Below are 57,671 nucleotides of genomic sequence, written 5' to 3'. Positions count from 1 at the left end.
TACAGACAACTTGTCGAATGTGCGGGGAATGCTTCATAGGCTGCAATTTTCATTCGAAGAATACTCTCGATCTGAACTATCTAGCCAGGGCAGCGTCCCACGGGGCGAACATCCGCACCGACGCCGAGGTCCATGCCATTCAGTATGAACCGGACCGGTCAGCATACAAAGTGGTTTACGGTGACTCCCGAAATAAAGCGCAGTATGAAGAAATCCAGGCAAAATACGTGATTGTGTCTGCCGGCTCCTTGGGATCGACCAGGCTTCTCCTGCGCATGAAGCATAGCGGTCAGTTGCCCCATCTCAGTAGCACATTAGGAAGTCGATGGGCCGGCAACGGTGACCTCCTCGGACTTTCTCTGAATTGCTCGGAGCGCGTTTACCCGAGCACGGGCCCTGTGATCACCGGCGCGGTTCGGTTTTTCCACTCGGGCTATCCGGACGGCTTTCCACACGGACTTTACGTGGAAGATGCGGGCATTCCCAACATGCTGGCCTGGTATCTGACCGCGATGACTCCAACCCCGCGATCCCTGATCGACGGCGCTCGAGCACTGCTGCTCTACGCGAAAGGGTTCTTCTCCAGGCGAAGAGAGGTCAATATCGGAGATGAATTGGGCCGGTTGTTGTTTCATGAAAGCAAGATTGTCAGCCGCACCATGATTTTCCTAGGAATGGGGCGAGACCGGTCCAATGGCGTCATACGACTGCAAGCGCCCACTGCCTCGACCAACAGTACTGAGGACTGCAATATTCGCCTCACGTGGGATAGCCGTCCGAGCCGGCTGCATTTTGATCGCCTTCGGGAAGCCATGCGGCGCCTGACCACTGAACTGGGAGGAGACTTTTTCGAGAACCCTCTCAGCTTTGTAACAAAGTACATTGCCGTGCATCCCGTGGGCGGTTGCCCGATGGGGGACTCGGAAAAGGATGGGGTTGTGGACGCCCGAACGGGAGAGGCATTTGGGCACAAGGGGCTGTACGTCATAGATGGGAGCATCGTGCCTACCTCGATTGGCCCGAATCCCTCATTGACCATTGCTGCGCTGGCCGAAAGATTTGCCGAGAGATTTCCTGTAGAGGATCAGGAGTCTTCGTGAAAAATGCGTTTAACTGACAAGGCCTAAAATACCGAAGTCCTTACCCGGCTATGATCCGGACCACTGCCACCGGTCGGGTGAAACCCAAAGTTGCCCAGTGGCACCAAAGCAACGGAGGTTCGCTCCATGACGACTCCAGCAGGATTTCTTCCACTCCCTCGCAGCGTTTTTCGGTACTTGTGTCTCTTAACCGCGTTGGCCAACGGCCTCGGAAATGTTTTCCTGATCCTGTTTTACCGGCCTGTCTTCAAATGGTTGAGTGTTCCTCTTCCGCAGGATGTTTACAGTTTCCTCTTCGTTGCAGGATTCTCCTTCACGATGGGTTTACTGGCGTTTCTGGTGTTTCTCAATCCGGAAGAAAGTGTGGACCTTCTGATAGTTGGAGCTGTCGGGAAAGGGATTTACGCTTTCTTCACTTTTTATTGCTATGTGTTTCAAGGTCTTCATTGGTTTTATCTGATTTTTGGCGTTTGGGATGCTGTTTACACCGTGATTTTTCTGCTCTTTTTAATTTCATTGGTGACCCCCGATTTGGCACGCATCAACGAGGGCGACATTTTTGTGGGGGTAGATCGCCCGCGCACAAACAAGGCTATTATTCTGGTTTTTTCACTTACCGGGACAGGTCGGTCCGGTGCGGAAAGGATCAAGGCAGGTCTGGAGCGGCAGGGCTACACGGTAGACATGAAATTCATCGAGGCGGAGGAAGAGATTTTCCGGTTCCCGATGTCGTTTCGGGATTTCGCTCGCATAGTCGTACGGGCCATATTCAGGCGACCGACGCGAATCAAGCCGCTGGGTATTTCTGCCGATCACCCTTACGACCTGATCATAGTGGAATCACAGACCTGGCTGGTGGGCATCTCTGCTCCTGTCGAAGCAATGTTCACTGATCCCGCGAACCAGGGGATTTTTGAATCCAGAGATGTTGCCATACTCAACGTATGCCGAGGGGCGTGGCGGCGCAGTCAGGCTATGCTGGTGCGATGGGCACAAAGTTGCGGCGGAAATGTTGTAGGGGCCAGGGCTTTCGCCCATATTGGTTGGGAACCCTCCCGGCTGTTCTCATTGTGGTTTTACCTAATTTATAAAAAGGCCGGTGAGCCCAAGTTCCTAAACGGTTTTGTGCAGCCGCGCTATGGAATATCCGACGAAGCTCTCGATCAGTTGGAGCGTTTCGGGGAAGATCTGGCGGGACGTAAGAGAGTCCTCTGGCAAAAATCCACAGTGATGTGACCTCATAAAAGGAAGTGCCAATATGGACCTTATACGAGAGTTGTTGGCGGGCATCACACTCGGACCGTTAAAGAACATCCTGAATTTGATGAGTCTGCCTCCGGAACGGTTATGGGCCTCTTTGATTCTTCTCTCCTCAATTTTCGTGCTGAACGATTTGGTTCGGACGGCCCTTATGACCAAATACACCAAATCCGTGGTAAACCACGTCATAATTAATGTTCTCACGCTCTTGCCCGCGATCGTTTTAGGGTTGGTCTTGCTTTACGCGGGATATCGTTATCCGGAAAGGGCCTGGCTTAACTTCGCAATTGCCCTGGCGTTGTACTTCCCGTGGTACGTCGGCGGCACACTCACTCGGCTTGCCAGGCGGGACACCGAGGGCGCGGACGTAGGCTGGATGGCCATGGGATTGTTTATTACAGTTCCCTGCGGGGTTTTGGCAGTTGTGTTGTTCCGGTTGATTCTTTAGCCGCGCGTTGTCCGGCACGGCCAATACCATCGCCCGATTGCTTTTGAAGAGGCCTGCCTCATCTCACCGCATTGGACGATTACGGAGAGGTCGCTTTACAAGGGGTGCCACTGCTGGCTTGTCCAGCAGTGGTCCCTGAGAATGCACTGCTGGACAAGCCAGCAGTGGCACCCAAGCCACAGTCGTCGACTGCCGGTTGCCGAACAGAACGCGAAAGAATTTTCGGCAAGGGCCATGTGCCGGGCATTGAATTGGGTTGTCGACTCGGAGGACCAAAACCAAAATACATGTGCCATTCGACAGAAATTTAACCAACTGCTATATTCCCTCGAACACACTTCCACAAATCAAACAAATTGAGAGGAATACATGTCGGATAAGTTCGTTAGCCTTCGCAACTTGAGGTTCTTGCTGTACGAGGTGCATGACGTTGTGTCACTCACCCGGTACCATTACTTTGAGAACCATGATCGCGAGATGTTTGATCTGGTCCTCGAAACAGCCGTTCGCATAGGCAGAGACATGCTGCGCCCGGCACTCCGCGAGATGGACCAGCGACCGCCCGAGTACGTCGGAGGTCGAGTCAAGGTCCATCCAATTGTAAGGACCTTCATGACCGAATGCGGTGACGGTGGATGGATAGCCGCGGATGCGCCTTTCGACCTGGGAGGACAGCAACTCCCGCGTACAATAACCGCTACGTGTCTCTATACTTGGGCGGCTGCAAATTATTCCGCGAGCGTTTATCCCATGCTCACCGCGGGCGCAGCGCACCTGATCGAAACTTTCGGCTCCAAGGAACTCCGGGAGCGCTTCATGTCCCAAATGCACGCGGGAAAGTGGCAGGGGACTATGGCCTTGACCGAGCCCCAGGCAGGCAGCTCGCTCTCCGACATAACCACATCCGCGGAGCCGACTGACGGTGGGTACTACAAGATTCGGGGTCAGAAGATTTTCATTTCCGGTGGAGACCACGACGGTGTGGACAACGTGGTACACTTGATGCTGGCCAAGATCAAAGGGGCGCCGCCGGGAGTGAAAGGAATCAGCCTCTTCGTGGTCCCTCGCTTGCGACCGGAAGGCAGTGATCTTGTCCCCAACGATGTCAATACCGCTGGTGTTTTCCACAAGCTCGGCTATCGAGGGTGTCCTATCACCCATCTTTCCTTGGGAGAAAACGACGAATGCCGCGGGTGGTTGGTCGGCGAGCCCCATAAGGGGCTCAGCTATATGTTTCAAATGATGAATAACGCCCGAATCGAAGTTGGCCTCGGCGCAGCGGCCATTGCATCGGCCGCTTATTATGCGTCACTGGACTATGCCCAGGAACGGGCACAGGGACGCAGACCCATTGATAAGGACCCCACCAGGCCTCAGATTCCCATCATCGAACATTCAGACATTAAACGCATGTTGCTCCTCCAGAGAGCCATTGTCGATGGCGCGGTTTCTTTGCTCATTCAATGCGGCCTTTATTCGGATTTGGTAAAAGTGGCCGAAGGTGACGACAAAACGCGTTACTCGCTGCTGTTGGACCTGCTTACGCCAGTGGCCAAGTCGTATCCGTCCGAGATGGGCATAATGAGCGTTAGCCAAGGGTTGCAGATCCTTGGAGGCTACGGATACTGCGACGAGTTTCCATTGGAACAGTTTTACCGCGACATGCGCATCCATCCGATTCACGAAGGGACTACCGGCATTCAGGCCATTGACCTCCTGGGGCGTAAAGTGACCATGAAAGGAGGCGCAGCGTTCAACCTGTATACAGAGCAAGTTGGTAAGTCGGTACGAGAAGCCCTGGAATTCGAGGCATTGAAGCCTTATGCCACGCGTCTGGATCAGGCGATTGGCATTTTGAGACAAGTCACGGAACACATTGTTGGAGCCGGTACACTTGAAAATCGCGAGTTGGTATTGGCCGACGCCACGCTGTACCTCGAGATGTTCGGGATCGTTGCGGTGGCGTGGCAATGGCTCTTGCAGGGGGTCGCGGCTGAGAAGGCTCTCACAGGCAGCCCTTCCGATCAAGAGACCGCGTTTTATCAGGGTAAGCTTCAGACTATGCAGTTCTTCCACCATTACGAACTGCCGAAAATCGAAGGACTATCAAGGCGCTTGTTGGAAACGGATGGATTGACTGCCAAGGTAACGCTCGAGACGTTCGCAGATTGATCCCGAGGGCCGGCGAACCCTGTCAACGCATGCTCTGCCGGAGCAGTAACAAGATTGTTTTGTGTTGACAAAAAAAGTCGCGCCGGCACATAACATCAAACGTCTTGCTTGAGCCATTTTTTGCGGGAGGGCATGGAATGAAGAGGGTATTGCTTGTGGTCTCTATTGTCTGTGTGCTGTTTTTACATGCGATGGCATCAGATGTGGTCTTTGGAATGGAATGCCTGGACCTCAGGAAACTCGTTGAACAGGAGATAAAGTCTGCTGATAAATTCTCTTTGACTTTTCAGACGTACGGAGTTGCCGAATGCAAGAACGTTCAAGGCCGTTGGTTCTGTTTGGAGTGCGAAGAGTCTGGCGGCTCAAAGCTGTTGTCTGTGCAAGAAGATCTCAAAGGTAAACTTCAGTTCAAGGGTTATGGCTGCCAATGCAGAGAAAAGGCCAAGAGCAAGGGCAAGAAATAGCAAATTATGTGTGATTGTTGGGTCCTCGTGCCCTGAGAATGCTGAGTGATATTCCGATTACCAAAATAAATGTCCGAAAACGCGGCACGGTGAAGGGCATCATCAACCATCACAGTCGGCGGGCACGGCCCGCCCTACAATCGGGCGACACGCCTCCTGTAGGGCGGGCCGTGCCCGCCGAATCATGGCTGTAGACGAACCGTAACGAGGCATTCCCCCCAATGCATCTCCCCGGACTCCTGCCTCAAAAACTCACATGATATGGCGTCCTTACCGGAGACTCGCTTCAGGTCACCCATATGTCACTTCAAAGGTCGTCAAGAAGGACCTGTCAGTCTCCGGAATCGGGAACTCCTCCAGATATAGCTCGGTAGCCTCCCGCAGATTGGCAAGGGCCTCTTCCAAGGTATATCCCTGGCTTACGGTGCCTATTTCGGGACACTCAGCGACGAACAAGTCTTCTTCTCTGTGGAGAACGGCAGTGAAAGTTCGTACAGCCATAGCGATTACTCCCGATGTTACCATACTCTCTGTGGGCCGTGGTTGCAACCTTGACTCTGTGAATTCGTATTGGATTGTTTCCGTAGCTCCGCACTTTTGCCAATGCCGTAGACACATGACTGCCGGCTTTTGTCTGAGGAGGCCGCGCGGAATTGTCATTGCGAGGAGTTATAGCGATTCTCAAAAGTTCCTTCCGAATAGAGTCGCACCGCTGGACAAGCCAGCAGTGGCACCCACGATTCAATCCGTGATTACTTTCGAGAACTGCTATAAACGACGACGCAATCTCGTTTTCGGTGGGATGGGCATCTTGCCCGTCATTCCAAGAGACAGGCGAGACGCCCGTCCCACCAAGGGTACCCCCCCCTCAGGGGGAAGATGTGAGCGATAACTATTTTCGCGATTAGTTTTGAGAACTGGTGTAAATGAATTTGGGCTCGTCAATCATCACTTTCTTCGAGAGCCTCAGGTCTCCCGTACTTTATTTGAACCCAGAAGCCTCTGATGATGCTCAGAAATGCCAATCCCATAAATGCTGCGGCAATAGGCCTTGTGAAAAATATGAGAGGCGAGCCTCGGGAAATCACGAGTGACTGAGAAAGCGACGTTTCGAGCATCTGAGCCAAAACCGAGGCAAGGACCATTGGGGCCATGGGAAACCTGAATTTTCGCATCAAATAACCCACAACGCCGAATACAAGGGCCGTCCAAACGTCGAACATCAGAAATCGAATGGAATAGGCTCCAATTACAGAGAAAATGATGATCAACGGCCCCAGAATGGGGAATGGAATCACGGCGATACGAGCCCACATTCCCACAAGGGGCAGATTGAGGACGAGACACATCATGTTTCCAATGTACATGCTGGCAATGACGGCCCAGACAAATTCCGGCTGCTGTTTGAAGAGCAGAGGACCGGGCTGAAGGCCGTACATCATGAAGCCACCGAGGAGCACCGCGAGAGCCGGTCCAGTGGGCAAACCGAAGGCAAACAACGGCACAAAACCGCCGCTGCATGTCGCATTATTGGCTCCTTCCGGAGCTGCCACTCCTTCGAGGGCCCCTTTACCGAACTGCTCCGGATGCTTTGAAACTCGCTTTTCAAGATCATAGGCCACAAAGGTGGTAACCGCGGGCGCGCATCCCGGCAACAACCCCATGAAAAAACCTACCGCGGTAGATCGAAGCATCGCTCCCCAGCAGCGATTAACGTCGGCCATGGTTGGCATCCAATCGATCTTTTTTGCCTCGAAAATCATGGTTATCTTTTTTTCTACATTGAAGAAAACCTCACCCAATGCAAATAGACCGATGATGATGCTGATAAAATTGATTCCCGCCATGAGGTCCGGGATTCCGAAGGTTAATCGAGCCGCGCCTGTCACTGGATTCTGCCCGATCAGCGATATCAGGAGCCCGAGTGAGGCACCGATCATTCCTTTGACGAGCGCCTGTCCGGAAAGGCTGATTACCAGACTTAGTCCCATAAACATAAGCGCGAAATATTCAGGTGGACCGAAAAGAAGTGCAAACTCCGAGAGCGCTGGAGCAAAAAAAGTCAGCCCTACCAAGCTCAAAGTACCGGCCACAAAAGAAGAAATGGCGGAAATGGCCAATGCCGGGCCGGCTCTCCCTTGTTTGGCAAGCTCATATCCATCCAGCGCTGTAGGAACCGAAGAAGCCTCTCCCGGTATATTCACCACGATGGCTGTTGTGGAGCCGCCGTACATCGCTCCATAGTAAATCGCGGCCATCATGATAATCGCCGACGTTGGCGATAAGATGGTGGTAAGCGGGATAAGTATTGCTATGGCCGATGAAGGTCCTATACCCGGCAAAACGCCCACTAAGGTCCCGATGGTGCAGCCCACAAGAGCCCAGAACAAATTTATCGGAGCCAGAGCCGACCAGAACCCCTGGATTAAAAGATCCCAGGAAAACAGCATGCAGCCTCCACCACACCGAGGGATGCAGTAACGTTAATGGGCCCAAAATCCGGGAGGGAAAGAGAGCTGAAGTATCCTTACGAACACGACCTGGATAACGATTGCGATGGCGATACTCACGCACAAATCCCTAATCCACCGGCGGTCCAGGTAAAATGTGAGGGCAAACGAGAAAATCAGGCTTGCAACCGTAATCCCAAGGACCTCGATAAGAACGAGATACCCTGATAGGCATATGAAGGTCACAATGTTCCGAACCCATCCCTCACGGTCAGGCCATTCCACGAATAGCAATTCACCTTTGTAAAAGTAGGCTCGCAGGCTCAGCAAGATTCCGCTGAAAAAAGTGATGGCGCCGAGGGTCAGCGGTAGTGTACGGGGAGGTAAGCGTTCGCCGAATACGGATTTGATGTCGAAAGCGGCTACCATGACAACCGCACCGATTGCAGCCAAAAAAATCCCACTAATAATGTCCGCGGATCGTTGAGTGGTCATTGTGCGTGCTTAATCCAGGCTTTTGAGAGAAAAAAGTTCGGAACAAACTATTTTTGAGTTGCTTCAACCTCTTTGAACAAAGACTTGTAATGAGCAGTGAGTTTGTCCAGATAAGCCTTTGATTCGGCAGCCCCCATTGAAACAGGGACAAAGCCTTGCTTTATCATTTCCGCCTGGATTTCAGGATTGGCGGATATTTCGAGAAATGCCTTTTCCAGCTTCTTGATCACATCTTCAGGTGTCTTGGGCGGGACAACGACTCCTCTGTCCACAGCTTCGACCAGATTGAAGCCTTGTTCCTTAAACGTGGGTACGTCCGGCAGTTCTTTCATGCGCTCATCGGTGGCTAGCGCCAATATCCGCAGCTTGTCCTTGAAACGTACAAGGTCATTGGAGAAAGTCATTCCGGCATCTGTATGGCCGCCTAACAATGCCGTGATCTGAGGCGCCGCCCCGGTGAAGGGAACATAACCGAGTTTTGTGCCGGCCAATTTGTCAAACCACATTGTGGCAAAATGCGGTCCTGAAAAAAAGGACGAACCACCCACGGTGAGCTTACCGGGCTCTTTTTTAGCAGCCTCGATGAAATCCTTTAGCGTCTTGTACGGGCTGTTCGCAGGCACCGCCAAACCGACGGGTGTTTTCTGGAATATGGCCACAGGAACCAACTGCTCGGTTTTGTACCCAACCTCTTGTTGAAGCGGCTGCAAAATCGTGTGAGGAATGTTAAACCCTGCGAAGAGGTAACCGTCCGGTTTTGATTTGACCAGTTCCCGCCAGCCGAGCGCGCCGCCGCCGCCGACTTTGTAGTCTATAATTACCTGCTGGCCGAGAATTCGCGACAGGTGGGGCTGCTGCCTGCGAGCTTCCACATCGGATTGACCACCCGGATCAAAAGGAATGAGATACGTTAACTGGCGGGTAGGAAACGACTGAGATTGGCTCCATCCGGGCTCGTTCCAAGCTAGGAAGGCTAGAGCCACAAGAAGCAGAACGACGGCAAAATGTTTTCTCCGCATGATTTAATACCCCCTCTAATAATGGCCCATCAACCTTATTCTTGGAAATAGGCCCTGTCAAGCGACATTTGAAGTAGAGAATGTCCATTCGGTTGCGCGGGGGATAGGAGCACAATGCTGTTGACTTAAGGGGATTTCCGCCAGTCACGCCACACGCGTGACCGGCCCCCACGCCCTTCTACATGAAAAGCAAGAAGCCATTCGCGAAGTAGACAACGCCCACAGCACCGGTCATTCCACCCGCGAGCCACAACAATCGCCTTTTCATTAACGCGGAAATCGAACATAACAGGATTCCCATTTGCAGGAAAATGACCGCTATCCCGTATGTGTCCTGGCGCCGCTGGGCATCATCCCGGAGCTTCTCGAAGTTTTTGGCCTCCTTCATGACCTCTGCTTTTTCCTGGTCATATTTTTTCATTTTCTTATCGTAACTCTCGACTGTGGTCCTGAGTTTGCCGGAGGCGTCATCCGAAAAGGTCCGCCCGAATACCGTCAGATCCAATTCCACCTTTTCCTTCTGCATTTCATAGAGATAACCCTTTATGCTCTTGGCCTGGTAGAACGCCCATTGGTCCGAGGCTTGAGTCTGGTTGAGCACGGTGTCCACAGAGTTGTTGTTCTCCTTGAAACTGGACAAACTTGCGCATACGGCCAGTATCACCGTTGTTAGAGCCAAATAGCTGAGCCACTTCTCTCTGGTCTCGCCCTTCTCGAAGGTTTCGCCCACTTCTTCCCGCATTTCTTCTAGTTCCATCTTTTCATCCCTCCACTACAACTGTCCAACAGTACGCTTGGCGTTGCACTAATTGTAGTCTGAAATCAGACTTTTTACTATTCCATGGCTCGGCAGGATCATAGCCCCGAGAACCTCGTTGTCGGAGCAATTGTCCGTCTGCATTTTGCAGACGAAGAGTGGGCGATTTATATTACGCAACAGAAGATTATCGGTTTTTTGGGGGCGACTGCAAAATCAAGCTATGGAACCAGAATGGAGACTAATCGGATGGCTCTCAAGTACATAATATGTTTTGTTTTACTCCTGGCGGGAACGTCTGCCTTTGCCGGGAATCCTGCTTCCGTAATTCGCGAGGAACGCAAAGTTACCATAGATGGTGTTGAGGAACTCTGGCGTCTCGAGTGGCTGAGCACTCCGAGCCCTGCGTGTTCCCCTGATCAGCCGGAATGGATGACTTGTCCCTGCAACGGTTTTGCGTTTGGAGAGCGAGGCAATTTGGTGCTCGTCAGGAACAGGCCGGGATATGAAGAAGAGCGTTTGGCACTCACCCGGCTCTTTGATGGAGATTTTGATCTTCCCGGAAAGGCGGGGGAAGCTTTCCTGCGCCGTTGGGACGTTGACGCCAAAGATGTTGACGAGAACGATGCCGGTGCCTTGGCTTCACGCGTGCGTGCTCGTCCGTTTGCTACAGTAATGCGTTTCGGAGACTACAACCACGACGGCCGGCCCACCGAGTTCTTATTGCAGGTGGGAACATTGCCCTGCGGAAAGATCATGAGTGTGGCCGTCGGGGTTTCTCGCGGAAAAGATCGCTTGCACGTGTTTGGTTCAGTCGAAAACCCTGAGAAACCTTTGGTCTTGCAAGCCTCGCACTGGGAAGCTCTGCTTAAAGCAAGAGGCCCCATCAAGGTCGTTGACTGGGTCTGCGGAGATCATGGGAGCGAAACGGAGACCGAGCTGGAACTGAGCGCCCAGGCAGAAGGGATCCGTGCGACAAGAATAGAATACAGGTGCAAAGAGGATGGCAGCCGCGGAGATTTAGTTGCCAAAGAGGCGTTTTGAGGTGTCGGACCGCGAAGGATCGGAATTCCGGTGCCGCAACCACATTTCTGTAGTAGGATAGGCTAAAGGAGGTGCAAATGAATGCAACGATGAAGACCAACAAGGGAAACATATCTTTGAGGCTTTTTGCCGACCTAACCCCCATTACGGTGGCCAACTTCGTGAATCTGGCTCAGAGGGGCTTCTACAACGGTCTGAAATTCCATCGAGTGATCGAGAATTTCATGATTCAAGGGGGCTGTCCATTCGGAACAGGAACCGGCGGACCGGGTTACAAGTTTGAGGATGAGTTTGTTCCGGAATTGAAACACGACAAACCCGGAATTCTGTCCATGGCGAATGCCGGCCCCGGCACCAATGGCAGCCAGTTCTTTATTACTCACGTTCCAACGCCCTGGCTCGACAGAAAACACTCCATCTTCGGGGAAGTGCTGGGGTCTCAGGATCAGGATGTGGTCAACAGCATCGAACAAAATGACGTGATCCAAGAGATAGTCATCGAGGGCGATACCACGGAATTGTTCAAGAAAGCGGAAAAATATCTGGAGAAGTGGAACAAAGTATTAGACGCCAAATGACTTTATTCGCCTGCCGACCATAGCACAATCAAGAAGTTAGGTCAGGGTACAACCTGGCCTTTCCTTTTTTCGGCCGAATTTGGTGGTAACCGGTCAGGTACGAGTAGGACCGGCAAGATGAGATTGTCTCAGAATTCATCGGCGCGGAGAAATGGTGCTACGCCGGGTGGCCCGGAGGCTACTGCCTCCGGGTGCCGTAGGCACAAGAGGGGCTGTTGCGAGGACACTACCCTGTCCAAAGACTGCCGGGGCTACTCGCAGGCTGGAAATCACCTCCTGTCGCTTCGCGACCCGCTGGTGGGACCGGCATCTTGCCGGTCATCCAAATAGACAGGCTGGAAGCCTGTCCCACCGAACGTCCGGGCCCATCCGGCTGCCTAGTTCCATCTCGTCAGCCTATGCCTCCGTCTGGCCTAATTCTCCCTTTGCTGTCTCTCTCCGCTCCTAAACAGCGCGAAAGAGTTCCGCGATTCGCATGCCCGCTCTCTTTTCTTCTGCCGGAGCTGCCCACGGGTACGAGGCTTGAAAAAAACCGCCCGACATGGCAAACTATGTGCAAGAATTTGCAAGGAGTTTCTGCCAAAAGGAGGCTGGCTCTGTGGGTTGACTACAACTGGCTTTGTCCATGGTTTTCTCTCATCTTTCACAGCCACGTCAGTCTTCTAACCCCATCCCCGTATGGCATTGTCCCGTTCTAGGGAACCCCGGCCAATCATCTAAGCGTCCTGCAATCGAGGCCTATTCATGAGAAACGACGATCAAACACCCAAAGACAACTTAAGCGAACCGGCCGGCTCCAACCCGCCGAACCACGAGCTGGAGGTGCTGAAAAGGAACCTCCGATGGGCCCAGGAAAGCCAAATATTGGCCGTTCGCATCTTGGAGCTTCTAAACCGGCAAACTGAGGCTTCGGACGCGATGCGGGAAATCCTGGGCATGGTCAAGGAGTTCACCGGATTTGAAGCCGTCGGGATTCGCCTGCGCGACGGTGAGGATTTCCCATATTTCGAAACCATTGGGTTCCCCGGCTACTTTGTTGAAGCAGAAAGCTCTCTGTGCAGTCGAAACGAGGCAGGTGAGATTATCCGAGATTCCACCGGGAATCCTCTGCTGGAATGCATGTGCGGGAACATATTACGCGGGCGGACCGACCCTTCTCTGCCCTTTTTCACGCAGGGAGGCAGTTTCTGGTCCAACTGCACGACGGAACTTCTCGCCACCACCACGGAAAAAGAACGTCAGACCCGAACGAGAAACCAATGTAACGGAGAAGGCTACGAATCGGTCGCGCTCATACCGTTGCGATCGGGTCCTGAAATCATCGGCCTGCTGCAACTCAACGATTCCCGCAAGAACTGCTTTACTCCGGAAATGATCAGTTTCTTCGAAGGGGTCGGTGTGAGCATCGGTATTGTGCTTGATCGCACAAAGGTGGAACGGGAACGGGATCGCCTGTTCAACCTATCGATAGATATGTTGTGCATTGCCGGATTCGACGGGTTCTTCAAACAAGTCAACCCCGCGTTCACCAAGACGTTGGGGTGGACGAAAGAAGAACTCCTTACCATGCCGGGGATCGAACTGGTCCAGCCCGAAGACCGCGAGGCGACCGTGGCAACGGGAGGGCAACTGGAGTCCGGCCAACCTTTATATGAGTTCCGAAATCGTTGTCGGCACAAGGATGGTTCGTATCGCTGGGTTTCTTGGAATATGTTCCCAATTCCTCAAGAAGGCTTGATCTATGCCGTGGGCCGCGACGTCACAAAACGGAAAGAGTATGAACTGGCCCTGAGTAATGCCAGAGACGAACTTGAGAAGCGTGTTGAAGAGCGCACGGCAGATCTGAAAGAGGCCAACGAGAAGCTTCTCCTCGAGTTTTCCCAGCGCAAGCAAGTGGAGGAGGCCCTGAGGACCGAGCGAGAACAGCTTCTCTTACTTTTCGAGAGCATAAACGAGGTTATCCAAGTAATAGACGTCAACACTTATAAAATCCTCTATGCAAATAAAGCTGCCAAGAACCTGTATGGAAGAGAGCTGCTCGGGGGGAGTTGCTACAAGGAAATACACGGGTTAGAAAAGCCCTGTGCTCATTGCCCAAAGGGGACAGTCATCAGGCTGCGGGGCGAACCGTATCAATGGGACTATCACAATCCCACGACGAACAGGGATTTCATAGCGACGGACAGAATTATTAAGTGGATTGACGGACGTGATGCGAAATTCCACCTCGCCGTAGATATTACGGAACGGAAGAGAGCCGAAGAGGAATTAAGAGAAAGCGAAAAGCGTTTCAGAGACCTGGCTGACATGTTGCCGCAGTTCGTCTATGAGGCCAACCAAGAAGGGTTTTTTACTTTTGCCAATCAGGCGGCGTTGGAGACAACCGGTTATACATGGGAAGACATTCGCAAGGGAACTCACTTGCTGGAAATCATAGCTCCGGAAGACTCGGAGGGAGCCGCGCAAGACCTCGTTAAAATACTGGGCGGCGAAAAGATCATCGGACGAGAATACCTTATTAAAACCCGCGACAATGATTTCTTCCCAGTGATCTCTTATTCAAACCCCATTGAAAGGAACGGGACAGTAGTGGGTTTCAGAGGGGTTGCGGTCGATCTAACGGAACGCAAGAGGGCGGAGGAAGCCTTGCGGAAAAGCGAAGAGCGATATCGCTCGCTATTCGAAAATATGCTTGAAGGTTACGCCTATTGCAGGATGTTTTACGAAGACGGCAAGGCGCAAGATTTTGTGTACCTCGATGTCAACGACTCATTCGAGAGATTGACAGGTTTGAACAATGTCATCGGCAAGAAAGTGACCGACGTAATACCAGGAATAAGGGAATCCAATCCTGAAGTGTTTGAAATCTATGGCAGGGTGGCCTTGACAGGCAAACCCGAGAAATTCGAGACCTACGTGGATGTCCTGGGGATTTGGTTTTCCATCTCTGTCTACAGGTCGGAAAGAGAACACTTTGTTGCAGTATTTGACAACATCACGAATCGCAAGCTGGCCGAAGAACAGGTCAAGCGAGCCGAAGAATTCCTGAATACGGTAGTGGACAATCTCCCCGTCCCTGTCTTCGCAAAATCTGCCCAAAGTGGGCAGTTCATTTTGTGGAATAAGGCCAGCGAGACGCTTTTCGGATTTGCCAAGGAGCAGGTTATCGGCAAGACCGACTATGACTTCTTTCCCAGGGAACAGGCGGATTTCTTTTGGAAGAAAGACAGCGAAAGCTTCGTATCAGGCGAAACCCTTGATATACCGGAGGAACCGGTCCTCACCAAGACTCTGGGCACAAGGGTCCTTCACACGAGGAAAGTGCCCGTCTATGCCAAAGACGGACAAGCTTCCTATCTGCTGGGAATTTCTCAGGACATCACCGAGCGCAAAGAGGCCGAGGACTCACTGAGACATCTTTCGGATTTCCAGCAAGCCTTGATCGATTCCATTCCCAACCCGGTTTTCTACAAAGACGCGGAGGGCAAATATTTAGGGTGTAATGAGGCATTCGCTGCCGTGGTAGGCCTGTCCAAGGAACAAGTGGTGGGGAGGTCTGTTTACGAAGTTATTTCAAGGGACGTGGCGGATATATGGAGTGCAAGAGATCGGGAAATAATCGACCATCCCCATGTCCAATCGTATGACTTTAATTTCATGGCGGCCGACGGTGTTGAACGGTTCTTTATGAATCGCAAAGCGCCCTTTTTTGCTATCGACGGCGGCCTGGCCGGCATAATCGGCGTTATGGTGGATATTACCGACCGGAGACGTGCCGAGGACGCTCTGCGCGAAAGTGAAGCCCGTGTCCGAATGAAACTCGATTCCATCCTTTTGCCCGAGGGCGATATCTCTACACTGGAACTTGCGGATGTCATTGATACGCCAAGAGTCCAGGCCCTCATGGACTACTTTTTCACTCTGACAAAAATCCCGGTGGGGATAATCGACCTGGAGGGCAGGGTCCTGGTCGCCACAGGCTGGCAGGAAATCTGCACAAAGTTTCACCGGCGGCATCCTGAGACCCGTGAACACTGCATAGAAAGTGACACGATGCTATCCGGTGGAGTTGAACAGGGCGGTTTCAAATTGTACCGGTGCAAGAACAACATGTGGGATGTCGCTACACCCATCTTGGTCGGAGGGAAGCATCTTGGCAATATTTTTACAGGACAGTTTCTCTTTGATGACGAGGAGCCTGATTACGAAGCCTTCCGGTCTCAGGCCCGCCGATACGGATTCGACGAGGAACAGTACCTGGCAGCCCTTGAAAAAGCGCCTCGATGGAGCCGGGCAACGGTAGAGGCGGTGATGACTTTTTACACCAAGTTGGCCGACATACTGTCCACGCTCGGTTACAGCAATATAAAATTGGCGCGAACTATTGCGGAGCGAGAGCGCCTGATGAATTCCTTGCAAGAGAGTGAAGACCTCTATCGAATTCTCGTGGATAACGTTGGCGTCGGCATCTCTTTAATAGATGCGAACCACAATATAATCATGTCGAACGCTACAATTGCCAGAGGGATAGGCAAACCCGCGGACGAGTTCAGGGGCAAGAAATGCTTTCGGACATTTGAAAAGCGTGACGCGGTCTGCTCGCATTGTCCAGGGGTTCGGGCAATGAGCACAGGCGAGCCGGCAGAGTCCGAAAGGGAAGTCGTAAAGGAGGACGGGACCCGCGTCAGTGTGCGGATCAGTGCATTTCCGGTTCTTGGGCAGGATGGTGAGGCAACGGGATTTATAGAGCTTGTCGAGGACCTTACGGAACGTAAGCTTGCGGAACAGGAAAAGGAGTCTTTGAGAGCCCAGCTTCTTCAGGCACAAAAAATGGAGGCGATCGGAACGTTGGCCGGAGGCATAGCGCACGACTTTAATAACCTCCTAACCGTAATCTTGGGGTTTTCCGAGCTGCTTCTTATTGGCAAGGATGGACGCGACCCTTATTATGCCGACATTCAGAAAATAAACCAGGCAGCCCGGAACGGAGCCGAACTGGTTCAAAGGATGCTCGCATTTAGTCGCAAGACCGAAATCAACCCCCGTCCCCTTAACCTCAACCACGAAATAAAACAGGTCAGAAAGCTGCTGACACGAACCATTCCTAAAATGATAGAGGTTGAACTGGCCTTGTCCGACAAGATACTCGCTGTTCACGCGGATGCCACGCAGTTGGAGCAAATTCTTATGAACCTCGCGGTAAATGCCAGAGATGCCATGCCGGATGGCGGTAAGCTGACCATTGCAACACAGCAAGTTACTCTGGATGAAGGGCACTCCAGGCTGCACCTCGGGGAGAAGCCGGGTGATTACGTGCTGCTTTCCGTCTCGGATACAGGCAGCGGCATGGACACGCGAACCCTGAACCACATTTTCGAGCCGTTCTACACCACCAAAGAATTAGGCAGAGGAACAGGCCTGGGGCTGGCCATGGTCTATGGAATCGTTAAACAACATGGCGGTCACATCTCTTGTGAAAGCGAGCTTGGTCAAGGGACCACATTCAAAATCTACCTGCCGGTCATCCCCAGCGAAGCGGAATTGGAGAACCCGTCCGACAGGCAGGCTGTTCCAGGAGGCGCCGAGACCGTTTTGCTGGTAGATGACGAAGAAATAATAAGAGATCTGGGGAAAAGGATCCTGGAGCGATCCGGATACACCGTACTCACCGCGGTCAACGGGAAAGAGGCGTTAAGCCTATATGAAAAGGAAAGCGCGAAAATCGCACTGGTAATTCTGGATCTTATCATGCCTGAAATGGGCGGCAAGCAGTGCCTCGACGGACTCCTGAAGATCGACCCCCATGTAAAGGTCCTTATAGCCAGTGGCTATTCCGCCGACGGTCCGGCCGAAGGGGGCATAGAACCTGTAGCCCGTGGTTTTGTCGGCAAGCCTTATAACATAACGGATCTGCTCCGGACCGTTCGCAAAGTGCTCGACGAAGGCTGAAATCCTCCTGAGTTCTTTGCTTGTTGGCGCGGTTTCGAGCGTGGTAACATCCGCCCGGATCCGAGTCTGACGATAGAATTTTTTCCGCCATAACTTGCAATCGTTTGTCCGCAGGAGCCCTCGATGAACGAGCATTCAAAGACCAAAGAGCAACTCATTACCGAACTGAGTGAAATGCGGCAACGAATAGCCGAGTTGCAGGCGTCATTGACAAAGATGGAGCACGTGGAGGGGAAGCAGGACAAGCAGGCCATGAGAAGTCCCACAGGCGAACCCGAAGGCCGAGTCCGGAATCGAACAATTGACCTTGAATCCACAATAGAAGAATTGGAAAAAGAAATCTCGGCTCGCCGGGAAACAGAAGCGGCATTGCGCGATAGCGAAGAGAGGCTGGGCCTCGCCCTTGAAGCGGCGGAGCTGAGCTTCTGGGACTGGGACTTGACCACCGGAAAGGCCATTTGGAGTTCCCGTTCCTTCGACATGTTGGGCTACTCACCCCATGACTTTGGGGCCGATGTCAGGACTTGGAAAAGAATGATTCACCCTGACGATTGGCCTAATGTCCGCAAGGGATTGAATGACCATCTGGACGGCGCGCGCCCAACCTATGAGGCCGAATATAGACTTCAAACCAAATCCGGTGATTGGGCATGGATCGCGGCACGCGGAAAAGTCGTCGAACGCGATCCAAACGGACAGCCGGTACGAATGCTCGGAACGAGTCAGGACATCACTAATCGCAAACGAGCGGAAGAAGAAATCAGAAATCAAAAAGAGTTTTTGAACACCGTGGTGGAATCGTTGAGCCACCCTTTCTACGTCATAAATGCCGACGACTATACGATTGAGCTGGCAAATAGGGCTACCAAGATACCTTCGCTGGACGACAAGCCGACCTGCTACTCGGTCCTCCAGCACAGAGATAGCCCATGCGACGGGCTGGAGCATCCGTGTGCGGTCGAGCGTGTAAAGAAAACGGGCGGTCCGGTGGTACTCGAATTCGCGTATCAAGATCGAAAAGGTAGACCAAGATGCGCTGAAATCCACGGACACCCGATTTTTGACGCCCAAGGACGAGTTGTTAGGATTATTGAATATTCTCTGGACATTACGGACCGAAAATTGGCTGAAGAGGCCCTACGCAAGTCTGAAGCCAATTTCCGGGCGGTTTTCGATTCAATGAATGAGGCCATTTTTGTGCATGACATGGCGACCGGGGAAATATTGGATGTTAACCGGAAAATGTGTGAAATGTACGGTTACCCCATAGAAGAGGCTCTCCGCCTCACGATCGAACAGCTGAGTTCAGGCGAACCGCTGTATTCCCAGGAAGATGCCGTTAAATGGACCAGGCTGGCAGCGCAGGGGCAACCTCAGCTATTTGACTGGCATGCCAAGGACAAGGATGGGAGATTGTTTTGGGTTGAAGTCAACCTCAAACGGGCCGTCATAGGCGGACAAGATCGCCTGCTTGCCGTTGTCCGGGACATAAGCGAACGCAAGCTCGCTGAAGAAGAGAGAGAAAGGCTGAGGTCTCAGCTTCTCCAGGCGCAAAAAGTAGAGGCCATCGGCACTTTGACCGGCGGCATTGCACACGATTTCAACAACATGCTGACCGTCATCCTCGGATATTCGGAAATGCTCCTTATGGACAGGGATGAAAACGACCCGGCTTATGCCGACCTCCAGAAGATACTTCAAACGGGACGCAGTGGGGCAGAATTGGTCCAGAGGCTAATGACGTTCGGCAGAAACGCGGAGACAAACTCCGTCCCACTGGATCTCAACCGTCAAGTGCGAAATCTCGAAAGGTTATTGTCTCGAACACTGCCCAAAATGGTCCAAATTGAACTGCGCCTGGGCGAGGGGTTGGCGCCGGTCAATGCAGACCCCGCACAAATGGACCAGATGGTGATGAATCTCGCTATCAATGCTAATGAAGCCATGCCCGAAGGTGGAAAACTCACTATTGAGACCGCAAGCAAGGCGTTCGATGGGGTGTCCTCCGCCCCTCATCCCGGGGTTACACCAGGCGACTATGTAATGTTGAGTGTTTCGGACACGGGCGCGGGAATGGATAAACAGACGCAGGAACGGATTTTCGATCCTTTCTTTACCACCAAAGGTTGGGATTCACGTAAGGGAACCGGTCTAGGACTTCCCGTCGTGTACGGAATTGTCGAGCGTCATGGCGGTTGCATCGAATGTGTAAGCGAACCCGGCAAGGGGACCACTTTCAACATCTACCTGCCGAGGCTTGTCGACGGCCCTTCTTCCGGTCTGTCGGATTCAGGAAAAGCCCCGGAACAGGGCACTGAGACAATCCTGCTGGTGGACGACGAAGATCTTGTGAGAGAGCTTGGAGAGCGAATCCTGACCAGATCAGGCTACAAGGTGTTGATGGCGGAAAATGGAGCGGAAGCCCTTGAGGTCTTCACGAGAAATCAATCTGAAATCGGTTTAGTCATTCTGGACCTTGTGATGCCGGGACTGGGCGGCAAGCAGTGTCTCGCTGAGATGCTCAAGATTGACCCTTCTGTAAAAGTCCTGATAGCCAGTGGCTATACTGCTGGGGACTTAAGGACTGAAGCTGTCGACCTTGGGGCCAGGGGGTTCGTCGGCAAGCCTTACAATGTGAAACAGATGCTTCAGGCGGTTCGAGCGGTGTTGGATGACAGGTGATAGTGTCCTCAATCTCCTATTTATCTTGTGTCCACATTCTCGCTATCGCGGACTAGGCTGAAGACCTGGACCGGCGCTTGCACGTTCTTGAAATTCATCAATCCCCTGTCAAACAGCTTGGTATCTTCACGCACTCTTGAAGCCGTCTCCGGACCAACCAGAATATCCCCGTGCTTTGCCGCGGATGCTATCCGTGCCGCAACATTCGTCACCGGTCCGCTAGCTGTAAAGGTCATTCGGGTCCCTGAACTCCCCGCGAATCGGTTCATTCCCACCGCAGCGATCCCCGAGTTGATACCCATATTTACTTCCACCGGCGCGAAGCGGTCCTTCAACTCATCGTTAATCTCGAGCGTCTTACCTCTAATCTCCAGGGCTGCTTTGACCGCGCTCAACGCTGTCTGTTTCGGCCGGCCCTGAAATATGACCATGAGGCCGTCACCGGCCGTCTCGTTTACGTCTCCCCCATCATCGCTTATGATATCGAAAAAACTGGAGAAATACTTCTCAATAATGAAAGTCACCTTATCTCTGCTCTGAGTCTCGCTGATCCGAGTATAACCCGCCACATCCAAAAACAGGACCGTGACGTCTATGTCCTTTTTCTCCAAATCGGGCGCGGAAGGGTCTTTTTCCACGATCCTTTGAACCGTGGAAGGAACAAACGGCCGCAGATGCTCAAGAATTCTGTCCACGGTAAGCTTTTCCTGGGACATTCTCCAGTGGTTGCGCGCGTTCTTGATCACGTTACTGGCGAGTTCGACCAGGTCTTTCAGCAGCATGAAGTCTTTTTGGCTCAGACCCTCACTGCCGGGCCTTGCTATTGCATCCAGGACGGCCAGCGGTCTGTCGCCTTCACAAATCGGGAACACGATTTCGGAGAAATTTGCCGGCGGCAATCCATCCACTGCCGGATGGCCTCCACTCTCGCCCGGGAGAAAGCACACAGCCGCGGAATTCTGGCCTAATGCACTGTTTATCGTTCCTCTGCCCCTTTTGCAAAGCTGGCAATTGATTCTCTGCTTTTCCACCGCGCAATGAAGGGGGCGGGTGTAATGCTGGGCTTCCGGGTCTATTACGAGAAGGCAAACTTCGTGCAATTGAGGGAGGGTTGTTCTTGCTTCGTCCCTTATCATTTCCAGCACTTCGCCGATATTCATGGAAGATGTCAGCTTCTGGGCCACCCGGAATACGTTTTCAAACCGTTCCTTGTACATGGTTTTGCCAACGGTAAGGAGTCGTTGGGCTCGGTCATCCATGATGAACTTGTCGCCATCGGGACCCCCTCCCAACTCGGAGCCTTCCAATTCAAAGACTTCTTTGCCAGACCCACAAATGGGGCAGACCCACGAATCCGGCAGATCATCGAACGGTGTTCCGGGAGTAATTCCGTTCTCCGGATCGCCCTTCGCAGGATCGTAAATCCATCCGCAGGTGCTGCATTTCCACTTCGTCATGTAACCTCTCTCAGTGATTGCATTTCGTAATTAATTTTAAACGAGGGAGAACGCTTGTGCAAGCAGCCTCGGGACATTGTAACATCGGCCTGGGTCTTAACCCGTCGTGGGGTTCAGGGCGCCTCGCGAAGCGACACACCTTGACAACGGTGTTACGGAGTAATAATACATGACTCGAAAACTTCCACTGTCTTGAGGGAAAAGCGCCGATGAAAAAAGAAAAGCTGGACATCATCACATTCAAGGTTCCTGAGTCTCTCAGGGATGCTATGAAAGGTATTCCCAACAGGTCCGAGTTTATCCGGGCCGCAGTGGTTGCGGCTCTCGACAGCATCTGTCCTCTTTGCAAAGGGACAGGAGTGATAATGCCCCACCAGCGGCCGCACTGGGACCTATTCGCGAACGAGCATCATTTTGAGGAATGCGAAACCTGCAACGCGATTCATATGGTGTGTGATCGCAACCCGCAAGAATCCGCACATGTTCACGGGTCTGATTAGACCGGCTGCAGTAGAGGAGGGGCAGTCAATTTTGCACCCTCGGAGGTAATTTTCCATGCGTTATCGCCTGGCCGCAACAATGTGGTCGTTGCTGTTTGTCACGTGCCTTGCTCTGACTGCCAATGCCCAGGATAAACCTGCGGGTAAGATAAACGTTTTCACAAGTATTTTGCCTACAGCTTATTTTGTGGAACGGATCGGCGGCCCGAATGTGGAAGTGAGTGTATTGGTCGGCCCCGGGCAGGACCCTCACACTTTTGAGCCCACCCCGAAACTCATGGCCAAATTGGCCCAAGCGCGAGTGCTTTTCAAAATGGGATTTCCCTTTGAGAAAACGCTAATCAAAAAAGTGGGATCGACATTCAAAAACGTTCAAGTGGTTGACTTGCAGCAAGGGATAGAACTGAGGGGCATGACTGAGGAAGAGGAGCACGGCCATGGGGATGCCGACAAAAAGGATGAGCACTCCCACGAAGCAGGTGAAATGGACCAGCATACCTGGCTTGATCCGCAACTCGCCAAGATCCAGGCTCGAACCATAGCGGACACACTGATCCGAATCGACCCGAGCAACCAGGCGCAGTATGAGAAGAATTTGAAAGACTTTCAGACTGATTTGGATGCGGTTCACGACCAACTGACAACAGCCCTGGCGCCCGTGAAAGGCAAGAGTTTTTTTGTTTTTCACCCGGCATACGGGTATTTCGGGGACGCGTATGGGTTGAAGCAGATTGCAGTGCAATTGGGGGGTAAGGAACCCACGGCCAGACAACTCGCAAGATTGATAGAGCTGGCCAAAAAGGCCGAGGTGAGAGTCGTCTTCGTGCAGCCCCAATTCTCGAGGAAAGGTGCAGCGGTTTTAGCTAACGCCATCGGCGGGGCAGTGGTCCCCCTGGACGACCTGGCCCCGGACTATTTGAAGAATTTGCAGGATATGGCGGCTAAGCTGGACTCGGCACTTAAAGGGCAGAAAAAGTGACCGGCTAATGGGCGCATCCACAACGAGAGGTAGAGGCAATGAGCGAAAATGACGCGTCCGCGATTTCCATAAAAGGGTTGTGGTTTTCCTATGACAGCCATGCTGTGTTGGAAGACGTTAATCTTTCCATTCCACAAGGTGATTTTGTTTCAGTGGTCGGACCCAACGGCGGAGGTAAAACCACCTTGCTGAAGCTTATTTTGGGATTGCTCCGCCCAACGCGGGGCGAGGTCCGTGTGTTTGGGGTAGCCCCTGGGCTGGCAAGGCCGCGAATTGGATATATGCCCCAGCATTCACAATTGGATTCGCAGTTTCCCGCAACAGTTATGGATGTGGCCCTGATGGGACGACTTGGACATGAGAGAAGATACGGACCTTATTCGAGAAAAGACAAACAGATAGTCAGTGGGGCGCTCGATCAAGTGGGGCTGTATGGTATGCGTAAGCAGTCCTTTTCATCAATTTCCGGCGGCCAGCGCCAAAGGCTGCTCATAGCCCGCGCTTTGGCCTGTGAGCCGGACCTCCTGCTCTTGGATGAGCCTGCTGCCAGCCTGGACATGGTTATGGAAGGTGACCTGTACGAATTGCTGCGGACCTTGAACCAAAGGCTCACAGTAGTTATGGTTTCTCATGACCTAGGATTTGTCTCGAGAGTGGTCAAGAGTGTGATCTGCGTTAAGCGCAAGGTCCTGATGCATCCTACCAGTGAAATTACGGGCGAGATCATCAACGACATTTATGGCTCCCCGATGAGGATGGTGAGACACAACGGTGAGGGAGTCGACAGTTGCATCAATTCCTAACTGACTTACCACAATATCCCTTTCTCCAACACGCGCTGTTGACGGGAATTCTCGCGAGCGTGGCCTGCGGTATTATCGGGACCTACGTGGTAGTCCGGAGGATTTCTTATATCGCCGACGGGATCGCCCACGCGGTACTAGGCGGAATGGGCGCGGCTTTATATCTTCAGAAGATGTATCAATGGCATGGAGCCATGCCGATATATGGAGCCGTAATCTCGGCAATAATCGCGGCCATAATTATCGGCCTTGTAAGCCTTTGGGCGAAACAGCGGGAAGATACTGTCATCAGCGCTCTTTGGGCGGTGGGAATGGCGGTAGGGATAATCTTTATATCCCGGACGCCCGGCTATAACGAAGATCTTATGGGATATCTGTTTGGCAACATCCTGATGGTGTCAAGCAGCGACTTGTGGATGTTGGCCGTGCTCGACACAATCGTAGTGGTCATGGGGCTGCTGTTTTACAACCAATTTCTGGCGGTCTGTTTTGATGATGAATTTGCGCGGCTGCGAGGTCTGAGGGTCGAATTCTTCTATCTTTTGTTGCTCTGTTTGGCTGCTCTTACCGTGGTGGTTCTTGCCACCGTGGTCGGCATTGTGATGGTTATAGCTCTATTGACGCTGCCGATAGGGATTGCAGCTTTATTTTCCAGGACTTTGTGGCGTATGATGGTCATTTCCAGCGTTCTATGTGTCTTGTTCACGACATCCGGTTTGGCGCTGAGCTATGGCCCCGACTATCCGGCCGGTGCCACGACCATCATCATTGCCGGCGCGGCGTACCTTGCCGCCACGACCTTCAAGTTGGCTTTGAGTCGCGGCAGATTGTAGGTTGTGCCCAGTTCTCCGCGTAACTGAAGAATTACTTTTTTCGTAATCATTCAGTTATGTGCGGGAGCGCCTCCCATGCCCCGAAGGGGCAGCCCAAAAGTAGCCACGGGCGTGAGCCCGTGGAGAATGGTCCACACAATCATTTGGATCACCGGCCCTGGAGGGGTCGACCATAAATGTGAAGTTGGACTTCGGGATTGGGCGACCCCTTCAGGGCCGGTGATCCAGGGCTGTGGGAGTGCTTCCGGTCCACGGGTTACACCCGTGGCTACCATTGGTACGCCCCTTCAGGGCTCAGAATCCCTTCTACCCCCGCAAGACTGAATGCTTACCTTTTGTCCTTGTTGTAAATGGTGTTTTTGAGATGTTCATGATAAAGTTCAGAGGTCCCATCGCTATAATCCAAAGTACCATTCCATGCCGAGAATTCCGAAAAGCCTCATTTGGATTCTACCGCTCATAATTATTGCTCTGGAGCTGTCCATTAGACTCCTGGAACGAGGCTTACTGGATGGTGAAGTTGGGTCGCTCCACCACTTTGTTGTGACTGACGGGGACTTCTTTTACGGTCGTCCCGGAGCCAAAGTAGTACAGCCCGAGCGGTACGGAAACACTGTCTATTCAATAAACAGCGACGGCTTTCGAGAAAGGGAAATCGGAGTACAGACGCCTGAAAAAAAGGTTGTCTTTCTCGGTGACTCCGTCACGTTCGGATTGTATGTCGATCACGCTTTCACATTTCCTATCCTTCTTGAAGAAATGCACAACAACAAGTTCCCCCAAAGGGCCCCAATCAAATCAATCAATTTAGCGATATTTGCATACGCTCCCAAACAGGAGCTGCAAGCCCTAAAAAGAACGGGTCTGAAATTTCAACCCGAACTAATTGTGCTTCAACTTTACATGAACGACTTTCAACCTCGCGTCGTATCCGTGCCCTCGCGCATGCAAGTGCTGCGGCAGCGCCTCTTTGTATTGAACGAACAGGTGATGTCGCGCGTCGCGTTATTACGCCGAGGTCGTCAGGCCGTACACATGCTTTCGTACCAGTTACTCCATGACCTGAGACGCAGACATTTTGTTGATACCCTTAATGACGCGGACGCCAAAAGAAAGGCTGAGATGTTTCGCCGGCTGCCGGACGAAGACATTGATGGTTTCAGTGATGTGGAGCAGATCCACACGCAGGCCAAGGAGGCAAATGTTCCGCTGGTCGTAATGCTGATCCCGAATGAAGTGCAGTTGCTGACTGACAAATTCGATATCATTAACCAGAGAGTAAAAGACTTCTGCCGACAAAAAGGAATAGCCTTTGTCGATCCTCTTCCCAGCATGAGGAAGTTCAATGAAAAGATGATGCTATTCTGTGACGGATCGCATTTGAGCGTCCTAGGGCACGCATTCGTAGCAGAATGGTTGTTCCCGATACTTTTCCAAGGAGGATCGGGACGAATCTCGCCAAAGATCTGAAGTTGCCGGGTAGGGAGCGAAGTGGCGTTACAAATGCTCGGGCAACTGCAATCGCCGGCAAGGAAGTCATGCGGTCCTGAGAATGGTTCTCCCGCGTTGTCGATGCTGCGTACTCTGCCCTTACGACCCCCAAGTCGATGTTGAGTCGCGGCAGATTGCAGGTCGAGACTCTGCTCTTCTTCGTAACCGAAAGCTTACTCTGAAAGCGGTTTTTTCCCTTGACTTTCATGCCGAAAGCTCATATCGTGGCCTTCTAAGCAGTTGTTGTAACAGTCTTGGTTGGTTCCTGGCTCCTGTCCCGCTTGGAGTGCAGTGGGGGGCTTGAGGGGCAACCACCTTTGGCTCGGGGTATGGAGAGGGCAAATGGGCAGAACACGTGTGCACGCGCGTACTGTGATAGCCGTGATGGCTTTGGCTTGGTGTCTTTCCCTATCGGCCTATGCACAAGAGTTCCCGGCATTTGGTACCGGGTCCGCTGCGTTGCCAAACTCATCGATCGACTTCAACACATTCTTGCAAGGAGCCTGGCTTAGCAGCCTGGGGCTGGGAAAAGCGAGCCTGGGAATCTTTGCAGGAGGCGGAACGCTCAGAGTATCTCACACCATTGAAGCCGGCCCCAATTTCGTGGCAGCTATACCGGGTTTTCACGATTTTGACGATTTCTCTCACGTGCGAGAAACCCCGCTTAGAGACGCATTCCTTTCGTTGGACGGGAGTCTGACCGCTCGAGGATTCGATTTCATCAAAGTCAGGTTTGAAACCAACATAGGCCGCGTCACACAGTTCAGACAATGGACGGACCCTGGGGTCCAACATCCGTTTGGCTGGCATTCACGTTACGCTGTGGGCAGTGTCCTGCGATTGCCGAACAATGAAGAGGGCATAATATATCTCGATAATAGAAACCGAATATGGACATGGGACGTAATTGGGCGGATTCCGGGCTTTTGGGGCCTGGATATCCTCCTGGAATACAAGTGTAGCACCATAAGGAGTTCACTGGACCCTTACTCCGCAGAAAACCCAGTCCTTGGGACCCGGTACTTAGATCCGAACGTTGGGTGGCGCAATAACTGGACAAATGCGATCCCCAGCACCACCTCTTTCAATATGGCTCAGTTTTTCAAATGGTCTGGGCCGTTTGTCGGTTTGAGCTGGAGAAATCCTCTTTTACCCTGGGGAGGACTAGGGTACCTGGATTTTGTGGCGTCGCCCTTTTTGTTTGGCAAGTATGAATTCAACTGGGGAGCAGCGTATGAGGACGGCTTTTTCTTTGTTCGGGGCTGGCAGGCGACTCAAATTGTTGGCTGGGATAGGATTGGACTTGAATTGCGCGGAGGGATTAGCTGTTCACTGTTCGGAAACGTTGCGCTGGACCTGGCAGGGAAATACACATACATCAGGTTGCGTGGCTCTGACACCGAGTATCAATCGATGGCTAACAACTTCCTTGCCACTACCGCCTATGTCCAGGGCGCTCAGGAGTACGTGACAGCGACTCAGAATTTCTGGCAAATAGGAGGAAATTTCAGCTTAACTTTCTGATGATGTCCAAGCATCCACGATTTCCCGACCGTGATGACTTCAGGGTCGGCTTCCGCATGTCTGTCCCTTCCTTGTCGTCCGCGTCCCTCCTGGCTTGCAAAAAATGTCATCTTCTTGGTCGCTAATGGGTATGAAAACCACCCTCAAAAAAGGCGGTCGGCTCAAAAAGCTGTTGACGCGGCAGACTCGCTACAGTATTCTACAATGAAATAGCGGAGTAATTTCACGCATGATTAGTTTCTGGCGGTTTGGCGAGATTTCTGAGTTTTGGAGATGGTATTATTCCACCTCTCTACTTTACTGACGCTCGCTCCGGCAGCCCGGCAACAGCTAAGCAATAAAAGACGATGCGGAGCAAGCGCTCCGCATCGTCTTTTTCGAAGCACAAAAAAGATGATGATCCTAACCACCAAGGCGACGAGCAGAGGGCGGAACCGTCCGGCCTTCCAAAAGGTGAAGCACCGTAAGCCAAAAGCCCACGCTTCCGGGCCGAGGCAAGGGTATGGAGCAGGTATTCCTAATCAAGGATCACCCCCATGAGCAAGACCGGACATCGGATTGATCCGAACGAGGCTTCCGCGGACATTCGCGGTGGTATGGCTGATGTACAGCTGATGGCGAAGTATGGACTGTCCGCGCGCGGTCTCGTAGCTCTCTTTCACAAATTAGTACAAGCCCATCTTATGGCTGAAGAGGAACTTCATGGCAGACTCACCGAAGTCACCGACAAGATAGAGCTGGCTCCCTTATTTGCGGTGATGATGGAAAGAGGCCTGGAGGCACTGCCGGCCTTGAAATGGAAATTCAGGACCGGCGGGTGGGTTTTTTCGTCACCGGTCGTTTCGTATGACGCTGTTTTTTTTGGTAGTTGGGACAAACACCTATACAGCCTGAGTCGGGACACCGGCCAACTTCGGTGGAAGTTCAGGACTGGGGATGTCGTGCGCTCGAGCCCCGCATGCGATGCGGAAAGGGTATACGTCGGGAGTTGGGACAAGTGCCTGTACGCTGTGGATGCACGGACGGGCCAAGAAGTTTGGAAATTTCCGACTAAAAAGGAAATCTGGTGCGCTCCCGCGACGGTCGGAGGAAACGTTTATGTCAGCAGTACTGACGGTCACCTTTACGCCGTGGATGCTATTGACGGTCATTTGAGGTGGAAGTTTCGCCTTGGCGGCCCACTGTTCAGTTGGGTGGAGTCCGCGCCTGTCGTCGCAGGGACGTCGGTTTTCAGCGGGAGCCACAAGGGAAAACTTTTTGCCCTGGATGCCTATTCGGGGAAATTAGTTTGGTCGTTCGCGACCGATGGATCGATTCATTCTGCACCCCGAGTAAGTGGCGGAAGACTGTTCTTCGGTAGCCAGGACGGTTACCTGTATGCTCTGGAAGCCGGCTCGGGAAAGCTACTTTGGCGCTACAACGCGGACGTGCCAATCTACACGTGTCCGGCAGTGGAACGGGATGAGGTGTTCTTCGGCGGGTCCGACGGCACACTCTATGCCGTGGATGTGGAATCGGGGAGGCTGCTTTGGACCTACTTCAAATGCAGGTCCTTTTTGTCCTCTGTGGCAGTTTCACGGGGTGTGGTCTATTTTGGGAGTTCCGACAAGAATCTGTACGCGGTGGACGCAGACCAGGGCCGTGAGCTGTGGAGTTACTCAACTGGAAACCAGGTCTTCGCGGCCCCCGAGGTGGTCGGCAGGGTGATTTATTTCGGAAGCAACGATGCGTGCCTGTACGCGATTGAAGAAGGGGCTTTCCGAGGTAGCTTGCATGTGTGAAGCCTGCCCGCCGCGTCTAGTGTTAGTCCCTGCTGAGGGTTTGACCGCGAGGCCTCAGATCTTCGACAAAGATCCCGATGTATCTCGTGCCTTCGATTCTCATGGATCTCAGGTGAATCCTGCCTAACATGCGGTCCGGCCCCTGCCCCAAGAACCCTTCGACTTCCAGAGGGATCCTCTGTTTCAGAACAGTGTCGACTAGCCTCTCGCCGTTCTCGCCGTCCTGGGGATTCGGAAACAATGTTGAGAAGCGTCTGTCCGGTCCATCAGGGTGACTTTGCAGGAGTTTGGAGGATGCGCGATTGGCAAACGCGATCCGAAGGGATTCGTCCACGAGAAATACCGGGATGGGTATGGCTTCCAGTAGCTTGCCGATCGAACTGCTTTTGAACCTCCGTAAATCGAAGCTTCCTGTTGCCGAAACATCGTCGGCCAACAAAGAGCCCAGATCTACGGTAGCTTCTGAAAGGCCGACCGTCGCGGAAAGGGGAAAGACGCTTCCTTCATCATCCTCGACGGTCTCGCTAATGAATTTGTAACCTGCCATTCGCGACTCCTGACGTGCTCACACCGCTGGGCATCTTTTGAGTGAAACCACCTGAAGTTCGTTGTACAAAACCAAATTATTACGCGCGGCCAGGGCAAAGTCAAGCTGCTTGCAACAATTCAGGTAGTCGTGCAGTTTCATGGAGAAAATAGGGGCTCTCGGAAGTTCTATGCCGGTTGCCCGTCCCCTCCGGGCTTCCTGATCGGCGCTCTCGGTTTCCCCTGGCTTAATGAAGGGTTTTACCACTTGCCACAATTCTTGACCGTTTGTACAACCCGAACTCTTAGAAAACCAGTAGGGACCAGAGCCTGCCCCGGATCGCGGTCAGGGGTCTCTGTCACGCCAGGGGCGTGATTGATTTATATTGGCAAAATGTGCCGGCACGGAGGCCGGCACCTACTACTTTCTCGGAACCGCTTTGCGCAATCGGGCATTATTTTTGACACTTGCCACAGCAAATTAAGGCAATGGCACTCCGGGTATATTCAAACGAACCCTGTAAAGGGAAGATCTGGCCGTGATGTACAAAGTTCTCCAGTCATGGTCTCCCCAAGATAAATTCGCGGGAAGTTCCGGGACAGGGATAATTCCCAACCTTTCTGCCTCAGGATTCAGTACCCAAATGCCTCCTTTGCCCGTGACATAAATATTGCCTTCTGAATCCACCTTCAGCCCGTCCGGTGCCAGCGGATCTCCTGAGATCGCGGCAAAGACGCGACCATTTGATGTCCCTCCATCGGCGCCAACATCAAACACGCGAATATGATTCATCTCTGTGTCCGCGATGTAGAGCAAGGATTCGTCCGGAGAAAACGCCAACCCGTTGGGCACCGAATCATCCACCAAAAGCCTAAGCTCGTCTCCATTCGGTGACAGCCGATAGACCCCAAAAAACGGGAGTTCTTGAGGTTCGAACGTGCCGAATGTCGGATTCAAACCGTACGGTGGATCTGTGAAATAGATACTTCCGTCGGATTTTACGACCACATCGTTTGGGCTGTTGAGCTTCTGGCCCTTGTAATGTGAAGCTATGGTGACTAAGGTACCGTCCTCTTCCGTTCGAGACACTCTCCTGTTTGCATGCTCGCAGGCTATCAGGCGCCCTCCTCCATCAATGGTCAGACCATTCGATTTACCGCTCGGGAAACGAAAATCCGAAATTCCGTCTCCCGGCGTCCATTTTCTTATACGGTTTCCCGGAATGTCGCTGAACAGTAGATATCCGCCCCTCGAATTCCAGACAGGTCCTTCCGTAAATTGAAATCCTGTTGCCAGTCTTTCGACCGTCATGTCTAGCGGCGCAATACGTTTAAATCCAGAATCCATCTTCCCTTTCCATGTCAGAGACCTCCGGTTCAGGCGGAGCTGTCGTGTGGGCTTCCGGTTCTCGTCGGGCTTCAGGAACTACTCACTTGTCAGGCCACTTTTGCTTCCTTAAGGGGGAGTTCAACAACGCCCTTTCCCGGAACGCAATTAACATCGTTTTGGTTCTTTAACCAAAGATCCAGTTCCACATATCCTTTTCCATCGTCAATATACTTTTTGACAATCTTACCCCCGCAGGCAAGAATATCCCCCGGTAACATGAAGTTACGGAACTGGACGGACAGTTTGCGAAGTTCGCCTTTTCCCCCTGCCCAACTGCTTAACAGTTCCGCGTAATAATCCCCTGCCATGTTCCCGGGCGCTACCACGTTGGGAAGTCCGCGACGCTGAGTGGCAAACGGATAGTCAAAGTGAATTCTATCCATAAGCCAGACAGTTGATAAATACATTAAAATGTTTACCGTGGTAACTTCTTTTTCCAATGAGGGGATTTCTTGGCCCTCGGTGACATCTTCAAAGAACACCTGATTATTCATTCTCTGACTCCTTGCGTGGCGTAGCGATCATGGTGACTCGATGCTTGGCCAGAACTTCTGCTTTTTGATTCGTGTAGACAAACTCGGAAGTCACGAAAATCAGCCTTCCACTCTTCCCTTCTTTTTCACTCATATCGACTATCTTGCCTTTAACCGTCACCTGATCGTTTGCATAAACGGGTTTAAGGAACTCTATTTCCTCACCACCACGCACCCAGCCCAAAGCCCAAGCATTGGGGATCTCGGGTACGCCGACAAAAGTTGCGAGACCATCTTCGCCTAATTCTTTAGCCGCCTTCTCTGATCCTGGTACCCCAACCGCCCAACTGATATAGTTCAGAGGGGCTGCCAGACCACCGTATTTCCCCTTCTTTGCGGCATCTTCATCAAAATATATGGGATTGAGGTCGTCTATTGCTAGGGCATATCGCCGGATGTCCCTGGCCAACACAGGTTCCCCCGTATGTGTTCCGGTCTCTTGCCCGATGTACTTCTTCCAGTCGAGGCTTTCCAACAATGATTCCGTCATGACTCCTCCTGCTTATTTCGAATTTTGCCGTTCCTGTAAAGATTATTGCCTTGGCAGGGGCCGGCGCCCCCGTCGGCCTTGTCGACGCCCCTGCATGAAGTCGCCTGGAACTAAAGGACTACCGATTGGTCAGGCAGGGTTTCTCGCTAGGAGATGAATCCGCCGTCGGCCCTCAGGGACGCCGGCCCCTACCATAGCGAAGCCGGCATATCCGGATTTGGCTGCACGAAATTATGCGCTTGGCAAAGAATGCCTCACTTTCGCGGAAATCATAGCGCCGACCACATGGTATCCGTGCTTGTTTCTCATCGCCTACTCCTGTAGGGGCGACCGGTGGTCGCCCTAATACGGGCGCACGCCATGCGCCCCTACAGGAATTGGAGATGCAGCTTTGGATGATGACCAGCTAGCAGCCTCTCATTTGCCAAGTGAACAATTCCGTGGCTGCAATAGCCACCTCCTCTTCGGAAAGCGGAGGTGGCTGCCACCGTAAGTGCTTGAACCTTATATGTCGGGGTTTGGATTTGGGCTGGTCAGCCCTTTTTTAATGTACCGAGGGCCGGCCTTCAGCATCAGGGCTTCCGTCAAGTTTTTCTTTCATCCTTTTTCTCAAACGGTCTGCTATGTCCTCGGCCAATTGCTCTTTGTTTGACTGGGAAGCAAGGCCTTGGACAAGGGCGTCCAGGCCGACCTGTACCTCGTCATTCGGTCCGGGCAAAGCTACGATGAGGGTCTTAGCGACCTGGCCCACCCCGATCCTGACGCTGTCTTTGTGTTTGTGTCTCCCCACTCCCAGTTCATATTTGAGTATGTGCGGAGTGGCAGCCTCGGGGTCTAGAATCAGTACCGCCTCGATAGTTCGGTCTTTGTCTTCGGCGCCTACCCCGCCCGTAGTAATCACCAGGCCGTACCCGTCATCGGCGGCTTGCCTCAAATGTGCCGCGATCAGCATTTCATCATCCTTGAGGGTTGGCCCTAACTTCACGGAATACCCTTCCGAGTTCAGCCGCCGGCTAATAGCGGGGGTGTTGGTATCCATCACCAGGCCGCCGGCGACTTCAGCTCCCGTGGAAAAGACAACGGCCGTTTTTTCCAATCTTTGCCGGATGTCCTCCGCCATCATTTCTGCCCTCTTTAAGGCCTTTCTTCCTTGGGCAGACTCCATCGCTATCCAGCTCAGCATTCCCTTGGAAGAGACAGAGGTCCGTTCGGTGATGCCTACCCCGGGGAGCTTGGATAACCTCTGTAGCAATTCATCTTTTTTCGCGACAATATTATGGGCATCCAGCCCTCTTTTTAGGATGTCAATCACCAGATTGTCGCCCTGAACGTCCGTAACGAGCAGGTCTTTGCGTTCTAAATTGAGCGTGTCCGCGGCCACATGGGCAATCTCATCCAAGTTGACGTTCTTCAGAGATATTCCGTTCACAGTCAGCTCGGTCTTGTTGAGCAAATCAAATTCTGCCACTTGGAAAAACCTCTCTCAACTTTTCATGTCGATGACTTCCAACCTCATATCCAAAATCGGAGCATCTACGATCTGTCTGCCTATATCCAGGATGTCGAGGTCCAGATTTTTCAGCTTGCCTATGGTCTCAATACTCACCCCGCCGCCAAAGGCCAGTTTCACCTTATTGCGCAAACCCAGCCGAAGCAGCTTCTCGGCAACGGGCTGAACGTCGTCGGGGTTGCCGGTATCGATAAAAACTATACTGGCGCCAAATTCCGCCGCCTCACGAGCCTCTGTTGCAATGTCCGCATGTCTGCCCTTTACCTGGATCACTTTCGAAGAACCGTTCAGATGGGCCACAGCCTCAAGACTCTTCTTTATTCCTCCCAACAGCTCAACATAGTTCTTGTCCAAGTATACAAACGGGCCGGGTTCCATCCTGCAAGCCGCTCCTCCCAGTGTTACGGCTTCGCGGATCATTTCCTTAAGAGCCGGAGGCATCTTCTTCCAAGCTCCACAAACAACTTTAGGCCTTCCGTCGGTTGCCTTAACAAAGTGGTGCGCACTGGTGGCAATTCCGGATGTTTTTGCCAGCAGACCGATTAACACGTCTTCGGCCATCACTATCTGTTTGGGGCTCCCGCCAAACCTGACTACTTCATCGCCCTTCAGGACATGGGCCCCGTCGTCGAGAACCTTTAAGAGAGATAACCCCTGTTTATCCGCTTCGTTCTTTGCCGCTGTAATTCCCGCAACAATCCCGTCGGTTTCGACTATGATAGACGCGGTAACCCGTTTCGATTGAATATTCCTAAATATATCGTCTCTAATGTCCAATGCGTTATACGTCATTCCCTGTCACCGTATTCACGTGTTGGTTCACCGGGCTTCCACGCCTTGGCGTGGTACACCCGGTGAGGATGGAGGGGGAGACCATCTCCCCCTCCAAGCCTCCCCCATCGTGATTCGGACCGGTTCGGCTTGTGCCGTTGACCGGCTAGGTATTCACAAATGCTTCACGCCAGGGCCGTTTCGGGGTCGATGCCCCGTTGCCGCAACCATTTTGGCATAAGCACTTCGTCAACCCTTTTGCTCACTTCAGGCGCCCGCTTCAACATGTGGTCGGCCAGAGATTGGCTGCATGTCACAGCCCCGAAGGTCCCGTCAAACACAATGACATTGTCTGTCTTGGCGATGCTCCGAGCGAATGCCATGGCGGTCTCAAGATTTTCGGCCGTCACTACGTACCGCATGAAGTCATGATTCATAGGATCAGCCCCCAGCATATCCGCCAAGTCCCTGCCCACGACTATTGTGGGAATATGGGTAGGGAGTTCCATTTGCGGCACCCCCAACCACAAGTGATTCATCACAAGGGCCTTGATGGCAGGATTGACCGATTTTAGCTTGGGCCCCGGCTGTTTCTCATATAACCCATATCCGAGGCTTACAGGTATTTTGTCCAGATCGAAAAGATCCAATTCAGCTTCAGTGAGATTGCCGAAGGTCGTGCCGCCGCCAACCATATAGCGCGGTTCGCCCGTAGCGTCCATCACGGCTATGCATTCCTTTATCTCACTCAACAGTTCGCGTATTTTTCCATACGACTTAAAAGCGATCATCATGAGCCTTCGGTCAAGCTCATAAAGATCGTTACCGGAGTCCACCCCTATTATGCCTTCCGGGGAGGTTACTAGAAAGGAACCAAAAGTGAATTTGCTTTGAACAAATGGAGAATCAAAAATAACTTTTGGTATGAAATTGCTGCTCCGCGGCCCAAAATTGATGTGAGCCACCCCTCTTGTTTCCATTCTGGCATAGGACATGGCAAAGGGCTTAATCGCCCGGTTGATCATCCGATGCATGTCCAGTTCCCTTAATTCGCCATGATGGGCATGAACAATCCAGTCAGCGTCGTATACCTTTGCGACGCCGTAAAGTGTTCCGATTTCAGTTTCAATCGGTATTCCCTTGTCAATTGCCCTGACTGATCGCGCTCGTCCCTTAAAACATTCATCCAGTTTGTAATGCTTAATTATTTCGTCCGGTTCCCTGATCCTGAATCCGGTAGCCACCCTCAAGCGGATGCGCTTACAGCCGGTTCTTTCTTCTACCGTGTCTTTTATCGTCTTGATCATTTCGGTGTAGGCGTCCCCGCCCATGATCTGAAATCCATATTGGGAGGACAAGATGTTGACCGTATGGTCCGGCTGAATCATGGCCATGTTGACGTCTTTCAGGCTCTCCCGTGTCGCGTTCCTGATCACAGACAGATCTCCGCCCTCTATGTATATTTCCTCCGGAACATCCGGAAACAGTTTTCTTACTCCCAGAGCCCCAATCCATGGAAGCTCGGCTGCTCTCTTACGCGGCTCGGGCCCGTAAACCGATTTTCTAATAAACGATGGGGAAGCCTTCTTCAGCATATTTTCCCTCTCCTTCCAAGCGCGGTGAAACTTTAAATTTTTCTGAACACTTCCTTGTCTTCCTCAAGAAAATGTCCGGGATATTTCTTTATGACCTCTTCAGGAACATCCCACAACGTCTGTGTTGAATCATACCAGCGGTAGCCTTCGGGCGGGGGGACCTTCACGCCGTGAGCCTTGAGCAATCTCATCATGGTTTGAAAACAGTAAACGGTGCATCCCGAACGTACACCAGTCATTAGAGCGATCTCCTCCGGCGATTTGGCGCCCTTCAAAACCGCGGCAGCGCCCTCTCGAACTCGCGTTGCACTGCACAAACAAAGCCACTGGTGAGGATGCAGGTGCGCCTTTTTGCATAATTCGACCAACTGCGTTTGATCTACCTCCGAAGGGTCCACTCCTAATTTTAATGGCTCGGAGCGAGGAACCATCTTAATCGCATCCTCCGGGCATATGCCCGAGCAATTAGGACACGCCAGGCATTTCTTGCGGTAGACCTTGGCTTTCTTGTTCACGACTTTAATTGCTTCAGTGGGGCATACGTTTTCACAAGCAGCGCAGCCCATGCATTTTTTCTTGTTTACTTGAGCCAAGAACTTGATTTCAACCATGTTTATTCCTCTCGTCTAAACTTTAGCCGCCAAATGCTACCAAAGCTTCTTTGAAACAACGGATGGGGGCACGGCATGCCGTGCCCCCACCGGCTCGCCGAGGTGTTTATCTCAATATCAATGATTCGATGAACAACCTACCTCATTTCTTGGGTATCCGGAATGTGGTGGTCGGCATCCACTCGCTCACAGGCTCCAAAAAGCCTTTACGAACGACCCAATATCTCACGTGTTTCGGCCCTATATGATCGTCCGTAACGTATGAAATGGGCTTGGTTAACCCCATGCAGTCGAAATTCTTTATCCGATCCAGTCCATATTTCTTTAAGGTTTCGCCATTGAGCTTGTCCGGCGTAACCTCGTCTAAAGCAAGACGGATGCCCTCGGCAATGATCATCCCGGACAGGATGCCATTGATATACATGTCATTCGGCCTCTCACCGGAATGATTCTTCTCCCAAAGCTCTTTGACAAGTTTCATTCCCGGCGAGTCTTCATATTTTGGACTCTTGGACATCGGCTCATAGAAGTATTCCCCCTGATATCCTTCTGTCAGCTCAGGACCACCAAGGGCTATCACGTCACCCAGTGTGGCGGCCGCGCATTGGGTACAGGGGATATTTAGGTTCATCGACTTCGCGGAATTGAGAACAACGACCGCTCCGGGCGCGGACGACAGAACGAAAATGCCTTTCGCTCCAGCTTCTTTCAGGCGTAACAACTGCGGGCTGGCGTCAGTTGTCCCTTTTGGGATGGTTTCTGTCACCAACTTGATTCCCTGCTCCTTTACGAAGGCATCTATCTCCCACAGGCTCAGGGGCACAAATGGCTCGTCCGTCGCCACACAGCCAAGCACCAAAGTCCCTCCCGGTTTTCCCGCCTTTTCCCAATCGGTTTTCAGCCACACTATCCAAGACCGGATCATGTTTGCGACTCCGGAATGATAGTTGCCGTAAGCCCAATCAGACCAGGGGCTTGCCACACCGTGCGAGCCTGTCACCAATGGAATTTTGGCTTTTTCATAGTCTGCCCGCAAGGCGTCCGAATGTCCGGAGGCACAATGAGTGCAGACAATCATCCCTTGCCCCTGAAGCCTGGCGAAGCCGTCTTTGGCTTTTGTAGCGACGTATTGAGAATCGTATGAAAGATACTTGATCTTCACTTTTCCTTTGCTACCTGCAATGCCCCCGTTTTTTTCGTTGAGATAATACAGGTAATCTTTCGATCCCGATTGGCACATCATATGAGTTCCGCTGGTAGGGCCTGTCATGGCGCTCACATTGCCTACCATGACCTCTTTGACGGGGCCCTGAGCCCAGCTAACTGGAAACGGTGATGTTATCACGGTGGCTACCAAGAAAAAGACCACGGCCCAAAACATTCTTGCTTTCATAACATCCCTCCATATGGTTTGTGTTCGGCCATCCGAGTTGCCGGCTCTTAGAGGTAGTTGCACGACTTATGGGTTGTTTGAAGATTAACCGGAGAGGAGGCCTGCCGGTAGCTGAAAGTATTTGCAGTGACTGAGAGGTTTTGCAGCCGCCTGTGATGGCAGTGCTGAGGGCGGAAGTAGATTAAAAATAAGTGTAACACTGGATCTCGTTTAGAGCATCGGCAATTTCGCCGCCTCAGAATCCAGCCGCTCTAGGCATCGAGATGGAACATGACTGCAGCACCTCCTCTCAGACTCAGTACCCGAAGGGCCATAACCTATAGTAGGCCTTAATGAGGTTCCAGCGATGAGACAAACCTCTCGGTTCAAAGACCAGAAAGAATATCGCTACGCCTCCGATAATTGTCAAAAGTAAGCCGCTCCCGGCCCCGATTGGCAAAAAGGGCAAATTTCCTTCCAACATTGGTCCGATGACAAAGATTACTTCTTTCAGAGCGGTTATGAATATCACACCGAAAATGGTTCCTTCAATGCTGCCCAACCCACCCACAATGATCATCACCACGTACCAAATGGAGTCTTGGAGCGTAAAGGATTCAAGTTGTGCCCACATCATGTAGTGTACAAGTAAAGATCCTGCCACTCCGGCATAAAATGTACATACAGTGAACGCAATGAGTTTATAGCGAAAAATGTCGATGCCCATCGCTTCAGCAGCCTTGTCATTGTCTCTTATGGCTATAAAGGCTCGGCCCCACTTGGACCGGATCATGTTTTTCGCGAAGAAGGTCATCATGACGGTAAAAAACATAGCGACATAATAGAAATTCTCGGGTGTGTCGAAAACAATACTTCCCAGTTTTATGGGCTCCACAGTGAAACCAGCTGAGGTTATCGGGATATAAAAAAGCGCGATCCATGTAAGGATGATCTGTGCCCCAAGAGTTGTCAATGCCAGGTACAACCCCTTTAACCGCACGGAAGGTATACCGAATATGGCTCCGACACAGGCGGAAACCAATCCCGCAGGGATGACGCAAGCCCAGAAAGGCCATCCCAGGCCCAAGTTCAGTAGCCCTGATGTAAATGCTCCCACCATCACAAAAGAGGACTGACCAATGTTGAGCTGCCCGCAATATCCGGTTAATATGTTGAGTCCGAGACAAGTTATGACAGTGATTCCGACCCCGATATAGAGCCTTAGCAAATAACCGCTGTTGAGACCCGGAATGAGAGGCAGTGCAAAAAGAAATATCAAGGACATGACCGCCAATATCCTTTGGGATCTTGTTTTGATAATTCGCATATCTTTTTTGTAGCTGTCAGCATAAATGCCGCTCGGCGGATAATATGATGTGTGAGCCATCTTGCTAAACCCTCTCTATTCTTTCCAGACCAAAAAAACCGTAAGGTCTGACCAGCATCACCAGTATCAATACGATAAATGTAGCCGGCACCCCCGCCGCATTGCCCAAATACCCGGAGACAATACTCTCAATCAGCCCGATCAGTAAGCCACCCAGAATGGCACCCTCGGGAGATTCCAGACCGCCGATGAATGCCGCGGGTATGGCTAATAATCCTATGTGGCTCAGACCAAGTTGGAATCCAAGAGTGCTTCCCATGAGGATTCCCCCAATAGTTGCAGCGATCCCCGCGATGCCCCAGGAAAGGCTGAAAATCCTTCTTACGCTAATACCCATGCTCTGCATTATCTGGTGGCCTTCGGCAACCCCTCTCATGGCCAGGCCCAGTCCTGTGTAGCGGAAAAAGATTATAAGGGCCAACATCGCTCCCAAGGCAAGGGCGAAGGCAAACAAGTTCTCTGTGGTAAAAACAATGTTGCTTATTTTCAAAGACCCTCTGGAAAACACCGTTATTTGCTGCAAAGGGTAGGTTCCCCACACCAATGATACTAATCCCTCTAAGACAAGGGACAGGAAAATGGTGACGGTAATCATGGATATCAATGGTTGCCCAATTAGTGGGCGCAATGTGAGCCGCTCTATGATGACGCCCATCAGGAACCCTGAAGGCAGGGCGAGCAGTAAGGAAGAGAGGAGATCGAGTTTCAACGAACCTTTGAAAAACCAGAAAATATAGGCTCCCAGCAGTAGCATGTAGCCCTGGGAAAAATTGAGCACCGATGAAGACTTGTACACAAGCACAAAACCGATGGCCACGAGGCCGTAAATAGCCCCGTTCATCAACCCCGCCATGACTATCTTGCCAAAGAACTCCATCTGACCGCCTCTCCGAAGAAATAAGTTGCTAAGTGTCCTCTGTTAACCGGTTTCGTGTGACCGCTGCAAAAAGAAAGCGAATATTTCCTTTATCTACAGCCATCTCTTTCTTCTTTTGTAGTGCTTCACTTCACGGTAACTCTTCTTTTCTCCAAGTTTGCTGAGCCCCAGATAGAATTCTTTGATATCCTCATTCTCGGCCAACTTCGAAGATGGGCCGTCCAGAACGACCCTACCGTTCTCCATGACATAAGAGAATTCGCTGACAGCAAGGGCAGCTCTCGCATTCTGCTCAACAATAAGGATGCTATTCTTCTCTTCAGCATTGAAGCGCTTTATCATTGAGTAAATCTCGTCCACGATCAATGGAGCAAGCCCCATGGAGGGTTCATCGAGTAACATGATCTTTGGATGGGCCATCATAGCGCGGCCCATTGCCAGCATCTGCTGTTCCCCTCCGGACAAATACCCGCTGGTGGAATGACGGAGTCGCGTCAATTTGGGAAAGTAATCATAGACCATGTCCAGATCTTGCTTAATATTGTTATTCTTCAGGATATATCCCCCCAGCCGAAGATTTTCCTCAACTGTGAGGTGCGCCAGGACCTGCCGACCCTCCATGACCTGAGTGACACCTATTCTAGCTATTTCCTCGGGCCCCAGCTTATCTATTCTGTACCCGTCATACTCGATAGTTCCGGCGGTGACTTCTCCAAGCTCTGTGTGGAGCAATCCTGAAACAGCTTTGAGGGTGGTAGTTTTGCCGGCCCCGTTGCTCCCCAAAAGAGAAACAATAGTTCCATCCCCGATCTCCAGGGAGACCCCTCGTAACACCAGAATTACGCCGGCATACTTAACCTCAACGTTGTTCAACTTCAGCACTTTGCCCTCCTCGAATTACACCGGACAACAAGGGGTCAGCCTAACCGCGATGAGGCTGGATTGACTTTTGTTTAAGCCTGCAATGTGTATCAACTCGCGCTTCCCGTCCCTTCGTAGACCGATCGTATTTTGAGCTTGGTTTCCACTATGCCTTTTCTACCGTCCCTATATTTGACTTCCGTTACCACGGGAACTTCCGCTTTATCGTCGTAAACAGCATCGATTAGATCTCGATAGCGGTCCTGCAGGAATGATCTCCTCAATTTTCTCGTTCTGGTGAGTTCTCCCTCATCAGCGTCGAACTCCTTGTGAAGCAAGGCGAACTTCCTTACTTTCGATTCCTCCGGAAGGGTTTTGTTAACCCTTTGCAGATCCTTTCGGACGAGCTTGCTTACCTCCTCCTTCTGAGACAGGTCCACGAAGGTTGTATAAGTAATCTGGTTGGCTTCGGCCCACTTCCCGATGCTCTCAAAGTCTATATTTATTATTACGGACAGATAACTCCTGCTCTTGCCGCCAATGACCATAACGTCTTGAATGAATCTGCTGAATTTTAGCTTACCTTCAATGTAAGCCGGAGCATATCTATGACCGGTACTCAGTTCGTCCAGGTTATCAATTCTGTCCAGGTAAAAAAGATGTTTCCTGTCATTTATGTGCCCCGAATCCCCTGTGTGAAACCAACCATCCCTGATTGCTTGATCGGTTTTCTCAGGGTTTTTGTAGTAACCCGAGAAGATGCTCTTGCCGCCAACCAGGATTTCCTGCTCTTCGGATATCTTTATTTCGACGCCGGTGCATATTTTCCCTACGCTATCGTTGTCAACATCGTTTTCAGGGTGCATGCTCACCACGCCTGCCTCTGTGCTGCCGTAGATCTGCGTAAGATTAATGCCCAGGGCCTGGAAGAATTTGAAGAAATCCGGACTCAGAAAAGCACTTCCTGTTACGGGATATTTGGTTTTGGCGAACCCGAGTTTGTCCCTGAGCGGCGCAAAGACCAGTAAATCGCCCAGCCCATAAAGTAATTGCCAGGCCGGACTTATCTTCTTTTTCGATGAACGCAGATTCGCGATTTTGTAACCTACTGGTAGAAATAGATTGTAACAAAACCTTTTCAAAGCCCCGGCATCGTTTACCCGTATTTGCGTCATGGAAGAAAGGCTTTCCCACTGGCGCGGGGTAAACAATATAAACCGAGGAGATATTTCCCTATAATCATGCATCAAGGTTTCCGGTTCCTCCGGAAAATTTATTATCACTCCCCGGATGTAATTAAATCCCGAGAACCATGAATGAAACACGGAAGCGGATGCCAATGTTGTAATGAGATCTTCACCCTGATCGAGTGGAGCAAAGTCTTGCATTCTCCTGGCCGAAGCTATTATGGCATTGTGTGTTATCATGGCGCCCTTGGGCAGGCTGGTGGTGCCTGAGGTATAGGATATTTGGGCAATATCCGTCCCCTTACCCCCGGTAATCAATTCCTCGAAAAGTGCAGGGTGTGTTTCTGCGAGCCTACTTCCGGCTTTTTTCAGGTCATCATAACTTAGCAAGATGGGATCATTATATTTTCTCATGCCTTTCCGATCCCAATATACTAATTTTTGCACCCCAGGAATTTCATCTTTTATTTCCAGTATCTTATCAACTTGCTCCTGATCCTCTGCTATTATAAACTTGGCATCAGAGTGTTGAATAACATAAGCGACTTCAGATGGGATGGAGTCGCTCCACATGGCCACCACTACCCCTCCGGCAGCCTGTATAGCTGCTTCGGCCCAAAAACCTTCAGGCTCGTCATCCCCTATAAGGGCAACCTTGTCTCCAGGCTTCAAGCCCAGCTCCACCAACCCGAAGCACAGATGTTTTACATGTTCATAACAGTCATTCCACGTATAATTTTGCCAAATGCCCATATCTTTTCTACGCAGGGCCACTCGATCTCCCCACTGTTTCTTATTCCGCATCAGGAACTTGGGATAAGTGTCTTCTTCCGACAATGTACCGCCTCCTCTCGACACCTTTCACACCGGCATACCATCGGAGCCGTGCAACCGGCCTTACCTAATGGCATGCACCTTGGTATCATTTCTCGCCCAGATAGGCCTTAATGACTCTATCGTCCCGCTTTATCTCGTCCGGAAGCCCTTCAGCGATCTTCACTCCGAAATCAAACACGATAATTTTGTCGGATATGTCCATCACTATATCCATATCGTGCTCGACCATAAGAATGGTGGTGCCCTTCTCTTCGTTAATGTCCAGGACGAATCTCACCATATCTTCTTTCTCTTCCAGGTTCATTCCCGCTGTCGGTTCATCCAAAAGGATTATATCGGGCTGTAAGGCCAGTGCCCTGCCCAGCTCCACCCTTTTGCGTTGTCCGTAAGGAAGGATCCCCACCTCTTGTTTCCTAATGGCTTCCATTTCAAGAAAGTCTATAATATCCTCAACTATCTTTCTTTCCTGGATTTCCTCTTGCTGAGCAAAGCCAAAATATAAGCAACTCGATATTAGGTTACTTTTGAGGAATATATGCCTTGCAGCGAGAATGTTGTCCAAAACCGTTAGGCCGGTAAACAGCTCGATATTCTGAAAGGTCCTTGCAATCCCAAGCGCACAGACTTTATGGGCAGGAAGGCCGGTAATTTGCCTCTCTTTAAAATATATATTTCCCTGTGAGGGGCGGTAAAAACCTGTGATGGTATTGATGATGCAAGTCTTGCCTGCCCCGTTGGGGCCTATGATGCTGACTATTTCCCCTTTTTTTACTTCCAAGGAAATATCCGTAAGAGCCCAAACTCCGCCGAATTTCAGGCTAATGCTTTCGCACCTGAGAAGCGGACCGTCACCATTCCCCTTTGTCGCCATAGCCGTCCCTCGTTCTTTTATCCCTGCTAAGGAAGGTGCAAGGCCCCACCGCTTAGCATCATGGCAGCTTCTCCCATCCCCTCGGAGAGGGTAGGATGAGGATGAATCATATGGGCCAGTTCCTCCACCGTAACTTCCAGCTCCAGGGCGAGCACCGCCTCCGCGATCAGTTCTGTGGCGTGTGGTCCAATAATGTGAACTCCCAAAACTTCCCCATGTTTTTTGTCGGCAACGATCTTAATCATCCCTTCCGTTTCTTCCATCAGCGAAGCCTTGCCGATAGCGTGGAAGGGGAATCGCCCGACTTGTACCGAGCCTCTCTCTTCAATCGCATTCCTTTCAGTCAACCCTACAGATGCAACCTCAGGAGCGGTGTAAATACAGCGAGGAACAGCGCGATAGGAAAGGGGGGACTGATTTCCCAATGCATTGCGAGCTGCACATTCTCCTTCGGCCATTGCCACGTGCGCCAGCATGATGCCCCCGGTCACGTCTCCCACGGCATAAATATGGGGGATATTCGTCTCCATTTTATCGTTTACGACAATCCGCCCCCGCTCGGTTTTCAAGCCGATTTTCTCAACGTTCGTCCCCGCGTAGTGGGGCCTTCGTCCCACGGATTGAGCAACTTCCGACGCCATAATTTCCTGCCGACCGTCCGGTCCCGAAAGAGTCACTTTTTTGTTTTTTCCGGCCTTCTCAATCTTCTCACCGGTGGTCCGGGTTAAGATGCCAATTCCCTCTTTTCGCAGTGCAGCTTCCAGCGCCGAGCTGATTTCCTCATCCTCTGTCGGGACGATACGATTCAACATTTCCACAATTGTGACTTTGACTCCCATCCTGCTATAGAATTGGCCGAGTTCAACCCCGATGTAGCCTCCTCCGACAATCAGGAGACTGTTGGGAAGGGACTTCATATTTAGGAGATCATCGCTTGTCAAAAGTGGAATGTTGTCGCTGCCGCGTAGTGAAAGTTGAGCAGGCACAGAGCCGGTAGCCAAAATGAATTTGTCTCCGTTGACGACTTCCCCGGTTTCCAGAATCTTCATGCTGTTGGTATCTGTAAAAGCCGCTGTTCCGTTCAATACCTTTACTTTTTTGTTCTTCAAAAGGCTCGCCACACCTGCCGTCAGTCTGTTGACCACCGCATTTTTCCGAGCCAGCAGTGCACCGAAATCAATCTTTAGCTTCTCCGTGGTTAGACCGAATAGCGAAGCCTTTTTCACTTCTTCGTAAATTGATGTGGAGTGCAGAAGCACTTTGGTAGGAATACATCCCTTGTTAAGACATACGCCGCCTATCTTCTCCTTTTCGATAAGGGTGACGTCAGCTCCCATCCTCGATGCCCGAAGGGCCGCAGGATACCCTCCAACACCGCCTCCAACAACAATCACTCGCTCGCTTTTCATACAGGATCCTTTATGCAAGAATCAGGATTGGATCTTCCATCAATTCTTTCAGGGTCTTCATAAACTCGGCGGCTTTTGCACCGTCGATCACCCGATGATCGTAGCTTAGTGTCAATTTCATTATGGGGCGAATCAGGACCTCTTTGTTGACAACCACAGGCTTGTCCAAAATGGCACCGACTGCGAGAATAGCGCTTTCAGGTTGGTTAATATTGGCTGTAAACTCCTCGACGCCGAACATTCCCAAGGAGGATAGCGTGAAGGTACTGCCTTTCATTTCGTCAGGCGTCAGCTTCCCGGTTCTCCCGTTTTCCACCAATTTGGCCCTGGCCTTAGCAGTGTCGGAAAGGGACTTCTTCCCGATATCCCAGATCACCGGAACAATGAGGCCTTCTTCAAGTGCCATTGCCATTCCCATATGAATGGTGTCGAACCAGATTATGCCGTCCGGCGTCCATCTGGTGTTCATAATGGGATGAAGCGCAATGGCCGAGGCGGTAATCTTCATAAGGATATCGGTAATTGTGAGACGAACCTTCGCGATCCTTTCCGCGACCGGAGCAAGCTTTTCCCTCGATTCCAGTATTTTTGCGGCATCAACCGAAACGGTCATATATGTCTGGGCCGTCTCGATTTTGCTTGCCAGCATCTTTTGGGCAATGATCCTTCTCATCCCGGACAGTTTCTCTAACTTGCCGTCGCCCGCCTGAGGCGAAAACCGCTCTGAAGAGCCGATAGCGACATTTTCGGCACTGCCTGTTTTACCCTCGACAGACAAATCGACATCCTTGATCTTGATTCGTCCTCCAACACCGGAGCCGGACAGGCTTTCCAAATCCAGCCCACGCTCCTTGGCAAGCCTCTTAGCCATTGGAGTCGCTCTAATTTTGCCTCTTCTATCCGTTCGGACCTCCGGGGCCGGTTTCTTGGTGTCCTCGGAGATTGGCTTCGCTTTCCCGGTGGTCACATCGACAGCTTCTCCTTTTTCCTTAACAAGCAACCCGACAACCGCTCCGACCGGAACGGTCTCATCTATCTGGGCCAGTATTTGGGCAAGAAATCCCGATTCCGGGGCCTCCACATCAAAGGTCACCTTTTCGGTTTCAAACACGTAGATGATCTCTCCTTTTTCAACCCATTCACCTTCTTTTTTCTTCCATTCAAGGATCTTGCCTTCCGTCATGGTGAGGCCGATCTTGGGCATCAGTACTTGAATTGCCATAATTACCTTCCTTCAAGCCTAACGATCTTTCAGCAAACAGTGCCGGGTGTGTTTTTGTCGAAAGCTGCCGTATTCTCGCATTGCTATCTTTATAGTGATTCTCGAAAACGATTTTCGATTGCGTATTCGCGTCATTCCGGCGAACTACCATTGCCCCGCAACGCCTCGGCAAACCTGAAACCCGACACGCGCCGATGCACCCCGCGGGGTATTTTCAGGTAAAAGCCGGAATCCAGAAGGGGCTGGGTCCCGGCTTTCGCCGGGACGACGGGAAGGTGTCATTGGGAAAGAATTTCAGAGAAATGTTGTAGTAAAGAATCTGCTCCTAGCCGCGCGGAAGATTGAAGCGAATCCCTCAATGGGGAGATCTATCATTTGAGGAAATATATTCAATTCTTGGGCAATCATCTCGATCCATGCAGTTTGACAAGGCATCTCGGGGGATGATGTCAAATTGCTTCCGATCAGAGACGACAACGAGAGCCACTGAGGGATCCGCCTCAATATTCCATCACTTTTTTCACGGCTGTGACCACATCTTGCGAATTCGGGAGATAAAAACTCTCTAAATTAAACGGGACCGGGACAAAAGGGGCGCCCACCCTCAAAACCGGCGCATCCAAATAGTCGAGCATTTCCTCGCCGACCAAAGCAGCGATTTCGGCTCCAATGCCAAATGCCTTGACTGCTTCGTGTGCGACCACCAATTTCGAGGTCTTTTCGACCGAATCAAAAATTGTTTCTTTATCCAGAGGACTAATCGTCCTTAAATCGATGACCTCTATGTCGATTCCATCTTTTGACAAAGCCTTTGCCGCGTCCAACGCCTGATGTACCATGCGGGACGCGGAGACGACCGTCACGTCTTTGCCCGCTTTCTTCACATCCGCCTTGCCTATCGGAACAAGATACTCTTCGTCGGGAACCTCTCCCTTCGATCCATAAAGCGCTTTATTTTCGAGGACGAGCACGGGATCATCGTCTCGAATCGCAGATTTGAGGAGGCCTTTCGCATCATACGGGGTCGCGGGCATAACCACCTTCATGCCGGGAACGTGAGCAAACCAGCTCTCCAAACATTGGGAATGCTGAGGCCCTGCATTAAGGCCGCCTCCGCCCGGGGCTCGGATAACCATCGGAAGTTTATACATGCCTCCGAACATATATCGGGTCTTAGCCATTTGGTTGACGATCTGATCCATGCAGACCGTTAGGAAATCTGCAAACATGATCTCGACAACCGGCCTGAGGCCCTGGGCTGCGGCGCCGATGGCAAGTCCTACAATGGCCGATTCGCTGATCGGCGTATCCCTGATCCGCCTTTCCCCATATTTTTCCAAGAGCCCCTTGGTAGCGCTGAACGCTCCTCCAGGGCCTCCAACATCCTCGCCAATGATGAATACGTTCTCATCTCTGGCCATTTCTTCATTCAAGGCTTCTGCAATTGCTCTGATATATCGTGTTTCACTCATGGCATGCTCTCCGGTTTGGCGATTAGGCATATACGTCGGTAAAGAGTTCTTCGGGGCCCGCAATCGGGCTGCTCTCCGCAAAGTCGATGGCTCCTTGAATTTCCGATTTGATCTTTGCTTCCAAGGTATCGACGTGTGCCTGGTCGATAAATTTGGATTTGAGCAAGAACTCCTCAAACTTCACAATTGGATCAAACTCTCGAGTGCTTTCAACTTCCGTTGGGGACCGATATTTCTGAGGGTCTCCCGCGTAGTGGCCGAACCAACGGTGGGTCTTGCACTCCAGTAGCGTAGGACCTTCGCCCTTCCGGGCCTTGGACACCGCTTTTTCCGCTTCTTCACGGACTTTAATTACGTCGTCTCCGTCAACGGTTACCCCGGCCATTCCATAGGATTCCGCCCGTTTACTGATGTTTTCCAGCTTCATATAGACCTTTTGAGGGGTAAATTGGGCCCACCCGTTGTTTTCACAACAAAAGATAACCGGAAGGTTCCACAGAGCGGCCAAGTTCAAGGATTCGTGAAAAGTCCCTTGATTAGAAGCTCCATCACCAAAGAAGCAGACGGTAACCGCATTCTCGTCCCTGTACTGGGATGCAAACGCGGTCCCGAGAGAGATCGGAAGGCCTGCACCTACGATCCCATTCGAACCTGCAACGCCCGCTTCCTTGGAAGCCACGTGCATGGAACCGGCCTTCCCTTTACAGAAGCCGTCCTTTCGGCCGTAGATTTCCGCCATGAAACGGTTTAGCTCAATCCCTTTGGCCAAAGCCTGCCCATGACCTCTGTGCGTGGTAAAAATGAAGTCATCCGGTTTCAAACAAGAACAAACTCCCGCGGCCACAGCCTCCTGCCCAATGCCTACATGTATGAACCCGGGTATCTTTCCCTGCGCGAACACGTCGAGGAGACATTCCTCGACCCGTCTGACCTTCAGCATCAGGTAAAGAAGCTCTAAGAGTGTTTCTTTGTCGGCCATACTTGAATCTCCTATGCACAAAAGTTATTCTACAAATGAAAACAGTATTGAGAGGCCACAAAATCCTTAGCGATGTCCGTGGCAGGGTGACTAAAGCCTTGAAAGATCATGTGTGGAGGAGGGCTATTAATGAACCACAAACCGAAACAAAGGACAGTAGCGGTTGACTGGAGATGCCTGCAAAATTTGGTAACCAGTTGAAGGCTGTTTGTGGGGTTCCTGTCACCAGGGTTATTATGGCAAACACTTCGTGCCCTAACCGATTGACCATCATATTGATATAATGGCCTAATTGGCTCATAGATGTCCGGGTAGTTTGAGGTTAACTCGGCAAATCTCAGCTGACAAAAACAACGTCAAAACTGTTACTGTCGCTTCGTTCCCAGTGGACTCCGGTAGCGAATCCAGCGCGACCGGAGTTTCATGGTCCGGCCGGTGGAATGCCGCTGGAGCCCGGCAAGTAATCCTAGTGGATTACGACAGGCCAATACCCGGTTCCACGAAAGGAGCGAGCAGTTAGTTCAGCGCCTTCGGATACCAGGTGAGCACGACGGTCTCGGTCGAGGCGTGCAGGCCAAAAGGGCAGGCTGGTGCATGCCTCGTCTGTAAATCATCCGTTGAGTTGCGCCGGGATATCTTCTTTCCAGTGCTCCGTGTAGAGCGATTTTTCTCTCAAGAAAACTGCAAGCAAGGGTTATTGCTTTGCAGAACTCCCCTGGGCATCTGATGATTCCTGTTTGTAGGAACCTATTCCGTTCATGAAGAGGTCGTAGCAGATCTGAGATAGCTCTTTGAGTGTGACAGGTCCTTCAGAGTCGTACCAGTACATGATTGAGTTGCACATCCCGAATAAGGAGAAGGTAACGGCTTTTAACTTATCCTTCGAAACACTCCCATTCAGAAAATCTGAAAGGACATCAGTCAAGACTTGGGCGTATTTTTTTTCTTTTGCGGCAATGGCTCTGAAATATTGTGCAGGCAGGTTGCGCGAATCAATGAGGAGCGCTTTGGCCTCGGGAACCTTTGTATTGTAAAGATTCAGATGCCGGAAAATAATGTGTCGGATCTTTGAAGAATTGTCGGAAATCTCTTTCAAGTCTTCCTCCAACCCCCCTGCAAGGAGATCCATATAGTTGTCTAAAACGAAGTAAAGGATTTCGTGCTTACTCGAGAAATAGTGGTAAATACCTCCCTTGCTCAAATTCGCGGCAAGGGAAATATCTTTCAGACTTGTTTCCAAGTATCCCTTTTCATCGAATAGCGTTGCAGCCGCTCTTCCGATAAGACATTTCTTATCGAATTCTTTGTCGGTAGATTTCTTGACTCTTTTTTCCATTGGGGCTGCCTTGAGGGGGTTTTTGAAAAAGAAACCGGCCAGCCGGTCTTTTTTTATTCTCGCCGACAAGCGGACCCCTTGTCAAGAAAAAAATGCGAGAAGGTGTACCCGTGCCTTACGAAGGGCAATGCCATCCGTGCCCCTTCAGAGCCAGGGATTCCGCCTTCCCCCACGTACGTCATCAGAGAGTGTGATGTGAGGCCCCGTGTTTGCCCTGCTACATAGAAGGGTTTTGCAGACACAGCCCTCAATTATCGTTTACATTGGTTGGCGGATGGACATATGCTCGGGACGAAACCGACCTGCCTTACCGAGACGATAATCCGGAAGACTGAGGACTGACCACGAGCCGCTTTGGAGTCTGGGAAGTCGTCCTCGATTTCGTTCCTTTGGGCGGCTGGTCAGGGGTGCTGCCGATGCGTCGCGGGGTGGTCGGAGGGGGATTTTCGATGCACGTGGAAGATATAGGCAAAGATTGGGACTTAATAGTGATCGGGGGCGGGATCACCGGAGCGGGCGTTCTATGGGAGGCAACACGGCTGGGCCTGAAAACCCTGCTTGTCGAGCAGAACGATTTTGCTTGGGGCACATCGAGTCGATCTGCCAAGTTGGTTCACGGCGGTCTGCGATACCTCAAGGACGGACGGGTCTGGTTGACCTGGGAATCGGTAAAGGATCGTGAACGCCTGCTCAGGGAGGCCCCGGGTCTGGTCGAGCCGCTCGAATTCCTGATGCCCCTGTACCAAGGCGCGGGGCCAGGAAAGATGGCCCTGAAAGCGGCCCTTGTGATGTACGACTTGATGGCGGGCAAAATACGGCACGGATTCTTGTCAGCCGGAGAGATCGCCTCGTCGCTGCGGCATATCAAGCAGGACGGCCTGCGAGGCGGATTCCGTTTCATGGACGCGCAGGTAGACGATGCCAGGCTGGTGTTGCGGATCATACGCGAATCTGTGAGATCGGGCGCGTGCGTCATGAACTATACATCTGTAGTGGAATTGACGCGCGATGGCCGTGGCCGTGTTGTTGGGGTCACCTTGGAAGACACGGAGACACACCGTACTCGGGAGGTCTCTGCCCGAGCCGTGGTCAATGCTACGGGCGCGTGGGCCGAGCGATTGCACCGCTCTCCCGAACCGGGGAAGCATCTCCGGCCTTTGCGGGGAAGCCACCTTGTCTTTCCCGTCTCTGCCCTGCCTGTTGATCGCGCCATTGGGCTGATGCATCCCGCGGACCGGCGGCCGGTATATGTTCTACCCTGGGAAGGAGCGGTTCTATTCGGAACCACGGACTTAGATCACGGGGAGGACCTGTCTCTGGAGCCTTCCATCACCATTGACGAAGCTTCGTATCTTATGGAGGGACTGCGGGCCTTTTTCCCGTCTCTCAAGATCTCCGCCGCGGAATGCCTGTCTACTTTTGCCGGGATAAGGCCGGTGCTCAGTGAGGGCAAGCTCGCCGCGTCCAAGGAATCGCGCGAGCACGTAGTTTGGGTGGACAAGGGGTTGGTGACGGTAACAGGCGGAAAGCTTACTACCTTTTACCGTCTGGCCGGCGATGCGCTTGCTGCTGCAAGGCCTTTCCTGAAAGGCGTCACAGGCCGTGCACAGAGCAGACCGCTTTTTACGAGCCCCACTGAACTGCCCGCCGCGGCTGGACCGCTCCCTGATGCCGTCAGGGTCCGGCTGATTGGGAGATATGGAATGGACGCGCCGGATTTGCTGGAAATGGCGAAACCCGAAGACCTGTCCGTTATTCCCCACTCCCATACCGTGTGGGCTGAACTGCCCTTCGCAGCGAGATTCGAGCAGGTGCGTCATCTTTCCGACCTGCTGCTCAGGCGTGTGCGCATCGGCCTCTTAACACCGCGGGGCGGCTGGGAGTTTATGGAACGAATCAGGGCTCTTTGTGGACCGTGGCTCCCGTGGGACACGAACCGCTGGGACGACGAGATAAGTAAGTACCAGCGGCACTGGAAGCAGGCTTATGGAGTACCGGCCGAAAAAGATGGGCCGAATGGTTCCACTGAGATAGCAGATCACCGGGATTAGTGTCATTACATCTGATAACCTGGCCAACGGAGTTTTACTGTAGGGGCGACATCCCGCGTCGTCGCGGGATCGCCCTCGGGCGAGGCGTGCCTCGCCCCTACGTTCCGGCCCAGTAACGCATTGTCCCGCTGAACGTTTACGCTTCGAGAGACTCACGCGTAGGTTGCGCGCGAGAATCGTTTGCTGTGCGTGAGCCGGATTCGAGGCATCGCCAAAGAGAGGAAGGGCAGGAATTATGGCCGACGTTATACTTGCCATTGATTGCGGGACCCAGAGTTTGCGGGCCTTGCTCTTCACTGCTAAGGGGGACCTTCTGGACAGGGCCGGGGTCGAGTACGAGCCGCATTTCAGGACCAAACCCGGGTGGGCCGAACAAGATCCCAATCTGTTCTGGCGCAGCCTCTGTGAGACGTGCCAAACCTTGAAGTCGCGAGCGCCCGGCCTCTTCGAACGTATTGGCGGGGTCGGGATCACGACCCAGAGGGACAGCATGGTAAACGTGGATGAAAAGGGCGTCCCTTTGCGTCCCGTGATCACCTGGCTTGATCAACGTAAGGCCGGCAGCGTTTATCATCCGTGGGCGCCCATGAGATTGGCTTACCGGGCCGTACGAATGGCTGAGGCGATCGGCAAGCTTCAGGCTGATGGAAAGTGCAACTGGATCAGACAAAACGAGCCGGAAATATGGGACAGAACACACAAATATCTTCAAGTTTCAGGCTTCTTGAACTTCAAGTTGACCGGCGAATTCAAAGACTCCGTTGCCTCTCAAATCGGCCATATTCCTTTCAACTACAAGAAGTTCCGATGGGCCTCGAAATGGGAACTCGCCAGCAAACTCTTTCCCGTGGAGCGTACCAAGCTGCCTGAGGTTGTGGCGCCCGGAGACCGGATCGGCCTGGTCTGTCCGGAGGCTGCCAGAGAAACCGGCATCCCCGAGGGGATACCCGTGATTGCCTGCGGGTCGGACAAGGGTTGCGAAACCATCGGCATGGGTGTTGTAAACGAAGAATCCGCCAGCTTGAGCTTCGGCACCACAGCTACGGTGCAAACCACGACCAAGAAGTATTTTGAGCCCATTCGCTTCATGCCTCCTTACCCTGCTCTCATTGCAGGCCACTACAACCCGGAAGTGGAAATCTTCAGGGGTTACTGGATGATCACCTGGTTCAAGAACGAGTTCGCGCATAAAGAGGTGCTGGAAGCACACGATCGCGGTGTGGCACCGGAACAGGTGCTTGACGACCTCCTCCGGCAGGTCCCGGCAGGCTCTGCAGGGCTGCTCGTGCAACCCTATTGGGGCCCGGGCCTGAAACACTCGGAGGCAAAAGGGGCCATGATCGGCTTCGGTGATGTCCACAGGAAACCGCATGTGTACCGAGCGGTCATCGAAGGGCTCGGGTACGCTCTGCTGGAAGGTCTGCATCAGATGGAACGAGCCGGCAAGTTCACCGCGGAAAGGGTCACGGTTTCAGGCGGCGCTTCGCAGAGTAATGAAATATGCAGTATAACCGCGGACATCTTTGATCTGCCGCTGTTGCGGGGTGCAACCCATGAGACCGCGGGCTTGGGGGCCGCGATTACGACTAGCGTGGGGCTCGGCATTCATCCGTCCTTTGACGCGGCAATTCGGGGAATGGTGAAATACGAAAAGACCTTCGAACCGAACCCTCAGAACGCGGCAATCTACCGCGAACTGTATCACCGTGTGTACAGGAAGATGTACCAGTCGCTCCAACCTCTATATGAACAGATTCGCGAAATCACCGGGTACCCTGAGAAAATCGCAGAAACCAAGAGAGGAGCATAGATGAAGCACGAGGACGCTTTCTATCCCGACTGGACTGGCGAGCCTCCAAAAGATAGAACCTATCGTTCCATATTCAAGTGGGGAGATCCTCAAGGTTTCAAGCACCCGAACGTCAGGTTGTATAGGCTCTTGAAGGAAAAGCTCAACATGACGGACGGGGACTTCACGCATAAGACGAACACAGGCGATGAAGAAGTTCGGGTCAGCCGGCCCGTGATCCTTTCCAGCTCACAAATAGAGATCTTTCGGGACCTGGTGGGCGAGGAAAATGTCGATCAAGATGATTTTGCACGTGCCAGGTTTGCTTTGGGCAAGACCACGGAAGAGGCAATGATGCTCAGGGAAGGGGAAGTGGGCCCCGTGGCGGACCTGGTGGTCCATCCCCGCGACAAACACGATGTCATGCGTGTGGTGGAATACTGCAACCAGCAAAGGATTCCCGTGTATGTATATGGCGGCGGTTCTTCGGTGACGCTCGGACTGCGTCCCACAAGAGGCGGGATTACTCTGGTGATGAGCACTCACATGAACCGGGTGCTCGACTTCAACGAGACCAACCAGACTATCACCGTGGAGCCGGGTATCATGGGGCCGGAGTACGAAAAGGCCCTCAACAACGCGCCGGAGCTGTTCAAGGCTCGCAGAAGATACACCGGCGGCCACTTTCCTCAATCGTTCGAATATTCGACGGTCGGCGGCTGGATCGTGACGCTCGGCTCCGGCCAGGAATCATCCTATTACGGGGATGCATGCGATCTGGTGGTCAGCCAGGAATATGTGACGCCGGTGGGCACCTTCAAGACCGCAGATTATCCCGCCGCGGCCACGGGACCTAAGGTAAACGACATCATGAAGGGGAGCGAAGGAGCTTTCGGAGTGCTGGTCGGCGCTACTATAAGATTTTTCAGGCGCTGCCCCGAAAACTATCAGAATTTCGGATTCATGTTTCCCACCTGGGACGCCGCTCTGGATGCCGCGCGGGAGATCAGCCAGGCGGAATTCGGCCTGCCCGCAATGTTCAGGGTCTCAGATCCGGAAGAGACCGAAGTGGCCTTGAAGCTGTACGGCATAGACGGTTCGATCGTGGACAGAATTATGCGTTACCGCGGCCTGGAACCTTCCAAACGGTGCTTGTGCATCGGACGCAGCGTGGGTGAAAGGGGCTTCGCGAAAAATGTGAAACGCAACGTTCGCAGAATATGCCGTGCTCGTGGGGCAATGTATTTGACGGGCTATCCGGTAAGCCGCTGGGAACATGGCAGGTATACCGATCCGTACATGCGCGAAGACCTGAATGATTACGGTGTCATTATCGACACGCTCGAGACTTCGGTTAGTTGGGACGCCATCCGCACAGTCTGGGGCGGCGTCACGGCATTTCTGAAGAGCCGGCCTCACACCATTTGCATGACGCATGCGTCTCACTTTTATCCGCAGGGAACAAATCTATATTTCATCTTCATAACAAGAACCAAGGACCTCGCGGATTACCGGAAATTCCACCGTGCCATCATCGACCGGATCGAGGAGCACGGTGGCTCCTTGAGCCATCATCATGGCGTGGGCAAAATGATGGCTCCGTGGATGGAGCGGCATATTGGATCGGTCCAGATGGAAGTCTTGCGAGCCCTCAAACGACATTTCGATCCGAACAGTATTATGAATCCCGGAGGGACGCTTGGGCTGGATCTTTAGTGTGCCGTCCCGCAAATAGATTTATACCGGTTCTCGAAAGTAATCATGGATTGAATTGGGGTGTCCCGCCAACGCGGGACTGGCTTGTCCAGCAGTGCGACTCCATTCGGAAAAAACTTTTGAGAATCACTATAGAAAAAACTGTAGGAGCCCCTTCTGCCAAACGATGCCCTCTGTATTGGGTGCCACGGACCTGGGTCCTACCAGGTCTGTGCTTCCTGCCGGTTCTATCGCCACAACAACTCAGAAGATTCCTAGCTTTACCGTGCCATCGGCTCACTTTTCAATGTGGTGTTCAATGCATGGGGCAACCTTGCTGTTTTCCAAGAAAGGCGGCACGGACCTGCCGGAGCCCAGGTCCGTGGCACCCGGGAGGCAATCCGTGAAAACCTTCGAGAACTGCTATAGACCCCCCTAAACGAACTCTTCTCGCCGTGGAATTCGGTGCGGAAGGGGCTAAGATCGGCAGTCCCAAATTGACAAAACAAGATCTTGCATGTAGGCTGAGGGTCGCTTTTTGACCGCTTTGCTCGCACAGCGAATGCATTTGGATCGTAAGGATGGACAACCGCATGGCACGAAACAATCGTAAGTACTCAGAGTCCCGCAGACACACACAAAGGCACTCGATCGAGCCGGGCACCAAGAAATTGCACAAGGACTGGCGGCTATGGCTGGTCGTGGGCTTGATGCTGGCTGCCATGTTCACCTATGTCATCACCCTGGACGATTCAATCGTACCAGCCTTCATGCGACAGTAAAACCGGATTCCAGCAAGAAAATGGGGTTCGAGTCCATCTGCTTTTCACTTGCTTACTTTTCATGATCCGTTGATCAAGGCGGAATGGAACCGCGCATCGGGGATGGACCTTCCCAAAGAAAAAAGCCATGAAAAAAGGTGGGCAAATCTACTCTTGTCCCATGTCAAGCTACCTTTCGACGTGACGAGTCTGGGCTCATCCGACAAGTGCGTACTTTGTCAGATGTAGTGCATAGATTTTGAGGACGAAGAATTCACGGTCACGGAATCCATAAGCTTGTCTTTGCAGTGTTTTGATTTTGTTGTTGGTTGCCTCCAATGGGCCTGTGGATAT

46 protein-coding genes (1 of these 46 running past the window's edge) are annotated in these 57,671 nt (G+C 52.1%); 20 read left to right on the top strand and 26 right to left on the bottom strand.

From position 1 onward, the window contains the following. The 5 genes from HY913_21080 to HY913_21060 all read left to right on the top strand — a co-directional run. Nucleotides 1–1,100, top strand: partial view of a GMC family oxidoreductase gene (locus HY913_21080; protein ID MBI4965785.1) — the 3' portion only. It extends 577 nt beyond the left edge of the window; the window shows 1,100 of its 1,677 coding nt (coding positions 578–1,677); its start codon lies off the left edge, out of view; it ends in the stop codon at nucleotides 1,098–1,100. 126 nt (nucleotides 1,101–1,226) lie between these two features. After that, a complete protein-coding gene (locus tag HY913_21075; protein MBI4965784.1) occupies nucleotides 1,227–2,336 on the top strand; it encodes a hypothetical protein in 1,110 nt (369 codons plus the stop codon). A gap of 22 nt (nucleotides 2,337–2,358) precedes the next feature. Further along, complete coding sequence (locus tag HY913_21070; protein MBI4965783.1) at nucleotides 2,359–2,808, top strand: hypothetical protein; 450 nt, start codon at nucleotides 2,359–2,361, stop codon at nucleotides 2,806–2,808. A gap of 369 nt (nucleotides 2,809–3,177) precedes the next feature. Then, nucleotides 3,178–4,980, top strand: coding sequence for an acyl-CoA dehydrogenase (locus HY913_21065; GenBank protein MBI4965782.1), 1,803 nt, complete (start codon nucleotides 3,178–3,180; stop codon nucleotides 4,978–4,980). Nucleotides 4,981–5,117: 137 nt separating this feature from the next. After that, the gene (locus tag HY913_21060; protein MBI4965781.1) at nucleotides 5,118–5,444 is read left to right on the top strand and encodes a hypothetical protein; all 327 of its coding nucleotides are present in this window, start codon (nucleotides 5,118–5,120) and stop codon (nucleotides 5,442–5,444) included. A 291-nt stretch (nucleotides 5,445–5,735) separates the two neighbouring features. Here the strand turns inward: HY913_21060 and HY913_21055 are convergent, their stop codons facing one another. From HY913_21055 to HY913_21035, 5 genes are all read right to left on the bottom strand, one after another. Next, nucleotides 5,736–5,945 (bottom strand): type II toxin-antitoxin system HicB family antitoxin, encoded by a 210-nt coding sequence (locus tag HY913_21055; GenBank protein MBI4965780.1) that lies wholly within the window; start codon nucleotides 5,943–5,945, stop codon nucleotides 5,736–5,738. Between the two features lie 440 nt (nucleotides 5,946–6,385). After that, nucleotides 6,386–7,894 (bottom strand): tripartite tricarboxylate transporter permease, encoded by a 1,509-nt coding sequence (locus tag HY913_21050; protein MBI4965779.1) that lies wholly within the window; start codon nucleotides 7,892–7,894, stop codon nucleotides 6,386–6,388. Between the two features lie 33 nt (nucleotides 7,895–7,927). Next, a complete protein-coding gene (locus HY913_21045) occupies nucleotides 7,928–8,389 on the bottom strand; it encodes a tripartite tricarboxylate transporter TctB family protein (GenBank protein MBI4965778.1) in 462 nt (153 codons plus the stop codon). A 47-nt stretch (nucleotides 8,390–8,436) separates the two neighbouring features. Then, nucleotides 8,437–9,408 carry a tripartite tricarboxylate transporter substrate binding protein gene (locus HY913_21040; protein MBI4965777.1) on the bottom strand — a complete coding sequence of 324 codons (972 nt, stop codon included), beginning with the start codon at nucleotides 9,406–9,408 and terminating at the stop codon, nucleotides 8,437–8,439. Nucleotides 9,409–9,586: 178 nt separating this feature from the next. After that, nucleotides 9,587–10,165, bottom strand: coding sequence for a DUF4337 domain-containing protein (locus HY913_21035; GenBank protein ID MBI4965776.1), 579 nt, complete (start codon nucleotides 10,163–10,165; stop codon nucleotides 9,587–9,589). Nucleotides 10,166–10,414: 249 nt separating this feature from the next. On the opposite strand from HY913_21035, the gene HY913_21030 reads away from it, so the two are divergent. The 4 genes from HY913_21030 to HY913_21015 all read left to right on the top strand — a co-directional run bounded on the left by HY913_21030 (nucleotide 10,415) and on the right by HY913_21015 (nucleotide 20,418). Beyond that, the gene (locus tag HY913_21030) at nucleotides 10,415–11,209 is read left to right on the top strand and encodes a hypothetical protein (protein ID MBI4965775.1); all 795 of its coding nucleotides are present in this window, start codon (nucleotides 10,415–10,417) and stop codon (nucleotides 11,207–11,209) included. Between the two features lie 77 nt (nucleotides 11,210–11,286). Beyond that, nucleotides 11,287–11,787, top strand: coding sequence for a peptidylprolyl isomerase (locus HY913_21025; GenBank protein MBI4965774.1), 501 nt, complete (start codon nucleotides 11,287–11,289; stop codon nucleotides 11,785–11,787). Between the two features lie 744 nt (nucleotides 11,788–12,531). After that, a complete protein-coding gene (locus tag HY913_21020) occupies nucleotides 12,532–17,736 on the top strand; it encodes a PAS domain S-box protein (protein MBI4965773.1) in 5,205 nt (1,734 codons plus the stop codon). 123 nt (nucleotides 17,737–17,859) lie between these two features. Continuing rightward, a complete protein-coding gene (locus HY913_21015) occupies nucleotides 17,860–20,418 on the top strand; it encodes a PAS domain S-box protein (protein ID MBI4965772.1) in 2,559 nt (852 codons plus the stop codon). A gap of 20 nt (nucleotides 20,419–20,438) precedes the next feature. Here HY913_21015 and HY913_21010 read toward each other — a convergent pair whose 3' ends face one another. Continuing rightward, nucleotides 20,439–21,875, bottom strand: a complete 1,437-nt coding sequence (locus HY913_21010; GenBank protein MBI4965771.1) for a rubredoxin — start codon at nucleotides 21,873–21,875, stop codon at nucleotides 20,439–20,441. A 209-nt stretch (nucleotides 21,876–22,084) separates the two neighbouring features. On the opposite strand from HY913_21010, the gene HY913_21005 reads away from it, so the two are divergent. The 7 genes from HY913_21005 (at nucleotide 22,085) to HY913_20975 (ending at nucleotide 29,786) form a co-directional block, all read left to right on the top strand. Further along, nucleotides 22,085–22,375 carry a CopG family transcriptional regulator gene (locus tag HY913_21005; GenBank protein ID MBI4965770.1) on the top strand — a complete coding sequence of 97 codons (291 nt, stop codon included), beginning with the start codon at nucleotides 22,085–22,087 and terminating at the stop codon, nucleotides 22,373–22,375. A 55-nt stretch (nucleotides 22,376–22,430) separates the two neighbouring features. Next, nucleotides 22,431–23,354, top strand: coding sequence for a zinc ABC transporter substrate-binding protein (locus HY913_21000; protein MBI4965769.1), 924 nt, complete (start codon nucleotides 22,431–22,433; stop codon nucleotides 23,352–23,354). Between the two features lie 38 nt (nucleotides 23,355–23,392). Next, on the top strand, nucleotides 23,393–24,157 hold the full coding sequence (locus HY913_20995; protein ID MBI4965768.1) for an ABC transporter ATP-binding protein: 765 nt from the start codon (nucleotides 23,393–23,395) through the stop codon (nucleotides 24,155–24,157). Then, a complete protein-coding gene (locus tag HY913_20990; protein ID MBI4965767.1) occupies nucleotides 24,142–24,990 on the top strand; it encodes a metal ABC transporter permease in 849 nt (282 codons plus the stop codon). The genes HY913_20995 and HY913_20990 overlap by 16 nt, the downstream gene beginning before the upstream one ends. A gap of 417 nt (nucleotides 24,991–25,407) precedes the next feature. Next, nucleotides 25,408–26,460, top strand: a complete 1,053-nt coding sequence (locus tag HY913_20985; GenBank protein MBI4965766.1) for a hypothetical protein — start codon at nucleotides 25,408–25,410, stop codon at nucleotides 26,458–26,460. Nucleotides 26,461–26,823: 363 nt separating this feature from the next. Continuing rightward, the gene (locus tag HY913_20980) at nucleotides 26,824–28,005 is read left to right on the top strand and encodes a hypothetical protein (GenBank protein ID MBI4965765.1); all 1,182 of its coding nucleotides are present in this window, start codon (nucleotides 26,824–26,826) and stop codon (nucleotides 28,003–28,005) included. 536 nt (nucleotides 28,006–28,541) lie between these two features. Then, on the top strand, nucleotides 28,542–29,786 hold the full coding sequence (locus HY913_20975) for a PQQ-binding-like beta-propeller repeat protein (GenBank protein ID MBI4965764.1): 1,245 nt from the start codon (nucleotides 28,542–28,544) through the stop codon (nucleotides 29,784–29,786). 22 nt (nucleotides 29,787–29,808) lie between these two features. Here HY913_20975 and HY913_20970 read toward each other — a convergent pair whose 3' ends face one another. The 19 genes from HY913_20970 to HY913_20880 all read right to left on the bottom strand — a co-directional run bounded on the left by HY913_20970 (nucleotide 29,809) and on the right by HY913_20880 (nucleotide 51,021). After that, complete coding sequence (locus HY913_20970) at nucleotides 29,809–30,333, bottom strand: PAS domain-containing protein (GenBank protein ID MBI4965763.1); 525 nt, start codon at nucleotides 30,331–30,333, stop codon at nucleotides 29,809–29,811. A gap of 459 nt (nucleotides 30,334–30,792) precedes the next feature. Next, nucleotides 30,793–31,659 (bottom strand): SMP-30/gluconolactonase/LRE family protein, encoded by an 867-nt coding sequence (locus HY913_20965; GenBank protein MBI4965762.1) that lies wholly within the window; start codon nucleotides 31,657–31,659, stop codon nucleotides 30,793–30,795. A gap of 89 nt (nucleotides 31,660–31,748) precedes the next feature. Next, nucleotides 31,749–32,195 carry a hypothetical protein gene (locus tag HY913_20960; protein MBI4965761.1) on the bottom strand — a complete coding sequence of 149 codons (447 nt, stop codon included), beginning with the start codon at nucleotides 32,193–32,195 and terminating at the stop codon, nucleotides 31,749–31,751. Then, nucleotides 32,188–32,724 carry a MaoC family dehydratase N-terminal domain-containing protein gene (locus tag HY913_20955; protein MBI4965760.1) on the bottom strand — a complete coding sequence of 179 codons (537 nt, stop codon included), beginning with the start codon at nucleotides 32,722–32,724 and terminating at the stop codon, nucleotides 32,188–32,190. The genes HY913_20960 and HY913_20955 overlap by 8 nt, the downstream gene beginning before the upstream one ends. A gap of 544 nt (nucleotides 32,725–33,268) precedes the next feature. Further along, the gene (locus tag HY913_20950; protein MBI4965759.1) at nucleotides 33,269–34,192 is read right to left on the bottom strand and encodes a competence/damage-inducible protein A; all 924 of its coding nucleotides are present in this window, start codon (nucleotides 34,190–34,192) and stop codon (nucleotides 33,269–33,271) included. 15 nt (nucleotides 34,193–34,207) lie between these two features. Next, entirely contained in the window at nucleotides 34,208–35,026 is an 819-nt protein-coding gene (locus HY913_20945; GenBank protein ID MBI4965758.1) for a quinolinate phosphoribosyl transferase, read from the bottom strand. 164 nt (nucleotides 35,027–35,190) lie between these two features. Then, nucleotides 35,191–36,600, bottom strand: coding sequence for a hypothetical protein (locus HY913_20940; protein ID MBI4965757.1), 1,410 nt, complete (start codon nucleotides 36,598–36,600; stop codon nucleotides 35,191–35,193). A gap of 32 nt (nucleotides 36,601–36,632) precedes the next feature. Then, nucleotides 36,633–37,211 (bottom strand): 4Fe-4S binding protein, encoded by a 579-nt coding sequence (locus tag HY913_20935; protein MBI4965756.1) that lies wholly within the window; start codon nucleotides 37,209–37,211, stop codon nucleotides 36,633–36,635. 142 nt (nucleotides 37,212–37,353) lie between these two features. Beyond that, nucleotides 37,354–38,604: an ABC transporter substrate-binding protein gene (locus tag HY913_20930; protein MBI4965755.1), complete on the bottom strand. Its 1,251-nt coding sequence runs from the start codon at nucleotides 38,602–38,604 to the stop codon at nucleotides 37,354–37,356. Between the two features lie 295 nt (nucleotides 38,605–38,899). Further along, nucleotides 38,900–39,970, bottom strand: coding sequence for a branched-chain amino acid ABC transporter permease (locus HY913_20925; protein ID MBI4965754.1), 1,071 nt, complete (start codon nucleotides 39,968–39,970; stop codon nucleotides 38,900–38,902). A 4-nt stretch (nucleotides 39,971–39,974) separates the two neighbouring features. Next, nucleotides 39,975–40,847, bottom strand: coding sequence for a branched-chain amino acid ABC transporter permease (locus HY913_20920; protein ID MBI4965753.1), 873 nt, complete (start codon nucleotides 40,845–40,847; stop codon nucleotides 39,975–39,977). A gap of 93 nt (nucleotides 40,848–40,940) precedes the next feature. After that, the gene (locus HY913_20915; GenBank protein MBI4965752.1) at nucleotides 40,941–41,729 is read right to left on the bottom strand and encodes an ABC transporter ATP-binding protein; all 789 of its coding nucleotides are present in this window, start codon (nucleotides 41,727–41,729) and stop codon (nucleotides 40,941–40,943) included. Between the two features lie 89 nt (nucleotides 41,730–41,818). Next, the gene (locus tag HY913_20910) at nucleotides 41,819–43,732 is read right to left on the bottom strand and encodes an AMP-binding protein (GenBank protein ID MBI4965751.1); all 1,914 of its coding nucleotides are present in this window, start codon (nucleotides 43,730–43,732) and stop codon (nucleotides 41,819–41,821) included. An 85-nt stretch (nucleotides 43,733–43,817) separates the two neighbouring features. Next, the gene (locus HY913_20905; protein ID MBI4965750.1) at nucleotides 43,818–44,603 is read right to left on the bottom strand and encodes an ABC transporter ATP-binding protein; all 786 of its coding nucleotides are present in this window, start codon (nucleotides 44,601–44,603) and stop codon (nucleotides 43,818–43,820) included. A 26-nt stretch (nucleotides 44,604–44,629) separates the two neighbouring features. Next, nucleotides 44,630–46,012, bottom strand: a complete 1,383-nt coding sequence (gene lpdA, locus HY913_20900; protein ID MBI4965749.1) for a dihydrolipoyl dehydrogenase — start codon at nucleotides 46,010–46,012, stop codon at nucleotides 44,630–44,632. Between the two features lie 10 nt (nucleotides 46,013–46,022). Beyond that, a complete protein-coding gene (locus tag HY913_20895; protein MBI4965748.1) occupies nucleotides 46,023–47,234 on the bottom strand; it encodes a 2-oxo acid dehydrogenase subunit E2 in 1,212 nt (403 codons plus the stop codon). Nucleotides 47,235–47,734: 500 nt separating this feature from the next. Further along, the gene (locus tag HY913_20890; protein MBI4965747.1) at nucleotides 47,735–48,706 is read right to left on the bottom strand and encodes an alpha-ketoacid dehydrogenase subunit beta; all 972 of its coding nucleotides are present in this window, start codon (nucleotides 48,704–48,706) and stop codon (nucleotides 47,735–47,737) included. 22 nt (nucleotides 48,707–48,728) lie between these two features. Further along, entirely contained in the window at nucleotides 48,729–49,685 is a 957-nt protein-coding gene (locus tag HY913_20885; protein MBI4965746.1) for a thiamine pyrophosphate-dependent dehydrogenase E1 component subunit alpha, read from the bottom strand. 694 nt (nucleotides 49,686–50,379) lie between these two features. Beyond that, nucleotides 50,380–51,021: a TetR/AcrR family transcriptional regulator gene (locus HY913_20880; protein ID MBI4965745.1), complete on the bottom strand. Its 642-nt coding sequence runs from the start codon at nucleotides 51,019–51,021 to the stop codon at nucleotides 50,380–50,382. Nucleotides 51,022–51,437: 416 nt separating this feature from the next. On the opposite strand from HY913_20880, the gene HY913_20875 reads away from it, so the two are divergent. From HY913_20875 to HY913_20860, 4 genes are all read left to right on the top strand, one after another. Beyond that, a complete protein-coding gene (locus tag HY913_20875; protein MBI4965744.1) occupies nucleotides 51,438–53,072 on the top strand; it encodes a glycerol-3-phosphate dehydrogenase/oxidase in 1,635 nt (544 codons plus the stop codon). A gap of 235 nt (nucleotides 53,073–53,307) precedes the next feature. Further along, entirely contained in the window at nucleotides 53,308–54,882 is a 1,575-nt protein-coding gene (locus HY913_20870) for an FGGY-family carbohydrate kinase (protein ID MBI4965743.1), read from the top strand. Further along, nucleotides 54,883–56,577 (top strand): FAD-binding oxidoreductase, encoded by a 1,695-nt coding sequence (locus tag HY913_20865; protein ID MBI4965742.1) that lies wholly within the window; start codon nucleotides 54,883–54,885, stop codon nucleotides 56,575–56,577. It abuts the gene before it with no gap. 572 nt (nucleotides 56,578–57,149) lie between these two features. Then, nucleotides 57,150–57,338, top strand: a complete 189-nt coding sequence (locus HY913_20860; protein ID MBI4965741.1) for a hypothetical protein — start codon at nucleotides 57,150–57,152, stop codon at nucleotides 57,336–57,338. A 195-nt stretch (nucleotides 57,339–57,533) separates the two neighbouring features. On the opposite strand, the gene HY913_20855 is transcribed toward HY913_20860, so the two are convergent. Next, nucleotides 57,534–57,671 (bottom strand): transposase (locus HY913_20855; protein MBI4965740.1); only part of this gene is annotated, 138 nt, incomplete at its 5' end.

This window comes from Desulfomonile tiedjei (assembly GCA_016212925.1).
GTDB lineage: Bacteria > Desulfobacterota > Desulfomonilia > Desulfomonilales > Desulfomonilaceae > JACRDF01.
Note: the sequence above shows the minus strand (reverse complement) of the source record. Positions and strands in the feature narration are given on the sequence as shown.

Coding starts and splice junctions, on each gene's coding strand:
- HY913_20930 (MBI4965755.1), bottom strand. CDS start 38,604: ATGAAAGCAAGAATGTTTTGGGCCGTGGTCTTTTTCTTGGTAGCCACC.
- HY913_20905 (MBI4965750.1), bottom strand. CDS start 44,603: ATGGCGACAAAGGGGAATGGTGACGGTCCGCTTCTCAGGTGCGAAAGC.
- HY913_21055 (MBI4965780.1), bottom strand. CDS start 5,945: ATGGCTGTACGAACTTTCACTGCCGTTCTCCACAGAGAAGAAGACTTG.
- HY913_21070 (MBI4965783.1), top strand. CDS start 2,359: ATGGACCTTATACGAGAGTTGTTGGCGGGCATCACACTCGGACCGTTA.
- HY913_20920 (MBI4965753.1), bottom strand. CDS start 40,847: ATGGAGTTCTTTGGCAAGATAGTCATGGCGGGGTTGATGAACGGGGCT.
- HY913_20955 (MBI4965760.1), bottom strand. CDS start 32,724: ATGACGGAATCATTGTTGGAAAGCCTCGACTGGAAGAAGTACATCGGG.
- HY913_20865 (MBI4965742.1), top strand. CDS start 54,883: ATGAAGCACGAGGACGCTTTCTATCCCGACTGGACTGGCGAGCCTCCA.
- HY913_21075 (MBI4965784.1), top strand. CDS start 1,227: ATGACGACTCCAGCAGGATTTCTTCCACTCCCTCGCAGCGTTTTTCGG.
- HY913_21000 (MBI4965769.1), top strand. CDS start 22,431: ATGCGTTATCGCCTGGCCGCAACAATGTGGTCGTTGCTGTTTGTCACG.
- HY913_21050 (MBI4965779.1), bottom strand. CDS start 7,894: ATGCTGTTTTCCTGGGATCTTTTAATCCAGGGGTTCTGGTCGGCTCTG.
- HY913_20895 (MBI4965748.1), bottom strand. CDS start 47,234: ATGGCAATTCAAGTACTGATGCCCAAGATCGGCCTCACCATGACGGAA.
- HY913_20935 (MBI4965756.1), bottom strand. CDS start 37,211: ATGGTTGAAATCAAGTTCTTGGCTCAAGTAAACAAGAAAAAATGCATG.
- HY913_21025 (MBI4965774.1), top strand. CDS start 11,287: ATGAATGCAACGATGAAGACCAACAAGGGAAACATATCTTTGAGGCTT.
- HY913_20985 (MBI4965766.1), top strand. CDS start 25,408: ATGCCGAGAATTCCGAAAAGCCTCATTTGGATTCTACCGCTCATAATT.
- HY913_20945 (MBI4965758.1), bottom strand. CDS start 35,026: ATGACGTATAACGCATTGGACATTAGAGACGATATATTTAGGAATATT.
- HY913_21030 (MBI4965775.1), top strand. CDS start 10,415: ATGGCTCTCAAGTACATAATATGTTTTGTTTTACTCCTGGCGGGAACG.
- HY913_21020 (MBI4965773.1), top strand. CDS start 12,532: ATGAGAAACGACGATCAAACACCCAAAGACAACTTAAGCGAACCGGCC.
- HY913_20940 (MBI4965757.1), bottom strand. CDS start 36,600: ATGCTGAAGAAGGCTTCCCCATCGTTTATTAGAAAATCGGTTTACGGG.
- HY913_20995 (MBI4965768.1), top strand. CDS start 23,393: ATGAGCGAAAATGACGCGTCCGCGATTTCCATAAAAGGGTTGTGGTTT.
- HY913_20875 (MBI4965744.1), top strand. CDS start 51,438: ATGCGTCGCGGGGTGGTCGGAGGGGGATTTTCGATGCACGTGGAAGAT.
- HY913_20860 (MBI4965741.1), top strand. CDS start 57,150: ATGGCACGAAACAATCGTAAGTACTCAGAGTCCCGCAGACACACACAA.
- HY913_21045 (MBI4965778.1), bottom strand. CDS start 8,389: ATGACCACTCAACGATCCGCGGACATTATTAGTGGGATTTTTTTGGCT.
- HY913_21015 (MBI4965772.1), top strand. CDS start 17,860: ATGAACGAGCATTCAAAGACCAAAGAGCAACTCATTACCGAACTGAGT.
- HY913_21035 (MBI4965776.1), bottom strand. CDS start 10,165: ATGGAACTAGAAGAAATGCGGGAAGAAGTGGGCGAAACCTTCGAGAAG.
- HY913_20960 (MBI4965761.1), bottom strand. CDS start 32,195: ATGAATAATCAGGTGTTCTTTGAAGATGTCACCGAGGGCCAAGAAATC.
- HY913_20870 (MBI4965743.1), top strand. CDS start 53,308: ATGGCCGACGTTATACTTGCCATTGATTGCGGGACCCAGAGTTTGCGG.
- HY913_20890 (MBI4965747.1), bottom strand. CDS start 48,706: ATGAGTGAAACACGATATATCAGAGCAATTGCAGAAGCCTTGAATGAA.
- HY913_20925 (MBI4965754.1), bottom strand. CDS start 39,970: ATGGCTCACACATCATATTATCCGCCGAGCGGCATTTATGCTGACAGC.
- HY913_21010 (MBI4965771.1), bottom strand. CDS start 21,875: ATGACGAAGTGGAAATGCAGCACCTGCGGATGGATTTACGATCCTGCG.
- HY913_20880 (MBI4965745.1), bottom strand. CDS start 51,021: ATGGAAAAAAGAGTCAAGAAATCTACCGACAAAGAATTCGATAAGAAA.
- HY913_21005 (MBI4965770.1), top strand. CDS start 22,085: ATGAAAAAAGAAAAGCTGGACATCATCACATTCAAGGTTCCTGAGTCT.
- HY913_20975 (MBI4965764.1), top strand. CDS start 28,542: ATGAGCAAGACCGGACATCGGATTGATCCGAACGAGGCTTCCGCGGAC.
- HY913_20970 (MBI4965763.1), bottom strand. CDS start 30,333: ATGGCAGGTTACAAATTCATTAGCGAGACCGTCGAGGATGATGAAGGA.
- HY913_21065 (MBI4965782.1), top strand. CDS start 3,178: ATGTCGGATAAGTTCGTTAGCCTTCGCAACTTGAGGTTCTTGCTGTAC.
- HY913_21040 (MBI4965777.1), bottom strand. CDS start 9,408: ATGCGGAGAAAACATTTTGCCGTCGTTCTGCTTCTTGTGGCTCTAGCC.
- HY913_20980 (MBI4965765.1), top strand. CDS start 26,824: ATGGGCAGAACACGTGTGCACGCGCGTACTGTGATAGCCGTGATGGCT.
- HY913_21060 (MBI4965781.1), top strand. CDS start 5,118: ATGAAGAGGGTATTGCTTGTGGTCTCTATTGTCTGTGTGCTGTTTTTA.
- HY913_20965 (MBI4965762.1), bottom strand. CDS start 31,659: ATGGATTCTGGATTTAAACGTATTGCGCCGCTAGACATGACGGTCGAA.
- lpdA (MBI4965749.1), bottom strand. CDS start 46,012: ATGAAAAGCGAGCGAGTGATTGTTGTTGGAGGCGGTGTTGGAGGGTAT.
- HY913_20885 (MBI4965746.1), bottom strand. CDS start 49,685: ATGGCCGACAAAGAAACACTCTTAGAGCTTCTTTACCTGATGCTGAAG.